The following is a 48,299-nucleotide window of genomic DNA, read 5'->3' on the forward strand; positions in this document are numbered from 1 at the left end:
TAAAAGCTGGATTCCCGATAAAAGCATTCGGGTATTACAAAAGCATCATGTATGATGAACGCCTGTCAAATTCATAATCCCGGAATTGTCAAACTCCGGGAGTCTCCCGGCAGAGCCGGGAGTTTACCTGCTATTAATTAATTGGCCAACATAATTTAAATTAGATATTGAAGATCTCTGAATTAGCTGATATTAATAATAAATTATTTAAAATATAGTTTATCTCCAGCTTTGCTTCAAAACTGAATGAGTGTTACTATGGCTATAAGTTACAATTTTGAGTGGGATCCTGTTAAGGCTCGTGAGAACCGAGACAAACATGCTGTAACTTTTGACGAAGCAGCATCAGTATTTAAAGATTCAAAGGCACTTTCCAAATTTGATTCGGAACACAGTGAAACTGAGGACAGATGGTTAACTTTGGGCATTTCGGAAAGAGGAAGATTATTGGTCCTAATCCATACTTTTCAAGAAGATAGTAAAGAAGCTGTCACAATCAGAATTATTTCATGCCGCAAAGCAACAAAACACGAAAGCAAAATATATGGTGAATGAACATGAAAAAAGAATATGATTTCTCAAAGGCTGAAAGAGGCAAGTTTTATCGCCCGGATATGAAACTAAATATTCCGATTTATCTTGATGAGGAAGTTTTAAGTTTTGTTGAGAAAATCGCTTCAAAGAAGGGGATTGATCGATCCTCAGTGGTTAATGAGCTTCTCAAGGGTGATATAAAACTCGCCGAGGTAATGAAATAAATAGAGAAACGAATAAAATTATAAGCGTTGTTTTTACTCCAAACAGATAACTCTTTTAAAAAACTTATAAATAAACTTGCTTTTAATGATAAATAAGAGCCAAGAGTGGACCTGACCCCCTTGTTCACAAATTTTAATAAAGATCAGCTTTCTGCTTTGACAATTCCTCTTCCTCCGATGAAGGAACAAAAGAAAATAGTTGAGGAATTGGTTTCATTGAAAAAAAAGAGCTACGAGATGGAAACATTGCAGAAGAGTGTAATTAAAGACTTTGAATCTTTTCAATCCGCTCTGTTTTCCAAAGCCTTTCGAGGTGAACTGTGAAAGAAAAATAGATAGGAGTTAAAACAATGTTCTTGGAAACACTGGAAATTGCAGGATACAAGAACTTCCATAAAGAATTTACAGTCCATTTTTCTAAGGGCTTGAATGTTTTAGTGGGCGAAAATGGGGTTGGCAAGACTGCTATCATTGATGCGATCCGCTTGATCCTGCTTGAAGATGAATTTGGAAGACGAGGTGTTTCTGAATCCGACTTTCATTGTCCATTCCAAGAGAGCGCGACTCCTGTTGACACCTTTCGTATTCAAATTCAGTTCGGCGATCTTAACCGTGAAGAAATGGTTGTATTTTTGCCTTGGAGCAATCTAAATGGAAGTGCCAAGCTAACCCTGGATGTTGAAAATAAGCAAAATAATCAGGGCCATTTCAGGCCGCTCAGATGGGGTGGCGCTTCACGGGCAAGTGCATTTGAATGGGAATTGTTCGACACAATCAATTGTATATATCTTCCTCCTCTGCGTGATGCGGAAGCCAAGCTTCGAGAAGGAAGAGGTTCAAGATTAGCTAGATTGCTTAGAAGTCTGAACAAGGACGATGAAAGTCAAAAGAATGTTGAAAATCGTGTTAAGAAATTTAATAAGGACCTTGCAATTGAAAAAACTGGCCCCATATCAAAAGCAAATGAAATTATCAGGAAACGACAGAAGGAAGCTCTTGGGACGGTTTTCGGACAAGATATATCAATCCGATTTTCTGAAACAAATTTCAATCGAATTGTCGAAAGTTTAAGAGTTTTATTCTTCCCTAAAATTAATTCTACTTCAAACCAAGACCTTTTTCGCAACCTTGAAGAAAACAGCTTGGGATATAATAACCTTATCTATCTGGCTACTGTTTTGGCAGAACTGACTAATGAATCAAAAGATGCAGAATACCTTAAGATGCTTTTGATTGAAGAACCGGAAGCTCATCTTCATCCACAACTTCAGCTGAGGCTGCTCAGGTACCTTGAAAATACAGCAACTGATTCCAGTGTTCAGGTCATTGTTACCACCCATTCGCCGGTTCTGGCCTCTGCGGTTTCTTTGAAACCAATAATCCATCTTTCGTCACCCACTAATATTGGTCCTTGTGCCGTTCCAATAAGTAATTGCGGCCTGTCAGATAAAAGTGAAGCCTTTCTTTCCAGATGGCTGGATGTCACCAAGTCAACCTTGTTGTTCGCGAAAGGCATCATTCTGGTTGAAGGCATTTCAGAAGCGATGCTGTTTCCGGAATTGGCTCAACTTGTTCTTCACCGACACAACAGCAAGTTTGCTAACAATAGTCCCAATAGGCTTCCCCGTACCTTGGAGGATTGCGGAGTTTCCGTAATCAATATGAATGGTATATATTTCCAGCACTTCATGCAACTTTTCTGCAATCTTGACAGTGCCAACGGGACAAATCTTCCAGTGAGATGTGCCGGTATTACAGATCAAGACCCACCAAAAGATTGCAAACCCACACCATCAAAGAAAGGCTTTGGAATAAATTCTGCTCTTAAATTAATTGGCAAGGCAGATAAATCCACATGGGTAAGATTATATACAAATGACCTGAAAACATTTGAATATGATTTAGCTTTCAGTGGCAACAATATTCAAGTGATGGCAAAAGTACTATCTGAGAATTGGCCCACTGATAAAGCGGTAAAAAATGAAATTGAAGCACTGAAGAACGAGAATTGGGAAAAAGCAGAAGAACATGAAAAGGCTGACGCAGCATTCTTGCTTTTATCAAGGATTGAAGATAGCGGCAATATGGGGAAAGGTCAATTTGCCCAACTTCTTGCAGAAGAGCTGAGAAGCGGTACAGAATTGGCCATTCCAAAATATATTTTCAAAGCGGTAATTTGGGCTTGTGGAGGCGATCCAGATAATGAAGTTGGACCATAAAAACAATTTGGCCTGCATGGTTTGCGGGAAGCCCGAAGAAGTATCCCTTGACGAATGCCATAGCAGCTTTGGTAAAAGCAATCCCTTATGTAGCAATGCCGGTACATGCCGCGTTGTTGAAAAGACAGATGAACAATTGAAATATGTTTTATCTTCAAGTGGTTTAAATGTGTTTCTCAAAGCATGTCCGGGGAGCGGCAAAACTGAATCAGTTGGCTTGAAAGCCGCATATGAAATAAAAACATGGGATGCAAAAATAGGAGGGATTGCGGTTCTTACTCAATTGGTTGCTGAGCGGTTTCCGTTTCTTATAATCGATGAATGCCAGGATCTTTCGTGGATTCAACTTCAGATATTTATGAAGCTGATCGAGGCGGGGTCTCGCGTTCATTTCGTCGGTGATCTTAACCAAGGGATATATGCTTTCAAGAAAGTATATCCTCAAAAAGTAGCGGAGTTTGCTATGTGTCACAACTTTGAAACGTTGGAATTATCGAAAAACCTTCGAAGCGTTCAGCCTATAGTGGATCTTTGTGGAAAGATAGTCAATCAAGGAAACGTTCAAGGTGTTTCCACGGGCACAATCGATCCCTCTTGCGTCTATTTTGCTTATGACGCTGGTAAATTGCAGGAAGTTGTAGGGTGGTTCGTTTCCTACCTTGAAGAGCATGGCATAAAGTCTAAGGATGCTGCAATTGTTGCACGCGGATATTCAACTGTTAACAAACTGCGGCCAGCGGCTTCAAGGATACCGCAAAATAAACAGCTATGTTTGGCTACTGCAATCCATCTTTGGCAAAATGGTGGTACAGAGTCAAGGGGTGAAGCCTTGAATTGCATCGGCCGTTTTATGGCAGAAAACTTTTTTACAGCTGAAACAACCAACGCCAGGGCTTATTACTGTCCTAATTGTGAGCCATCTCATTTGCGTTGGCGAGTATTTCTTGCGCAAATTTTAGATAAATGTGTGGAAACTGAATCTCTGCAAGGACTCAACCAAATATGGAGCAAGTGGGCTAAAATCGTCTCTGAACAATTTGAGGAAATTGTAAAATCATGCTCTAAAATAGAGATGCCATCTCAAAACAATCGCTCATTTTCATTACGTGCCATTAAAGGAAGTGCAAGCCAGACAGTTATTTCTACGTTGGAGACTGTTGAGAAAAGCGATGTCTCAAATATTCTTGTTACAACCTTCCACCAAGTGAAAGGCCGGACCTTTGATGCAATACTGGTAGTTTCGGCTCCCGATAAACGAAGTGATGGTGGTCACTGGTCTCAATGGGTTGATGCCGCAAATTCTGATGGTGAACATGCCCGATTTGCCTACGTTGCAAGTTCACGGCCTAAAGTTTTACTTGGATGGGCTATCCCTTCTCCTTCTGAAGAAGATGAAAAAAAGCTTAAAGAACTGGGGCTGACGGCAATCAATGAAACTGGGGTGAAACAATAACCTTGTCAAAAGTCATTCTTATCCCAACTCTCAACGATTCAGCGGCTGATTTTGAGCAACTTTTTTCCATTTGGAGCCAGATAAACGACTACTTCGAGGACATTCGCTTCGACTTCTCCCTCTGCGGATTTCTGCGACCCAACGCTGTGGCCTTGCTTGGCGGTTTAGCACGGCTGATAGAATCGCGAATGGGTTCAGTGGTGTTCGATTGGAGCACTCTTCAAAACTCATGGGTTAGAACAACAATACGACAGAATGGCTTCGCTAGTACCTTCGGTGATCCTTCCGCACCATGGGATGGTACATCAATCCCTTATCGGGAAGACAAGACTCTCGATATGAATAATATCATGGACTATCTGACCTACAACTGGATTGGCAAGGGGTGGGTTCATGTCAGCGACCGACTGCGGGATGCCATAGCTGGTAAAATGTGGGAGATCTACAATAACGCCTTCGAGCACAGCGGCACTGAGATCGGGGTATTTTCCTGTGGGCAATATTTCAAGACACACAATTACCTAATCCTTTCCGTAGCTGATTTCGGGCGGGGCATTCCGGCAAATGTGAGGACTTTTCTCCGCCAGTATGCAGATGAAGCTTTGGTATCCAAGCTATCGGGAGCAACTTGTTTGAAGTGGGCTTTCGAGCGTGGCAACAGTACCTGCATGGGTCGCGTCGCCCGTGGCCTTGGCCTTGACTTACTCAAAGAATTTGTCAGGATCAACCAGGGCGAACTTGAAGTTTACAGCAATGAAGGATATGCTATTATTGATAAAGACGGTGAGCGGTATGAGAATCGCGATGTTTCATTCGAGGGCACAGTGGTACATATTACCCTGCGATGCGACGAAAATCTTTACCAGTTCTGCGACGAATCGGAAGTTCCGTTTTAAAGGAGAATAGAAAGATGAAACTAACCATAAAGGATAAAATTGGCCCGCGCTGCATTATCAAGGAAGATGGGCAGAAGATTTACGACGAGATTCATGGGCCGCTGAAAAACGGCGAGACAGTCACACTTGATTTCAACGGGGTAAGCCAGTTCGCATCCCCATTCTTCAATTTTGCCATCGGCCAGTTATTGAAGGACATCGAAGAAGGCGAACTGCGTCGCTTGCTCCAGATCGAGAATCTGAATGAAACCGGCAAATTGGTTGTTGAGCGAGTAATTGAAAACGCCGCAAGGTACCACGGCGACAGAGACTACCGCAAAATTGTTGATGATATTCTGGAACAACAGGCCAGGGAGGCTGGATAATGGCGATCAACTACACCGTAAAGGCCGATGTGGTGGACATCACTACCGATAATCCGAAGGCCGACGATGTGTTTCTGGTGGATACCAATGTCTGGTATTGGTTGACGTATCCGAATGCTACATCATTCATACCCAGCCAATTATCCGAGTATCCCGGATATCTGAATAAGGCCCTGGGCGCACAATCAAGGATTCATCATTCCGGCCTTTCGTTGGCGGAGTTGGCCCACCTCATTGAGAAGACAGAACGAGAGATCTATGAAAAAACTGTCGGCCAAATTAAGCCTAAAGAATACAGGCACAACCTTACCGGTGAGCGATCCCGTGTTTATTCAGAGATTCAGGCTGCCTGGCTACAGGTCGCAGCTCTTGCCGAACCTCTGGCTATAACTATTGATGCTCTCGCCACAACTGACGCCCTGAATCGTTTTCAAAGCGAAAAAGTCGATGGCTATGACCTCTTTTTTCTGGAATCCATGAAGAAACATGGAGTAGTCCAGGTTATAACAGACGATGGAGATTTTGCCACCGTCCCCGGAATCCAGGTTTTCACCGCAAACAGAAATGTCATAAACGCAGCACGCGGTCAAAAGAAGTTACTTCCAAGATGATCTTATGCAATTCCGTATCGCAGATACATTTACTGACAGTCTCACAAAATTAAATAATGATGAACAAAAAGCTGTAAAGACTACCGCCTTTGATCTTCAGTTGAATCCGGCAAATCCGGGTATGCAGTTTCATAAGCTTGAAAAAGCAAAAGATCAAAACTTCTGGTCTGTTCGTGTGAACCGGGATATTCGGCTGATTGTACATAAAAACCATGAGAGTTTAATGCTTTGCTATGTGGGGCACCATGATGATGCTTATCGGTGGGCGGAAAAACGAAAACTGGAAACGCATCCTAAAACCGGCGCAGCTCAACTTGTAGAAATCAGGGAAACAGTCGAAGAAATCACTATCCCTAAATATATTGATGTAAAACAGCAGCCGGTTTCAAAACCGTTCTTGTTTGAAAATTTATCTGATGATGAATTGTTGAACTATGGAGTTCCTGCTGAATGGCTGGATGACGTGCATAAAGTCAATGAAGATACTGTTCTTGATCTGGCCGGTCATTTACCCGGTGAGGCTGCAGAAGCATTGCTGAACCTGGCTGTCGGCATTAAACCACAACCGTCAACAATGCCGTTTGCATGCGAAAATCCTTTCGACCATCCGGATGCCAAGCGCTGTTTCCGGGTTATAAACAATACGGAAGAACTGGCAAAGGCTTTGGATTACCCTTGGGAAAAATAGACTGATTTCCTTCATCCGGAGCAATGGTAACTGGTTGGGAGTAAATAAAAATGATTACTGGTGAAAATCTTGAAGAAAAAAAAGAGCGTCTTGTTTCGATTCTGAAAAGCTACAATTCGCTTGCGATTGCCTTTTCCGGAGGGGTGGACAGCTCCTTTCTTCTTGCTTTGGCGCATCAGGTTTTAGGCAAAAAAGTGATTGCAATTACAGCTGTTTCACCTGTTCATCCTGCAAGAGAAACTGAATTTGCTAAAAGTTTTGCTAAAAAGCGCAACATTAAGCATAAAATTATTAAATCAGATGAGATGGATATTGCAGAATTTACAGCAAATACAAGGAACAGATGCTATATTTGCAAAAAGAACCTTTTCCCCAGACTTCTTGAATGTGCTGTAAAATCAGGGATAAAAGATCTGGCTCATGGAGCAAATATGGATGATCTTGATGATTTCCGCCCCGGATTTATGGCGGCTTCGGAATTGAAAATAGCTGCTCCGCTGATAGATGCCGGGTTTTCAAAACAACAAATACGTGAGCTTTCAAAAAACATGAATCTTGAAACCTGGAATAAGCCTGCTATGGCTTGCCTTGCCACCAGAATACCATATGAAACCGCTATTACCATCGAAAGCTTGAAAATGATTGAAAAAGCGGAAAATGCTTTAATTGATCTTGGTTTTGACAGCTGCCGTGTCCGGCATCATGGCAATCTTGCAAGAATTGAAGTATTGCCAAAGGATTTTAAAAAAATATTAAACAGGGAAAATAAAGAAGCTGTTATTAAAAAAATAAAAGAAGCCGGTTATTTATACGTTGCAATGGATCTTGAAGGTTATATCCGGGGCAGCATGAATAGAGATTTGAGATTTGAGATTTGAAATTTCAAATCTCAAATTTCAAATCTACTGCGGGCATTCGTCCCCTTTAAATTTTATATCAACAATTATATTTTCATTATTGACTTCAAAATACCCTGAGCATTCTGTTCTTTTTATTTGATGTTCAATAGTCAACCCGCTGCCGGTTGTGCCTGTGCCGTAAGAATACGCTCCGGTTTTTGTGTTATATATATCAATTTCCTTTCGTTCAGGCTGTCTTATAACCGCAACAGGATAAAACTTTTTTATATTTTTAATCACAATATAAACGGTATTTCCATTCGGAGCCTTAACTGACCGGTCCGGATAACCGTGCTGTTCGATAAGCTTGTTAATATTAGCCCCTACCCATTTTTCCCGTACCTGATCTATTGTCTGTCCTGCAAAAGCAATATCTGCAAATGTAAATGTTAACAGAAACAGCAAAATGATTTTTAAATTAATAACTGTAATTATATTATTTTGGGAATTCATGGAGTCTCATCTCATATTGTTATTATTATGCTCTGTTTTCTTTTAATATACTAAAAAGAACGTTGGATTGCAATATAAAAACCGGGCTGCTCTTCAAACCAAGTGAAATTCTTATTTCATGTGGTTCACATGCTTTTATGTTCCGATATGTATTTTGATTGTATATGATGGAAAGGAGTTCAAATGACAAAAAAGATCGCGTTTTAGCTTTTAATATCTGACTTTAACAAGAAAAAGTCCGCCGGGCGGCGCAGTGGCAGAGGCTTTCCGGCGATCTTTTGAATCAAGAATTGTTTTTATATCTAAAGGTTTCAGTTTCCCAAGCCCGACACTGATAAGAGAACCCACAATATTTCTTACCATAAACCTTAAAAATCCATCTGCCTCGATTTCAAATTGGATAATATTATCTTCATTTTCTATAAGCTCTGATCTTAAAACCGTTCTTATTGTACTTTTTCTCGGGCTGCCGCTTCCTTCAAAAGCTTTAAAATCTCTGGTTCCGGCAATAAATAAAACAGCTTCTCTCATAGCTTTCAAATCAAGAGGACTTTTGATAAACCACAAATAATTTCTTCCGATTGCAGACGGGAGCGGTCTGTTAAGTATTTTATATCTATATAATTTGCTTTTTGAGTCGTAGCGTGAATGAAATTTTTCGCAAACTTGTTCACATAACTTAATAATTATATCGCCTGGGAGAAGGCTATTAAGGCCTCTATAGAAAGAATCCGGTTCAAGATTTGTATCACAAATAAAATTAGCAACCTGGGCAAGAGCATGAACACCTGCATCAGTTCGGCCGGCACCTGTGAGGGCTATCTTCTGCTTTGTCATGGCAAAGATAGCTTTTTCAATCTCCCCCTGTATTGTACGGCCATTTAATTGCCTTTGCCATCCATTGAATGCAGTGCCATCATATTCTATAGTTAGTTTGAAATTTTTTATCATCTTTTATTTCAACTTGATTAATTGATCCGGATAAGTAAATATAAAAACCAAATAAACAATACGCCTGTTTTCGGAAAGAAAAGAGAGCCAGTTTCAAAACGTCCCATTTAGGCCGATCTTTTGCGTTGGGCTCAAATTTTAATCCTCGAAATACTAAAGGTATTCCTGTGGTTAAAATTTTTGCCCGCCTTGACCAAACTGAAACGTTTTGAAAGTGGCTCAATAATATAAGGTTTTTTATCATGCCCTTAAAATCAAAACCAGTTTTTAGAAAGGTGGTATATCATTTCTATGATACGGAAACAGCAGGTATTATTCTTATCATATTAATGATGCCTGTGATTTTATTCGGGATCACAGGCATTGTGGTTGCGATAGATAACCCGCAATATAGCGGTTATATTTGGGTGCCGGTACTTGTCGTATGTTTAAGTTCAGTGGTTTTCCTTTCAGAATTAATCCGGTTTATTAAGCATTCTATCAACCGCGGTCTGTGATAAGTCTTAATAAAACCGTCTGTTTCACATAGGGTGCATTGTATGGGTCAATAAGTTAAACGTTATGCCCATCTTTAACCGTTTCGGAACATTTTAAGATAAGTTCAATAAAATGATGCAGTATCCTTGCAGTAACACCCCAGATTTCAATATGATCTATTGGATAAATAAGTTCATTAATATCCGGTATTCGCCCGAAATATTCTGAATCAATATGTGTTTTTGTAAGAGTTTTTAATGGTATTTCGATGACTCTTGATATTTCCGAAGGATCAAACCTGATATTTTCTATTTTTTTCCATATTCCGGTAAACACTTTTATGTCTTTATGATTTATAGTTTGGAAATGTCCCAGAGGACCAATCAGTTCAACCTGGTTTTTCCTGATATTGAGTTCTTCTGCAAGTTCTCTGTAAGCAGCCTCAATAAAACTTGCGTCCTCTTTTTCAACGTGCCCTCCCGGAAGAGCCACCTGATTTCTCCATGGATATCCTTCATTATCAGTTTTTTGTATTGCAAGGATATTAGGCTCGTTGTTTTTATTAAACAGAAGCAGAAAAACACATGTTGAATCGTAAGATAAAACGGGAGGAAGACCGGAACGGTCTGCATTCCTAATTATATCCGTAATAGCAGACAAATCAGTTTCTATTGAGATGCCGTTATGGCAAAACTGCGTTATCATAATACAGTAATTGCTATTTTTCTGAAGAACTAATGCTGTTCATATAAGATTTGAGGGACATAGTCTTATAACTGTCAGTATAAACATGCTTTAAGGCAATTAAAAGCATATCGGACGGAATATAACCCGGATATTTATTTGTAATTTCACCTTTTTCAGAAATAAAAAAAATACTGGGAAGGCCCCTTACACCATATTCTTCCGCAATATTTTGTTCTTTATCCGTATTAACTTTCACAGGAATAAAATTATTATTGACGGCGTCTATTACAGATGTGTTCTTAAAAGTTTTACTTTCCATTTCTTTGCAATATCTGCAAAAGTCTGAATAAAAAAAGAGAAATACTTTTTTCTGGCTATTTTTACCGGATTTCATCCCTTCTTCATATTTATGCCACTTAATACCGTCACTTGCAAAAGCATTGGCAGTTACCAGTAAAATAAATAAAAAGAACGAAAAAATGAACCCGCCGGTTTTTGTTTTCTTCATTAAATACTCCATTATCATAAATTGAATAAATATTCAATTCAATATGTTAAAGATTAGTGTATGTTGCCTGTTTTAAATATACTGCAAGTTTATAAAAATATGTTTGCTAAAAGAAAAATCCCAACCAATACAAGCAATATTCCTGCTGCAGTATTTATATATTTCATTGCAAAAGAGACTTTTTTAATAAACTTAATAAAAAGATTAATGAAAACAGATATCGCTATGAAAGGAATTGCAAGACCTGCAGAATAAATAGCAAGAAGAATAATGCCCTCGGATACAGTCTCAATACTACCGGCATATATCAGAATTGAGCCCAGCAACGGACCTATGCAAGGGCTCCACCCTGCTGCAAATGCCATTCCCACAAATAATACGCCAACATAGGTTAATGGCCTGTTATTTACCTGAATCCTTTTTTCAAACTCAAGACTTTTTATTCGGATTATACCTGTTAAATGAATTCCAAGCAAAATAACTATCAGACCACCTATAACTCTGATAACCGGCCGGTATTTAAAAATAACTCCGCCTAAAAATGAAGCGGATGCACCCATCATAATAAAAACCGAGGAAAATCCTATAACATATGAAATAGTTGAGAAAAATACCTTCTTTCTTACCTGGGAATTATATTCTGATGTCAATTGATCCAGGGAAAACCCTGTAATAAATGTGAAGTATCCCGGAATAAGTGGAAATATACAGGGAGAAGAAAACGAAATAAGTCCTGCAATAAAGGCTGCCGGATACGATATTGATTCAGCAAACATATTCATAAGTTGATAATATTATAAGAATACAGCTTTTTGTGTAAAGAAAAATTCCAAACCAGATTGTCTGATTTATCTAAAGCGGAATGAGCTTTATATATTATATTTAAAAACTATGTCAATATTAAACATTTTATTAACTAAAATTATATGGTATTATTTTTTGTGTAACATTGTAATTGATTTTTTGCAATTATTAATACGGAAAAGGGCTTATTATCTTCTACAACAACACTTGGCAATGGTTTATTGGCTCATGTGTGACGATGATTTTTCCCCACTGATATATTTTTTCATAAGAGATTTATAAATAATTATTAAAAGGTATTGACATAACTTGCCATGGTAATTAAATTTAAGTTTTAAATATTGAAATAGTTTAAAATTTAATTTTTTATGAATTATATGTAAACACCTTAAAAGAATACCTGATTTTGCTTGAATTCAAGGAAGGCGAAAAAAATAACCTATAGGAATATATTGATTATTTTGAGGATAGTGCTAAAAGTTTGTGCTTAGGCTTCGCCCGCATCACCTTTTCTGAAATCGGTATGAATATCGGGGCTCGTTAGTGAAGTTTTAGCATTGAGCAGGCAAAAGAGGGCTTTTATATTAAGGTCTCAAAGTGTTCCGCTAAAATATTATTTACGCTCATATGCAAAGGAAAACTTTTGGCTGTCACCCCTGATTTAAGACCTTCCGTTTTTATATATTCTTTCAGTTAGATAAGTTAGAGGGTGCTTTTCTTGGCTTTTTTTATTCCTGAAGAAAAAATATTTGAAATTAAAAATGCGGCAGATATTGTTGATATTATTTCCGAGTCTGTGCTTTTGAAAAAGTCCGGAAGGAATTATGTTGGACTTTGCCCTTTTCATTCGGAAAAAACGCCGTCTTTTACAGTAAATTATGAAAAACAGATATTTTATTGTTTTGGATGCGGGGCAGGTGGAAATGTATTTGCTTATCTGACCAAAAAAGAAGGGTTTACATTTCCGGAAGCCGTTAAGTATGTTGCAGGAAAATATGGGATAGATATTCCCGTTGAAAAAATAAGTCCGGAAAAACATAAGGAAATAAGCGAGAAAGACAGCATTTTTTCAATTAACAAACAGGCTATGGATTTTTTTAAAGGCTGCCTTTTAAACGAAGATAATGGCAAAAAAGCTCTTGAATATCTTAAAAAAAGGAAAATATCTGACAACACTATCCGGGATTATCATCTCGGCTATGCTCCCGATGGCTGGAATGTACTTTTAAATTATTTTGCTAAAAAAAATGTTTTAACATCAATGCTTGAAAAAGCCGGATTGATTATCCGGAAAAATAAGTCTGAAGGTTTTTATGATCGCTTCAGAAACAGGATAATTTTTCCGATATTCGATGTTAACTCGCAAGTGATTGGTTTTGGTGGTCGTGTTATGGACGATTCACTACCCAAATATCTTAATTCGCCTGAGACTATAGTTTTTAACAAGAGTCAATCTCTTTATGGTCTTAATATGGCAAGAAGTGAGTGCAGAATTACCGAAACCGTATTTATTGTTGAGGGCTATTTTGATCTTCTTTCTCTTCATGAAAATGGAATTATAAACAGTGTCGCCACATTAGGTACTGCCATAAGTTCCGAGCATGTTAAAATATTAAGGGCAATCGTTGGGAAAGATGGTAAAATTATTCTTGTTTATGATTCGGATGATGCAGGTATAAAAGCAGCTCAAAGGAGTATAGAGATATTTGACAAGGGATTTGCTGATGCAAGGATATTAGTATTGCCTTCAGGGTACGATCCGGATTCGTACCTTGTTAAATTCGGTCAGCAAGCTTTTAAGAATGCTGTGTTAAGCGCACAGGGGACGGTTTCTTTTTTAATAAACAGCGCAATAAAAAAGTACGGATTATCGGTTGAAGGTAAAATCCATATTGTTTCAGAATTAAAAAACACTCTATCTTCTATCGAGGATAATGTTGCGAGAGCTCTTTATATAAGAGAGCTTTCGGAAAAAATTAATATAGATGAATCAGCATTACATGAAAGAGTAAGAGAAACCCTTTCAGGCATAACACTAAATAAATATATTAATAAATCAGATTCAAACACAATATCTGACAACCCTGACGTTGCCGGGTATGATTCGGAAAATTCAATTATTGAAAACAGGCAAAGAGGTACAAGGCTTGAGAGACAGATAATTACAATGATGCTTCAATTTTCCGAAATGGTTCCTGAAATCATAAAGCGTGATCTGTTAAGCGGTTTTACTGACGATATTTTGAAATCAATAGGAAATGCTATCATAGATCAACAAACTCTGCCTGAACCAAATTTACGGGATGCAATACCGGTATTTGATAATAATGAGAAAAATAGTATAGTAGCTTTCCTTAGCATAAAGGATGAAGTATGGGATAACAAAAGCTGTTTGGAGCTGATAAAGCAGTTTGAATACATATATAAACGGAATAAAGACACAAGCATAAAAAAAATAAAGCAAGCAGAAGAAACAAATGATGAAAAGTTGCTTTTAGAATTGTTGAGAGCAAAGCAAATTCAGGCAAAAAACAAGAGAAACAGTAGCTTGAAAGCTTTAGGAGGCAAAACTATATGGTGAAAAAATCCGCTGAGATATCAAAAAGAGTGAAAAAAATGGATAAAAAGAAAGTTGCAAAGGGACCTGTTGCGGCAAAAGCAGAAAAAGGAAATTTTATTGATCTGATATCTAAAGGCAAAAAGCAGGGGTATATAACATATGATGATCTGAATGAAGAAATGTCTGATAATATAATTTCCATAGATAAATTAGACGAAACATTTGAGGTATTGGATAGTAATGACATTGAAATCATTGATGACAATGGAAAGAAAGCCGATGACGATAAGACAGCAGATGAAAAAAAAGCAAACCAAAGTGAACTGGCGGCAGCAAATTTCGGAACTGTAACCGATCCTGTTAAAATGTATTTGCACGAGATGAGCCTTGTAACTCTGTTAAGCAGAGAAGGGGAAGTCGATATCGCAAAAAAAATCGAAGACGGGGAGCAGGAAGTTCTGAAAGCAATGGTTTCAACTCCTATTGGAATGGAATGCATTATTGATCTCGGGATTCAGATTGAATGCGGAAGCCTCAGGCCGAAGCATGTTCTTAAAGATTTTGATGAAAGTGATAGTTATGTAGATGAAATGGTTCAGATAGATAACTTTGTTAAGATGATTTATTCCATAAAAGATATTCATCAAAAAAACAATGAATTATTTGAACAATTATATTCTCTCAAACCTGACAAAAAAAGTGAAATTCGCCAGATAAAAAAACTTATTTCAGCAAATAATAACGAAATATTTAACCTTCTTAAAGAGTGGCGTCTTGAAAGCGGCGTTCTTGACAGAATAGAATCACTCATGAAAGGCCATATTGACTGGTTTGAGTCCGTTGTAAAAAATATTATGGACTGCGCGGCAAAAATCAACATGTCGGTAACTGAACTTAAGTCTAACATTAACTCCAGAATCAATTTTTTAAAATGTGCAAGATCCTCCTGTAAGCTGGGAAAAGATGATATTTTATCAATTTATGATGAGATCAATAAATACAGCAGTATGATAGATGAAAATGAAAAGAAAATCAGAACTGACTGTCAGGCATTAAAAAAAGTTATGTCTTCTGTTGCAGAAGGACGTCTTAATGCAAAAATTGCAAAAAGTGAATTGACAAGAGCCAACCTGCGTCTTGTTGTAAGTATTGCAAAAAAATATACAAACAGAGGGTTACAGTTTTTAGATCTGATTCAGGAAGGCAATATCGGTCTTATGAAAGCTGTAGATAAGTTTGAATACCGCCGGGGATATAAATTTAGCACATATGCCACATGGTGGATCAGGCAGGCAATAACAAGAGCTATAGCCGATCAGGCCAGAACTATACGAATTCCGGTGCATATGATTGAAACAATAAACAAGTTAATAAGGACATCAAGATATCTTGTGCAGGAACAGGGACGTGAGCCCTCTCCTGAAGAGATTGCGGAAAAAATGGAGATCCCTCTGGAAAAAGTGAGAAAGGTGTTAAAAATTGCAAGAGAACCCATATCGCTTGAAACTCCTATCGGAGAAGAAGAGGACAGCCATCTCGGAGATTTTATAGAGGACAAGAAATTTATGCTTCCTTCAGATGCAGCTATAAATCAGAATCTCGCAGAGCAAACAAGAAAAGTACTTGCTACTCTCACTCCAAGAGAGGAGAAGGTCCTTCGGATGCGTTTTGGAATCGGAGAAAGAGCTGATCATACTTTAGAAGAAGTCGGGCAGGATTTCCAGGTTACACGCGAACGCATAAGACAAATTGAGGCTAAGGCTTTAAGAAAACTGAGGCATCCCACAAGAAGCCGCAAGCTGAAAAACTTTATTGAAATGTAAACAAAAAATTATATTTGACTGACTTTTTGCAAACTCATCAAATGTAGCACTTGACAAATTATTTTTATAAATATAAACGTCAGTCATCAAAATGCATTGAGGGCCCATAGCTCAGCTGGAAGAGCCACCGGCTCATAACCGGTCGGTCCCTGGTTCGAACCCAGGTGGGCCCATATCCTTTTACGGGGAAGAAGATGACTTATAACAATGGTCATCAAAAACTGCTTGCTGATTTGGCTTTAAATAGCCTGTTATATTTATTTGAAAGGCGTGGTTATATAAAACCATGCCTTTTTTTATTAAAAAAATTGGCGAACCGGTAAAATATAGCATTTATCACAATAATATTCCGATTACCTGATTGTAATTGGGTATGGGTCGGAACAGATTTGTGACAATAGCAATAAATCAATAATAATTTATGAATTGTTATTTATCCAATGCCCGCAACCGTATGTGATATAATAAAACTGATTGAAAAAGTTGCACCACCGCACCTTGCTGAAAAATGGGATAATTCCGGTCTTCAGGCAGGCAAACTGGATTGGCCGGTAAAAAGAGTATTGGTCGCTCTTGATCCAACTCCCGATGTTATAGAAGCTGCATGCAACAGCAAGGCCGATCTTCTTGTCACTCATCATCCAATGATATTTAATCCGCTCAAATCTATTGATTTCGGTTCATCCATCGGATCTCTTGTCTATAAAGCAGCCATAAACAGTCTGGCGGTTTATTCGGCTCATACAAATCTTGACAGTGTATCAGACGGCATAAATGATATTCTTGCTTTTAAAATGGGCATTAAAAATCTTAAGGCCTTAAGCAATGCGGGCGAAGCCGGTAAATGCAAGTTTGTGGTATATGCACCGGCAGATTATGAACAACAGGTTATGAAAGCTCTTTTCGAAACAAAAGCCGGAGTGATTGGCTCTTACACGTGCTGCTCTTTCAGAAATACCGGAAAAGGAACTTTTAAGCCTGGATATTCATCAAAGCCATTTATAGGAACTATTGATCAAATATCTCAAGTAGATGAAGTGAGAATTGAAATTATAGCAGATAAACATAATATTCCGGAAATCGTTTCACATGTCAGTCGCTATCATCCTTATGAAAAAATGGCATATGATGTATATCCGCTATACGATTATGATAATATTCAGGGTTTAGGCCGTATCGGTGAACTTGAAGAAAAGCAAAAACTTTATATTTTTGCAGAAAAGATAAAAGAAAAGCTTGCGTTAAAGAGTGTAAGAGTTGCCGGTAATCCCGAAATAATTGTTGATCATGCCGCTGTTTGTTCCGGAAGCGGATCGGGCCTTCTGAAAGACTTTTTAAGATCAGACGCCCAGGTTTACATTACTGGTGATTTGCGGTATCATGATGCAAGATCTGTTGAATCGGAAGGACGGGGTTTTATTGATATAGGCCATTTTGCGTCTGAACATTTGATCGTTGAAGAGCTGGCACAAAAATTGAATATTATGACAGATAAGGCAGGTTATGGCGTTATAGTTGAGGCATGCAGGATCGAGCGTGATCCGTTTGTTATATTATAGAACTGTTATATCAATAACATATAAAACAAAAGAAATAATTACAAATGATTAATATGAAGGAACAGATAAAAATATTAATAAATCTGCAGGAAATTGAGACCGAAACGGCCAGGATGAAATCATCTCTTGCCGGTGTTGCCGGTAAAATTGACGCTCTTGATTCGGAGTTAAATTGTTTTAAAAGTACTGTGGATGAGAAAAATGCGTTTATCGATGATTTAAGGAAAAAATATAAAGCACTTGAGTCCGATTTTCAAACTAAACTTACGCTTCTCGCGAAAAGCCAGGAAAAACTTACAGTTGTCAAAACTAATAAGGAATATCAGTCTGTTCTGAAGGAAATCGATGATATAAAAGTTAAAAATTCTGATATTGAAGAAAATATGATAGAAATTCTGGACGTTATTGAAACAGCAGAAAAAGAAATTTCCGGGCTGAACAAAGAAGCTTTGTTAATAAAAGAAAGGATTAACGGAGAAAAGGAAATTATAAAAAAAGAGGCTGAACAAAACAAGAAGGATATTGCAGTACTTGAAGAGAAATGGAATAATACCTCAGTTAAAATGGCTTCAGAAATACTGAGTAAATATAATATGGTAAGGGATTTTATAAAAGGAACCGCAATTGTGCCCATTGTAGATGAAATTTGCCAGGGATGTAATATGAATATCCCGCCACAGATGTATAATGACCTTTTGAGGTTCGACAGTATTAAATACTGCCCTCACTGCCAGAGAATGATTTACTGGGGAAAAATTTGAAATACGGCCGGAGCAATCTAAACGATCGCAGGGTCAGTTAAGTCTGATCATGAGGAAAGTCCGAACACCATAGGGCAGGATGCTCCATAACGCGGAGTCGCGGCAACGCGAAGGAAAGTGCAACAGAAAGTATACCGCCCTGCAAATGCGGGGTAAGGGTGAAAAGGTGCGGTAAGAGCGCACCAGATTTCCGGGTGACCGGAGATCTCGGTAAACCCCATCCGGTGCAAGACCAAATAGGGGAGTGTCTGAGGGCTGCCCGCCCAAGCTCCCGGGTAGGTCGCAAGAGATACAGGGTAACCTGCATCCATAGATGAATGATCGTTATTCTATTCGGAGTAATCTGAATAGAAGACAGAATTCGGCTTATAGTTACTCCGGCCGTTATAATTTGATTTAACAAGGATATGTCTATAAGCAATGCAATTACATGAAAACACACAAGACGGCTATTTTGCCAAAAAGGTTGAGATCTTTTCGTATGATTATCTTAAATGCTGTTCTTCTCTTTTAGCCGTTGAAGATCCGGAGCGGTTTTTTGTTAAAAAGTTTATTTTATCTTTTATATCATCATCACAACTTCTCGAAGATTTTCTTGATTATCATGGAGCAAAAAACAATAAGAACTGGTATTTCTACAGGGAACTTTCTGCTGCGGTCAGACATTTAAGTCTTGCCTGTTATTCTCAGACGCATATTTTGAATAGAATAGCTTTCTACGATCTGCCTGTGCTTGAAAATTTCGTGGATGAAGGCAAGGCAACTCTTGCTTTTCTTATAGAAACAATTTTAAAAATGGCCCCTGAAATACTTGAGGAAGCCAGCCGTCTTGGTATTCCGGTTCCGAAAGAAACGTTTGGTCCTGTTGATTTTCCCAGTGTAGCTACCAAAGATAAATTCGAATACGACATAGATGATGAAAACAAAGACTTGCAGAAGGACAGTATAGTAAAAATAGCAAGCGAATTTTTAAACATAGCCGGTGATCTGGACCATTACAGCTTTTATGAACCCTATGATATCAGCGAAATACGTTCCATTGTGCCAAGTAGAATAAATGAGGTTGAAATCAGGCATTTTGAAATGCTTGTCCACAATCTTCAATCTTCTTTCGATACCTATGTAATACATGGAGGCTACCAGTTTGGTAACAGAAAGTTAAAACAGCTTCGCGGTTTTTTTTCGGTGGTTTTTCATCTTCTGCAGATAATCGGGTGCCTTCTTCATTTTTATGAAAGACATCTTCATGATGCCGGTTATAAGAGTCTTTACAAAAAATCCCAGGAAAAACTCTCATCGCTTATTGATCCTGATACTCTTCTTGAACGTACTATTAATTACGGTCTTTATTTTGTCTGCTATTTTTTAACCAATGGCAAAGACCTTGCCAAAGAGATATTGAATGAGAATATTGAACGATCCTCAATTGCCGTAGGCATCCCTGTTTCACTGGGGTTTCACAGCAGACCCAGTCTGCTTGTAGCAAAAATAGTGCAGCATTACGGAGGCCAGGTAGAGCTCTGTCTGGGTTCAGACAGGTTTGATGCAAGTAATGTCCTTGATATACAATGGGCTGGAGGTAAAATCCAGAAAGAAAATATAAAGGAGGCTGTTTTTGAGGGTGATGTGCGGGCCTTGAAAGACATTAAAATACTTGCCGGTGTCAATTATGGTGAAGATACAATGGGTAAAGGCCTCCCTCTCCCGAAGGAACTGAAATATCTCAGATGAATTCCAATTAATCTGGCTAAATAAATATGGTATATGCAATTATAGTAGCAGCCGGAAAGGGTGTCAGGATGAACAGCCCGATCCGCAAGCAGTTTTTTGAACTTGATGGCAGACCTTTGCTTTGCATCACCCTTAAAGCCTTTGACTTATGTACTCTTATCGAAAGTATCATTCTTGTCGTTCCTCCGGAAGATTTTCAATACTGTATCGATCAGGTAATTAATCCGCTTAATCTGAAAAACAAAATCAAACTTGTTAAAGGTGGTCCGGAGCGCCAGGATTCTGTATATAATGGGCTTCTTGCGGTTGATGAAAAGGATGCATTAGTTGTTATACATGATGGAGTTCGCCCATTTGTCAGCTCCGATCTGATTGGAGAGTGTATCAGACAGGCTCTTTTGCATAAGGCTTGTATACTTGGATGGCCTGCATCCGATACTATAAAGGTTTCAGATGATACCGGATATATTAAAAAGACTCTTTCCAGAGATTTGCTATGGTCTGCTCAGACGCCGCAGGCTTTTGATTACAGACTTATAAAAAAAGCCCATGATACTGCCAGAAAACAAGGCTATACGGGAACAGATGATGCACAACTTGTAGAAATGACCGGTGAAAAAGTAAAAATAATACAAGGAAGCAAAAACAATATAAAGATTACAACAAAAGAAGACTTTATTCTTGCGCAGGCCATACTTAATTTAAATAAATAAAGCTGTTAAAGTGTAGAATCAAATACGCACTTATGTACCGTTTATAGTATATAAAGTTGTATATATGTTTTGTAAGGAGTTGGTTTTTCATGAAAAAAATTTTGGTGGTGGATAATGATCTGATGATGTTAACTTTTATGTCGGATCTGCTTGAAAGTACGGAATATCAGGTTTTAACAGCAAGAGACGGTCTTGCTGCTTTGGAGATTCTGGAAAATTGTATTCCGGATATCATGTTTATTGACCTTGTTATGCCGAATATAAGCGGAGAGAAATTATGCGGGGCAATAAGAAGAAATCCAAAATGTGATAATATTTATATAGTTATTATTACAGCGATTGCTGCGGAACAGGAAATAAATCTTATTGAAATTGGTGCTGATGCCTGTATAGCCAAAGTATCTTTCTCCAAGATGTCCAAACATATTTTAGATATCCTGAAACGGGTAAATAATAAAATACCGCAGGAGATTACAAATGAAATAATAGGGATTGAAGATGTTCATTCCCGCGCGGTTGTAAAAGAGCTTTTATTTTACAAAAAGCATGTTGAAGTAATATTGGATAATGTTTCTGAAGGGATTTTAGAACTTAATATAAATAAAAAGATAATTTATACCAACAAATTTGTTCATGATCTTACTTGGTTGAACGAGAATGAACTGTTGGGCTTATACTTTCATGAGCTTTTCGAATATCCTTACAATAAAAAGGTCGAAGTTCTGCTGGATATGATTGATAACGGCCCGCAGAAAATTTCTGAGGATATGCCTGTAATGCTTAAAGGCAAAATAGTTAGTATGAATCTTTTGCCTATATATTATAAGAAACATAAATCAATTGTTATCATATTAAATGATATTACTAAAAGCAAAAAGGCTGAAGAAGATCAGCGGTTTATGCAGGAACGTCTGCAGCGCTTTGATAAGATGAATGCGCTTGGAGAACTGGCAGGCGGCGTTGCGCATGATCTTAATAATGTATTGGGCAGTCTTATAGGTTATTCGGAACTTCTTCTCAGAAAAACCGATGATTCCGATACTACAAGGCGTTATATTATGAATATCATGAACAGCGGTGAAAAAGCGGCGGCGATTGTTCAGGATCTTCTGACCATGGCAAGAAGAAATGTCTATACGGAAAATGTTGTCAATCTGAATTCAATAATCAGAAAGTATCTCATAACACCTGAGTATGATAATCTGTGTTCGCTGCATCCCGATGTTAAAATGATAACAGATCTTAAATCAGACCTGCTTAATATTCTGGGTTCTTCCGTTCATCTGGAAAAGATGATAATGAACCTTATTTCCAATGCTGCCGAAGCCATGCCCAAAGGCGGCACATTGACCATTGCTACCGATAATCAATATATGGACAGGCCGATTAATGGATATGATCATATAAGAGAAGGCGAATATGTTGTCCTTTCAGTATCCGATACAGGCGAAGGAATATCTGTTGCGGATATGAAACTGATATTCGAGCCTTTCTATACAAAAAAGGTTATGGGAAGAAGCGGAACCGGGCTTGGATTATCCGTGGTTTGGGGTACTGTAAAGGATCACAACGGATACATAAATGTTCAAAGCCAGGAGAGAATTGGAACGACTTTTACTCTGTATTTCCCGGTAACAAGAGAAAAGATGCTCGAAAATCAGGCTGTAACACCAAGATCCAAATACATGGGTAAAGGTGAATCAATTCTGGTTGTTGATGATGATGATAGTCAGCGGGATATTGCTGTTCTTATGCTTACCGAACTTAATTACAAAGTGGCAGTTGTTTCAAGCGGTGAGGAGGCAATTAAATATTTGAAAAGCAACAAAACGGACTTAATTGTATTGGATATGATTATGGAACCCGGTATTGACGGGCTTGATACTTACAAGAGGATTATTGAGATTCATCCGAAGCAAAAGGCTATCATAGTGAGCGGTTTTTCTGAAACGGATCGTGTGAGTCAGGCTCTTAAACTGGGTGCAGGAGCTTATGTGAGAAAACCCTATCTAATGGAAACAATCGGATTGGCGGTTATGAAAGAACTTGATAAGTAAATTGCTATCCACTTTAAGTCTGATTTGGTTTACTCAATAAGAATCCTTTCACCCGAATTTGTTTTTGTAATTCCTTTTGATATTATAAGGTTTTTCCCTATATTGACTCCATCCTGAAGTATATTTGTATCACAGGATGAGCTTTTCGAAGAAATATTCACAATATGCGGATACCTGTATTTTATATATTTATTAAGCAAAGGATCATTGGTTTTTACCAGAGCATTGGTTGACCGGCATTTGGTTTCAGTGTCTGATTTCAGTTTTGCACTAAAACCTTTTATAATGCCTGTAGCAAAATCAGTTTTACGATGGTTGTTCAATAGTTTTTTACTGTTGTATTCAAGCCATCTGCTCTCAATGTGATGTTTGATAAAATCATGAACATAGGATGCTATCTCGATATTTTCCCGGGTGCCGGAAAGCTCAAGCACACGCCCCATTTTTTCTTTTTCGATAATATATGCCGGAACCCATATAGTCCAGACGAAATAATAATCTCTAAGCAATCCGGCAAGATAATAATCCTGTTTGGGATGGCGGAGTGCCGGATCACCCGCTGACATGCTTATAAAATTACGTTCAGAATTATTAGCTATTATTTCAATATTATATTTTGCAACCAGTTCATGCGCTTTTTTCATAGCGGATTCCGCTTCATTGTGGTTGCTGCTTTCTGCTAGAGCAAACAGCTTTTTTATGCGAAGCAGTATTGTTGTGTTACGATCATCTGCTTCAATGTTTTCGTTAGTTATACTGCAATCTTCCGAAGCCCTGTAATCAGCCCTGAGGATATAGCATGCTTTTTTAAATAAAGGGCCATGAGGCGTTTCGGCCTCAGCTCTAAATATCTGTTGTGCCACCTGATGAGCAATTTCGTGCAACAGAATTTTTTTTACAAAATTCCAATTACGCGATAATGCTACATCACGGTTTATACAAATCTCGTTTTTTTCACCCGACCAGTATCCCAGCCTTCTTTTCATATCTTTCAGGCAAAATGCCGGCATTCGTAAAAATTTGCGGTATTTTGAGTCAAGGAGATACCTGGCTGTTTCCCATTCGAGAGCAAGACCATGAAGAATCTTTCTTTCCAGTTCTTCATTTATAGCAGCAGATTCAGGTTTGGATTTGTACATTTTTGAAAGATATTTGGAATAATTTGACCGTTAATTTTGACTTATTGCCAACTCGACATTATTATAATCCATAACTTACAATAAAAACGAATAAACAAAACTCGTTGATATAGATAAATCAAATTAATAAATCGGGATGATAAAATTTTAAATTAAGCTTATGTCAGAAAGGATGTTATCATTCAAGCATAAAAATCTTTATTCTGGTCTTTTATCATTTTGCTTATGGTTTTTAAACCTTTTGGGAAAAAGTCTTTGCCGGATTTGGAATTAAATAATGATAAAACAATTTATTAAGAATTTTCACTTAAAGATTTCGTCTTTTATTATTTGCTTTTTACTTCTGTTTTGCGGGTATTACGGGAACAGTTCTTATGATTTTTTTGGTGCTGATCTCGCGTTAGCCGGAAATAACCAGGTTCTTGCCCTTTGGCCGCATGAGCAAAGCGATCTTAAACCTGATCCGGCTGTTATTTACGGACGTCTTTCCAATGGATTCAGATATGTGCTTATGAAAAACCATGAGCCAAGGAACAGAGTGAATATATGCATTAATGTTCAGGCAGGATCAATGCAGGAGGAAGATGGGCAAGAGGGTTTGGCGCACTATCTTGAGCACATTCTTTTCTGTGGTTCTACACATTTTAAGCCGGGAGAACTTATAAAATATTTTCAGGATATGGGAATGGACTTTGGCCCTGATGCAAATGCCCACACCGGTTTTTCCGAAACAGTTTATGAAATTCTTCTGCCTGACGGGAAAAAAGAGAGTCTTGATAAAGGCCTTCTTATATCGGAGGATTTCATTAAAGGCGCTCTTATTCTTGATTCGGAAGTAAACAGGGAAAGAAGGGTTATTTTTGCAGAAAAAAGAGCAAGAGATTCATCATCATACCGTACCATTGTTTCGACCATGAAATTCAAGTTTCCTGATGCCTTGGTATCAAAGAGATTGCCGATAGGTGAGAAGGAAACGATTGAAAAGATAACAAGTAAACAATTGAAAGATTTTTATCAGGCCTGGTACAGACCGGAAGATATAGAACTTGTAATAGTGGGGGATTTTGATCCCAAAACAGCGGATACACTTATTAAAGAAAAATTTTCTGCTCTGTCTCCCATGGCCCGGGCAAAAAAAGATCTTCCGTTTGGTGATATCAATCATAAAGGAGTAGCTCCTTTTTACCATTATGAAAAAGATGAGGGCAATACTACGGTCAGCATTGAGGTTGTGAGTAAGATTGAAAAGGAGATTGAGACTTCAAAAGTCCGTAGAAAGCGGTTTATAGCAGACATTGCAGACAAAATTGTCAGCAACAGGCTGGACGCTATGGTAACAAAAAATAAGGCGCCCTTTACCTCGGCTTCCATCAGTTCCGGAAGTTTTCTTAACCAAATTCAATATGCCGGCATTTCAGCCGACTGCAGCCCTGAAAACTGGGAAAAATCGTTATCTGCTATTGAACAGACATTAAGAGGTGCTCTTGAAAACGGTTTTACACAGTTTGAGCTTAAAAGGGTAAAAAAAGATTTCATGGCTATGCTTTCAAATGCGGTTAAACAGGAATCAACAAGAGACAGCCGGGTGCTTGCAAACGATATTATAAAAGATTTGAATAATTATAGAGTCTTTCAGTCTCCTCTGCAGGAAGAGCAGTTCTATACTGCTGTGCTGAACTCGATTTCAGTAAAAGATGTGTATGAATCATTTAAAAATTCATGGAAGCCGGATCACAGACTTGCGATCGTCACCGGAAATGCCAAAATCACGGGAAAGACCGGGCCGAAAGAGCAGATTGCTAAAATATATGAAAAAAGTTGTTTAGTGGAGATACCAAAAAATATTGAGAGCAAACCGGTTGTTTTTCCCTATCTTTCCCAACCCATGATAAAGGGTAAGATTAAACAGATAACAAATATTCCTGATCTCGGGATTGTACAAATAGATTTTGAAAACAAAGTGCGCTTAAATCTTAAAAAAACCGATTTTGAAGCAAATGAGATCATGGCAAATATATCATTCGGACTCGGAAGTTCTCAAGAACCTGAAGGATTGGAAGGTATTTCAGTCCTTTCTAAAGAAGTTGTTAATGAAAGCAGTCTTGGTAAGCTTGACAAGGATGAGCTGGAAATAGCGCTTGCAGGAAAAAGCACCCAGGTTTCATTTGATGTTGAGGACGGGCGTTTTCGCCTGCAAGGAAAAACAGTATCGGATGAAATCGATCTTCTTTTCCAGCTTTTCTACGCAAGGCTTATGGATCCGGGATTCAGAAAAGAATCCTACTTGCTGTCAATTGAAAGATTAAATCAGAAATATAAGGAGTTTTCAAGTTCAATAGATGGTGCAATGCCGCTTTTTGGCGAACGTTTTCTTGCAGGAGGAGATACACGTTTTGGTTTTCCCACACCTGATAAACTGAAGAAAATATCTCTGGATGATGTTATTTCATGGATAGACCCTAAGTTAAAAAATGAGCCGATCGAAATTTCAATAGTCGGGGATTTTGATGAAAAACGTGTAATAGAGCTTGCTTCCTTACATTTCGGCAGCCTGCCCGAAAGAACATACGGTTTAATACATAAAAGAACAGATCATATAAATTTTCCTTCAAAAGAATCTATTAATATAAATGTTGAAACCGAAATTAAAAAAGGTACGGTTGTTATAGCATATCCGACCGAAGATATCTGGAATATCAAAAGAACGCGACGTTTTAATGTTCTGGCGGAAGTTTTTTCGGAAAAAATCCGCAAAGAGATCAGAGAAAATATGGGAGCGTCTTATTCTTATTTAGTATATAATGATCCAAGCAGAATATATTCAGGATACGGTATGTTGTATTCGCAAACAGACGTAAATCCTAAAGAGATTGATGCCGTAGAAAATAAAATAAAAAATATAGCTTCGGAAATTGTAAAAAACGGGGTTAATAAAGAGGACCTTAAAAGGTCGCTTGATCCGATATTAACAAGGATAAAGGATATACTGAGAAATAATAATTACTGGCTCAGTGTATTGACCGAGTCGCAAAAATACCCGCAGCAAATAGAGTGGTCCAGGAATTTAAAAAAAGATTACGAATCAATAACTGCAGATGAGCTATCTGCTCTTGCAAAAGAATATCTTGTTAACGCGAGAGCTGCTTCAATCACTGTAAAGCCCGCTAAAGGACCTTTATCTGATGAAAAAAAATAAAAACCATGATGACCCGATAAACCGGCTGTGGAAATATTTTGCCTCTGTGAAACTCACCGTAACTCTGCTTTTCATTCTGGCGGCTACCTGCATCATAGGCACTGTAATACCCCAGAATGAGAACCCATCGATATATTTTTTAAAGTACGGAGAATTTTTCTATAAAGCATTCAACGCTCTTGATATCTTCGATATGTATCATTCCTGGTGGTTTCAGTTTCTTGTATTTGCTCTGACGGCAAATATAATTGTATGTTCAATTGACCGCCTTTCTTCAACATGGAAAGTAATCTTTATAAAAAGCCCTTCCTTCGATATTACCAGATCAAAAAACTCATACAAGGAAGAATTTGCTTCCAAACATACTCCGGAAGAACTTAAATCTTTTTTTATGCCTGTATTATCGCGGTTATTTAAATTTACAAGAACAGAGGATAAAGAGAACGGATTTGTTATTTATGCTGAGAAAGGACGTTGGACCAGGCTTGGCGTTTATGCGGTGCATTTGAGCGTGGTTTTACTTCTGATCGGCGGATTAATAGGCTCATATTTTGGATTTGCCGGTTCTGTTATTATCCCGGAGGGAAAAAGCGCAAAGAGCATTATATTGAGAAATACAAGTGCCGATCAGCCTCTTGATTTTGAAATCAGGTGTGATGATTTTAATGTTAGTTTTTATGATTCAGGGATGCCTAAAGAATATCGTTCTGCACTTACTATTGTTGAAAACGGTAAGCCTGTTCTTAGAAAAGATGTAATCGTGAACGATCCTCTCCGCTACAAAGGAATTAATATTTTTCAGGCAAGTTACGGAATGCTGGAGCCTGATGATATAACACTTGGTTTTACCGATCGTAATACCGGGACTGTATACAGAAATAAAGCGTCTGCAGGTAAAGAAATAGATCTTCCCAAAACATTTGGAAAATTTGTCCTGGATAAATATTTCCGCTCATATAATTTCAGGGGGCATAACATTGGAGAGGCTTTTGTCGGAATACTTACTCCTTTAAACGGTGAACCTGTTGAGGTGCTTCTTCCTTTAAGCTATCCTGCTTTTGATAAGATGAGAAAGGGCGAGCTTATAATATCGGTAGAAGATACGCAAAGGCTGTATTATACCGGGCTTCAGGTAACCAAAGATCCCGGAGTTCCGGTTGTTTATACCGGATTTATAATGATGATCATAGGATGTTTTATTGCTTTTTTCATGTCTCACGCCAGATTTTGCGTCGAGGTTGTCAAAAAACGGGGAAAAAGCATTATTATTATTGCCGGAACTTCAAATAAGAATAAAATAGGAATGGAAGCAAGAATAAAAAAGCTTAATAAACTGCTGTCAAATAAAACTATAGGATAAATATAATGAACAGTTCAATATTGTTGTCAATAACTACCTTCATATATGGATTTGCAGCATTTTTTTATATTTTTCCCGTCGTTTTTAAAAAGCCTTTCTTTGGTAAACTTGGGACATGGACCTGTCTTGCCGGTATTTCAGGAAACTCAGGCGGCCTGTTATTAAGATGGCTTGAATCATACAAATCCGGAATAGGTCATGCCCCGCTTTCAAATTTATATGAATCTTTAATTTTCTTTTCGCTTGTTATCGTTGTAGTATATCTTGTTGTTGAAAAGACTTATGAAAACCGCTCGATAGGAGCTTTTACAACTCCTATAGCTTTTCTGGCAATGGCCTATGCTTCTCTTTCTCCCAATATAAGCGACAGGATTCAGCCGCTTTTACCGGCTTTAAAAAGCAACTGGCTTATTGCGCACGTTATTACCTGTTTTATAGGCTACGCAGCATTTTCTATAGCCTTTGGTCTTGGAATTATGTTTCTTCTAAAGCAAAATAATTCAAACCAGGAAGCCCCTTTTTTAAAATTATTTCCTGATTTAAATATAATAGATGAGCTTTCGCACCAGGTGATAATGTTCGGTTTTCTCTTTCTTTCGGCAGGAATAATAACCGGTGCGGTATGGGCAAACTCGGCATGGGGAAGGTACTGGGGATGGGATCCCAAGGAAACATGGTCTCTTATTACCTGGTTTATTTATGCCACTCTGCTTCACGCTAGATTTATGCGGGGATGGCGCGGAAAACGCCTGGCATATCTTTCAATTTTAGGCTTTCTGGCTGTCCTTTTTACATATTTTGGTGTAAATCTGCTTCCAGGACTTCATAGTTATGGCAGGTAATCCTTGATATTTTTTTTCAAAATACCAAAGTCTGAAAATTATGGCAATTATCATGAATCTGTTACGTTTGGGTATGGGTAAGTATGCTATCTGCAGGAATAAAGAATCCGTATAGCCTGCGGCAGCAAATTCGATTACATGGAATCCTTACAGCCCCAAAAGAATTCACTCTCACGAAACCGTTTATCGTATCCGCCTTTACAATTTGTACTAAACATTTTGGAGCATAAAAAGCTCAACGGGATACACTGGTATGAAAATTCTTATTGTAGATGATGAACATTCACTGCTTAAACAATTACAGCAAATTTTTGAAAATCAGCGTTATACGGTTGAAACGGCAACAGATGGCGAAGAAGCGTTTGACAAGTTGTTCGAAGCCCCTTTCGACTTGATTATTTTGGATATCATGATGCCCAAGATAGACGGACTTGCTGTTCTGCAGGAAATCCGCAAATCCGGGATCAAAACCCCGGTTCTTATGCTCACGGCTAAAGGAGATGTTGAAGATAAGATCAAAGGGCTTGATCTCGGAGCAGATGACTATCTGCCGAAACCCTTTTCTTCTGATGAACTGATGGCGCGTGTCCGTGCGCTTTTCCGGCGATCCGGCGGCCAGACTGAATCTGTGTTGCAGGTTTTTGACTTAAAGCTTGACACCGTCACTCGAGATGTTACAAAAGACGGAAAACCGGTTGAATTGACTCCCAGAGAATTTTCCATTCTCGAATTTCTTCTTTACAATAAAAACAGGGTAGTATCGCGCTTCAGCCTGGCCGAACATGTTTGGGGTGATGCTTTTGATCCTTTCAGTATGTCAAATTTCATGGATGTCCATATAAAAAACCTGCGGCATAAGATTGAAAACTTTGATAACAACAGGATTATTCAAACCATCCGTGGCGTCGGTTATATCATAAAGGATTCGTAGCAATGACTGTTAAGAAAAGGATAATACTGATGGTTGCCGGCGCCGGTTTTATCACAAGTTTGCTGTTTTCCATTGTAGCCTTCTGTGAACTGATAGAACAGCCCTTCGTTCTTCTGGATAAGGAATTGAAAGAAGAGGCATACAGAACGGTAGAAATGATAACTATGGGACATCCTGAATCGGCATTGCCGCCTTATAATTCGGTTGGTTACGAAAGCTACCCTTATTGGCTGAAAATCTTTGATAAAGATTCAAAAAAATTACTGTATGAATCAAACCTTGCAAGGCTTATAAAACTTCCTTCAGAAAAACCCGGCTCCAAATCTATTGTAAGTGTTATAGTTAAGCCCGAACTGGTTTATCTGGGACAACACAATAATGCTGAAGTTACTTTCAGGATAAGATCACTCTGGCTGCCATATGCAGGCCGTGAATTTACAGTTCAGATTGCCCGTTCCATGTTGAAACTTAAAGATGAAATATGGGAACTTATATTCGGCCTTGTTGCAGGTCTTATCTTTTCCAGTATGATTTTAATAGTAATCAGCTATTTTGTGGCCGGGAAAATACTAAAACCGATTGCTGCTATGAGAGATTTAACTCATAATATAAGCGAAAAAAATCTTGATCAGAGAATTCCTGTCGGGATTGAAAAGGATGAATTCAATGAACTTGCAGCCACCATCAACCGGATGCTTGACAGGTTGGAATATTCTTTTGAGAAACAGAAAAATTTACTATTCGATACTTCTCACGAAATAAAAACACCGCTTTCCACAATGCGGCTTGCAATAGATGAAATTTGTTCAGCAAACAGGGAAAATCCGGCCCTTTTTCAGGAGGAAAATCTTTTAAGGTTAAAAAATCAGGTATTAAGAATGGAGCGACTGGTAAAAGATCTGTTGAATCTATCATCATTGGAGATGATAGATGGCATAAGGCCTGAATCCGTGAATTTAACTGATTTATTATTATCTCTTGCAGCAGATTATTGTTTTATGGCCGATGCGCAAAACATTCAAATGGATATTCAACTTCCTGATAAATATATTATTAATGGTGATGCCGATAAGCTTAACCGCGCTTTTTCAAATATACTGGATAACGCCATAAAATATAATATTAACGGCGGTAAGGTTGGTGTGGAAAGCATTCAGACTTCAGATGGTATCAGAATAACAGTAAGCAATACCGGTCCCGGAGTTGCCGGGAATGAAACGGACAAGGTCTTCGAACAGTTTTACCGGGTGGAAAAATCCAGATCTGTCCGGCATGGAGGATCAGGACTGGGGCTTGCCATAGCAAAACGCATCATAGTACTTCATAAAGGAACTATAATAATGGAGAGCAAACAAGAAAAGCTGACACGGGTAATTGTATTTCTGCCCAACGCATAACCCGTGAAATATAAGCGCTATATCAAAAAGCACTCAATAAACCTATTGACTTTCCCACGTATCTTATATAAATTTTTTATAAACTTTAAGTAAAGTCAGTGTTTATAAGCTCAGCAAATAATACCTATTCAGATCAAAAGAGCTTCTTCGCCCTTTTGAAAAATCGCAAGTAGTACACCGCTTATTTTATGCTCGGCTGCTGCGGGATATAGCATATAGAAGCCCTTAAAAACATTCTATTTTACTGATTTTAACTCTATGAGGTGCTGTTGAGAATCATAAAACACAAGCAATAGAGCCACTTTCAAAGCGTTTCAGTTTGGTCAAGGCGGGCGAAAATTTTAACCACAGGAATACATTTAGTATTTCGAAGATAGCGCTATGTTTCGCTGCGTGCAAAATTTGAGCCCAACGCAAAAGATCGGCCTGAATGGGACGTTTTGAAACTGGCTCAATGCAATGATAAATTAACATTATATAAATAATAACAACACAAGGAGAGGTGAGTTATGTACTCAGAAGTAGTAATGGATCACTTCAAAAAGCCCAGAAACGTTGGGGAGATGAAAGATCCGGATGGAGTGGGAGAAATAGGCAACCCTGTCTGTGGCGATATGATGAATATATACATCAAGGTTAAAGATGATATAATTGAGGATATAAGTTTTCAGACATTTGGCTGCGGAGCTGCTATTGCCGTTTCAAGTATGCTTACGGAAATGGCCAAAGGCAAAACCATAGAAGAAGCCAAAAAGATCACCAACAAATCAGTAGCTGAGGCACTTAAAGGCCTTCCAAAAAACAAACTTCACTGCTCAAACCTTGGAGCTGATGCGCTCCAACTCGCCATAAAAGACTATGAAGACCGAAAGGCAGGAAAAGTCAGAGTTAGACTGCCTATGGAAGATGCCCACACACATGCTGATGGTGATGCATGCAAATGCCCATATTGCAGTGGCGAAATTGATCCCAAACATGAATTCTGCGAAAATTGCGGACGGGAAATCAGTGACATTCATTAAAATTTTAGAAGGAGTTCAATAGATGAAGTTAATAAATCTTGATTATATATCAGCTAACCCTCTCTTGCCGGAAGTTCAGGAAGCCATGATCGGAGCAATTAAAAAGGACTACGGCAACCCTTCAAGCACCCACAGCTTTGGGGACGGAGCCAGAGATGCAATTGAAAAGGCCCGTGAAAGTGTTGCACAATTAATAAACAGTCCATCGCCTGAAAATATAATCTTTACTTCATCCGGAACAGAGTCAATTAATCATGCCATAAAAGGTGTGGCCTTTGCTCATGCAAAAAAAGGAAAACACATCGTAACATCGAATATAGAACATAATTCGGTCTTAAAATCTCTACGCAGATTAACAAAATCAGGTTACACGGTAACCTCTGTCGAGGTTGATAAACATGGTCTTGTGGACCCGGCAAATGTGGAAAAGGCTATAACCGATGAAACCATATTGATATCAATAATGCATGCCAATAATGAGATAGGCACGATTCAGCCGATAAAGGAAATAGCCCGTATAGCAAAAGAAAAAAATGTGCTTTTTCATTCCGATTGCGTAGCCTCTGTCGGAGTAATACCAATTGACGTTCAGGACTTGGGAATAGACCTGATAAGTTTTGCCGCCAATCAGTTCAATGGCCCTTCCGGAATAGGAGGTCTTTATATCCGGAAAGGAGTTGCTCTCTGGCCTCTGCTTGACGGAGGAGGCCAGGAATACGGAAGACGCGCCGGTACGGAAAATCTGATAGGTATAATAGGTATGGGGGTAGCGGCAGACCTTGCTTTCAGCCAAAGACAATCCCGCTTAAGTTATACTAAAAATCTTAAGAACAGACTTATAGCCGGGTTGAAAGAAAATATCGAAGATGTCATTATAAACGGACACCCTGAACTCTCCCTTCCCAATCTTGTATCTCTTTCTGTAAAATACATAGAAGGTGAAAGTATCGTCCTTATGCTGGATGAAGAAAATATAATGGTTTCCACCCGGTCGGCCTGTGCTTCAGGATCTCTGAGAGCATCGCACGTTCTTCTTTCCATCGATTTGGACTATGCCGATGCACAGGGAACTCTTATAATAACTTTTGGCAAAGATACTACCGAAAATGAAATAGATAAGTTTGTCGAGGTGTTGAAAAAAGTTGTTGCTACCTTAAGAGAAATGTCCCCTTTAATTAAAAAGCGCAAGATCTGAAGGTATTAAAATAACGAATTCATACTTCTGATAAAAATAATTATTTTAAATGGAAAGCCTTTAACACATTGACATAATTATCCGGTTTAATCTTTAAATATTTAAGGAAATGCAACTATGAGTTGGGATTGGGAAAAACTTAAGAACCAGCAGGAAAGCAAAAAAGTAGTCCCGCCGCAAGTGGAAAACTTTTTTAAGAAGTTTTCCAAATATAAAATTCCGGGACTGCCGATAGTTATTCTTGTTATCCTTGTTGTGTTTCTTGCCTCGTCAATGTTTTACACTGTGGGGGTTGATGAGGTAGGAATCGTGCAACGGTTTGGAAAATATATAAAAACAACCCAACCCGGGCTTAATTTCAAACTACCGGCTTTCATAGATAAAGTAACCAAAGTAAAAGTAAGGCGTGTTTATAAAAAGGAGTTTGGTTTCAGCTCAACAAGATCTGTAGGAAGACAGCTTTTCTCCTCTCCTCAAACTGAAAGCGAAGATGTATCCCTTATGCTTACAGGAGATCTGAATGTAGCTCTTGTCCCATGGATAGTACATTACAGAATTAATGAACCATATAACTTCTTATTCAAAATAAGAGATGTTGATTCCCTGCTATCGGATATGTCCGAAGCTGCAATGCGGCTTGTTATAGGAGACAGAAGCATAAATGAAGTCATAAGCAAGCGCGGAGAAATAGCAGACGAAGCAAAGCGTGTTCTTCAGGCTGAACTTGATAAATCCGAAGCAGGAATAAGTATTGTTACAATTGAAATGGAAAAAACCAATGTGCCTGAGTCTGTTCAGCCGTCATTTAATGAAGTAAACCAGGCGGTTCAGGAAAAAGAAAAACTGATCTATCAGGCAAAAGAGGAATATAACAAAGAATTACCTCAGGCAAGAGGTGAAGCCGAAAGGACAATCAGAGTAGCTGAAGGATATGCTCTGGACAGAGTGAACCGGGCAGGTGGTGACGCTTCAAGATTTGTTTCGCTTTACAATGAATATGTGAAAGCAAAGGATGTAACCCAAAGAAGGATGTACCTTGAAATGTTACAGGATCTTCTGCCTAAACTTGGAAATAAATACATAATAGACGCCAATCAGAAGAATCTTTTACCGTTTCTAAATCTTGAAAAACAAACAGGTGCCGTAAAAAATGAAAAATAGAGACATCATACTGATAGGTTGTATAATTGCAATTGTGATCACATTAGGTTCCGCTTTTATCGTGGACGAAACGGAACAGGTGGTTTTAACGCAATTCGGAAAGGTTATCAGATCTCCTATAAAAGAACCGGGAATTTATTTTAAATTACCGCTTTTGCAGGAAGCAAATTATTTTCCTAAAAATCTCTTGCAATGGGACGGTAACCCCGGCCAGGTGCCTACCCTTGACAAAACATATCTCTGGGTTGATACTTTTGCACGCTGGAAAATAGTAGATCCGATAAAATTTTTTCAGACTGTCAATAATATAAGCAGCGCTCTGGGAAGACTTGACGATATAATAGATCCTGCCGTAAGAAATTTTATTACCTCCTATAAGCTCATAGAAACAGTGCGCGAAAGTAACAGAAAACTTGATACATTTGAACCGGGAATAGAAAAAATAGAACAAGAGTCCCAGCCGTCACTTACCATTTCCGCCGGAAGAGAAGTTATAATGAAAAAAATCCTTGAACAGGCTCAACCTAAACTGGCGCAATTCGGCATAGAGCTGGTTGATGTTAAGATAAAACGTATAAATTATGTCAGGGAAGTCAGAGAATCCGTATATGGCAGAATGATTGCGGAACGAAAGCAAATAGCTGAAAAATTCCGCTCGGAAGGTCATGGTGAAGCTCAAAAAATCATCGGGGAAAAAGAACGCGACTTAAAGCAGATAACCTCAGAAGCATATAAAAAGGCACAAGAAATCAAAGGAAAGGCTGACGCGGAAGCTACAAAGATATATGCCAAAGCTTTCGGCGCTGATCCGGCTTTCTATTCTTTTGTAAAAACCCTTGAGGTTTACAACAACTCCCTGGGCAAAGACAGCTCTCTTGTTCTGTCAACAGATTCAGAGTTGTTTAAATATCTTAAAGGATATCAAAAAAAATAAATTGATTTAAAAACAATCAGGTGCCTGAAAACGATGGAAAATATACATCCCATACTGGATGCAGCTGATATAGAACGTATTATCGCAAGAATTGCCCATGAAATTCTTGAAGTTCATAAGGGTGCCAACAATTTCTCTCTTGTAGGAATTCAAACCCGAGGCGTTTTTCTGGCTAAAAGGATACAGGCATTAATAAAAAAGATCGAGGGCATTGAAATACCGGCAGGAATAGTTGATATCACTCTTTATCGTGATGACTGGACCAGAATAAGCCATAATCCTGTAGTTCAGGCAACCGATGTTTTCTTTTCCATAGACGGAAAGCAGGTTATACTGGTGGATGATGTCCTTTTTACAGGCAGGACAATAAGGGCTGCCATGGATGCAATAATGGACTATGGAAGGCCGGATCGTATCGAGCTTGCAGTACTTGTAGACAGAGGGCACAGAGAACTTCCTATTCAGGCAAACTATGTCGGCAAGCATATTTCAACAGGTTTGTCCGAAAGTATAAACGTACTATTAACCGAGTGTGACGGTATAGATAAAGTCGTTCTGGAAAAAAGATAAATTATGGGAGTTAAAGATCATAAAAAGCATGCCCCGAAAAGTATAAATGTCGGCGTTATTTCCGTTTCATCAACAAGAACTGAAAAAACCGATGAAAGCGGAAGCTGGATAAAAAAACTGGCGATTAAAGAAGGGCACAATATAACATTCTATCAGGTTATACCTGATGATATATATAAAATTGCAGAGACAACCAGAGAAGCTGTTTTTGAGCAAAAAGTTCAGGCGCTCCTGCTTACCGGAGGCACAGGAATTAGCAGCAAAGATGTTACAATTGAAGCAGTTCGCCCCTTGTTTGAAAAGGAGCTGACAGCTTTCGGACCTGTATTCAGCCAGCTTAGTTTTGAAGAAATAGATTCGGCAGCGCTGTTATCCCGGGCCACAGCAGGAATTATTGGAAATGCCATTGTTTTTTGTATGCCCGGCAGTCTGAAAGCCTGCAAGCTTGCCTGCAAAGCTTTGATTTTTCCGGAACTTGGGCATCTTGTAAAACATATCATGGAAGGATAGTGCTTCATGGGAAATATATTCCGGGTATCCCAGAATCCTTTTTCCGGAACTCATATTCTGATGTTTCGGGGTGATGCACAGACTTTTACTCTTACAATCTCTGCCCCTCTCAGAGGAAAAGCCTGGCTTCGTACAAACATAGGACATGCAAGAACCTCAAGAAGTGAAATAATAAGAGAAGTAATTCATGACGAACCGCCTTTAGGAAGAGACTGGTTTGACCTTCCAATGAAAAAAATCGATGACCTGACTTTTGGCATTACAGTGCCTCTCTGCGAAGTCGGGCATTTTGAAGCCAAATGTTATTTTCTGAAAAAGGATGATGTTGATCCTGTATGGCCTGACGGGCCCAATACCACAATAAATGTAGAACCTGCCGCAACCTGTTGCGCCAATATCATTTACAATGCTTTTGTACGTCAGTTCGGACCCAACAAAGAGGGCAAAGGAGCCGCTGATCCGACACAAGCGGACTGGATACAAAACCTTGATGCAAAAGGATATACAGTAATCCCTCCCTCGGGAAAATTTCGTGATCTCATCCGTGAACTTGATTTTATTATCGGCAAGCTGGGATGCAGGGCTATCCAGCTTCTTCCTATTAACCCCACTCCCACAACATATGCGCGCATGGGCCGTTTCGGCAGTCCATACGCAGCATTAAGTTTTACAGCTGTTGATTCTGCGCTGGCCGAATTCGACACCAAAGCAACGCCTCTTGAACAGTTCATTGAGTTGGTTGACGCCATTCATACCCGCAGCGCAAAAATCTTAATAGATATTGCAATCAATCACACCGGCTGGGCGGCATCTCTGCATGAAACAAACCCTGAGTGGCTTGTACGTGGCAAAGACGGGCATATACAAGTGCCGGGTGCATGGGGTGTGCGCTGGGAAGATCTTACAATGCTGGATTATTCAAATAAAGATATGTGGGATTATATGGCGGACATATTTCTTACATGGTGCCGAAGAGGTGTTGACGGATTCCGCTGCGATGCCGGTTATATGGTTCCTCTTTCCGCATGGCGGTTTATCATATCTTTAGTCAGAGAGCAATTCCCCGATACTATTTTTTTCCTGGAAGGATTGGGAGGCAGAATATCAGTTACCCGTGATCTTTTAAATACAGGCAACTTTAACCTGGCTTATTCCGAATTATTCCAAAATTACGACCGGGGTCAGATAGAACATTATCTTCCCGATGCGATTGCTATCTCCTCTGAAGACGGTATTCTTCTCCATTTTGCAGAAACCCATGATAACAACAGACTCGCTTCACGCTCTGTAACTTATGCCAGAATGCGTACCACTTTATGTGCTCTCATATCCTGCGAAGGATCTTTTGGTTATGCAAATGGGGTTGAATGGTTTGCTACAGAAAAAATTAATGTGCACGGCGCATCTTCTCTTAACTGGGGAGCAGAAAAAAACCAGGTTGATCATTTAAAAGTGCTTTCAAATATTCTTAAGGCCCATCCTGCCTTTTTCAATAAAACGGAATTGAGTTTAATCCATCATGGAGAGGGAAATTATATTGTCCTTTTCCGCAATAATATCCCAAGCGGAAAAAAACTGCTTATAGTTGCAAACCTTGATGACAACAATCAAACTCTTGCCTCATGGGATGCAAAAAAAGCCGGGATGAAGGATAGATTTTATATTGACCTTCTTACATCAAAGAAAATTACTGTTGATTCAGAAGGTGATTATAATTCATTCCTTCTTAATCCAGGCATGGTGTTATGTCTGACAAATGATGAAAATGATCTTGATCTTATAAACATTAAAGCTGAAAAAGATTTTATCGTACCTGAAAAAGTTGCAAAACAGAAAATGAACGCAAAGGCGCTTGATATTCTGAGTATATATAACGGAAATAACGATATAGGAGATTTCGATATTGAAAAGGCATCCAAATCTCTTGCCGATGATCCGATTGAATTCTGCCGGAGCCTGAATCCGTTTTCCGGTGAAGCCAGAGTAAAAGTATGGAACTGGCCCAAAGATGTAAGGCGGGAAGTAATGATACCGCCCTCATATTTTCTTATGATAGTTGCTGATAAACCCTTTCAGGCATTAATAACAGACTGGAATTTTGTTATATCCAACGAAGAAAGCCTGCCCCGTTCGGATGGTTTGTTTTTTGCGCTGTTTTCTCCTCTTCAGTCGCCTATAAAGCACCGGCAACTTACTCTTAAACTCACTGTATACGAAGCAGGACAGGCAAACCACGCAAAGGCGCCTCTTCTTTTTCTGTCTGAACCGGAAGACATCAGACTCAAAAGAGTGTTCAGCCGTTCCCAATTGCTGAAAAACCCGATCGGCATGCTTGATACTAACGGACGCGGCGCAATGCTTCATGTTCCTGTATTCTGGGGAACCTTGAATAGTAAATATGATGCTATTCTTGCAGCAAATACAAGCAGCGAATATCCTGTGGACAGGCTTGTTGCTTTTTCGAGATGCCGGGCATGGGTAGTATTCCAGGGTTTTTCACAAGACGTATGCGCAGATTGCTTTGATTCCTTTGAATTTGATTACAAAGACGGCGGGCTCTGGCGCTACCGCATACCAACAAGTCAGGGTGAACACATTCATCTTAATATTAGACTTTACATGGTAAGTGGTGAAAATTCAGTCCGTATTATTTTTTCACGTCTGTATTCAAATAAGCAGGATAGAAATTTATCCGACGATAAGGTGATAAAGCTTATTTTAAGACCGGATATTGAATACCGCAATTTTCATGAAACAACCAAAGCTTTCAAAGGGCCCGAGCATTTATGGCCCGGCGCTGTGTCTGCAAAATCTTCAGGGTTTATGTTTGCGCCTGATGCAGAACTCGGACTTTTCATGGATATTTCAAAAGGTGATTTTTCTTATGAGCCTGAATGGCAGTATATGATCTTCAGGTCTTTAGAAGCCCAAAGGGGCCTTGATCCCAATTCGGATCTCTTTAGTCCGGGTTATTTTCAAACCTTTCTTAAAGGAGGAGAAGAAGTTGTTTTATCTGCCTGCGTTGATAGTAAAATAAAGCATAAATCTTCATGCCCGGAACCCGAAGAAAAAGATTCATCTTTTAAAAAGCGGCATCCCGGTTTAAAAATCGAGGAAGCATTAACCTTAGCTCTTGACCATTATATAACCGCCAGAGGATCTTACAAATCAATAATAGCCGGATATCCATGGTTTCTTGACTGGGGACGTGATTCTCTTATATTTGCAAGAGGAATGATTGCAGCCGGAAAGCATAAAGAAGCAGAGCTTGTAATAAAGCAATTTGCAAGGTTTGAAAAAGACGGAACTATTCCAAACATGATAAGTGGTCACGATGCCGCAAACAGAGATACTTCAGATGCTCCGTTGTGGCTTTTTATTGCCTGCGCCGATTTGCTTAACGCCAAAGGGGAAGATTCTTTTTTAAACCGGAATTTAGATGACAGAAACATTCGAAGCATACTGATTTCCCTGGCATCCCGTTTAATATCCGGCACACCCAATGGAATCTACATGGATTATGATTCCGGATTATTGTTCAGCCCGGCTCATTTTACCTGGATGGATACCAACTATCCTGCATGCACTCCACGCGAAGGTTATCCGATAGAAATTCAGGCTCTGTGGTATAAAGCTCTGTTGTTTCTTTCCCAAATTGATCCATCGGATTCAACAAAAAAATGGGGCGGCCTTGCAGCTAAAGTTCAGAAATCAATTTATGAACTCTTCCCGCTGACAGAAGGCTATCTTTCAGACTGCCTTGATGCCCCATCCGGAGTTACAGCACAAAAAGCCGAAAAGGACGATGCATTGAGACCAAACCAGCTTCTTGCAATAACTCTTGGTGCTGTTTCGGATTTTACCCTGTGTGAACAAATCCTTTGCGCATGTGATGAATTGCTTGTTCCGGGTGCTATCAGAAGCCTTGCCGACAGGCATGTAAACAGGCCTCTTGAAATAAAACTTCACGGCAATGTTCTTAATGATCCGCATAATCCATATAAGGGAACATATGCAGGAGATGAAGATACAAACCGGAAACCGGCTTATCACAACGGAACTGCATGGACCTGGCTTTTCCCGTCTTTTTGTGAAGCATGGGCTATGACATACGGAGATAAAGCTAAAAACAGTGCTTTATCTTTGCTTTCTTCTTCAACACAACATATAATATATGGGTGTACGGGTCATGTGCCTGAAATTGTTGACGGAGATTATCCGCACAAAGCAAGGGGATGCGATGCGCAGGCATGGGGCGCAAGTGAAATGCTGCGTGTATGGATACAGCTTTCAAAATGATAAATCTTGTAAGGATTCAAGTGGTCCAGGATTCAGGGGTTAAGTGAAAGGAAGCGTCTATATCCCAAACGATATTGCAGAACGACACGGGAGAAGAAGAGCACTTGAATCCTCGAACCCCCGAACCATTGAACTTTTATTTTTATATAGAGGATTCTAAAATATGAAACATATACAGCCTTTTCAGGTTTTTCCAATCATACCGGAACCTCTGTCTTTTCTGGATACTTTATCCCGGAACCTATGGTGGAGCTGGCAAAATGATGCAAAAGAGCTTTATAAAAGAATTGATCCGAAGCTCTGGGAAAAATCGGAACAAAATCCGATCGTATTTTTAACAAATACACCTAAAGAACGTCTCGAAGAGCTTGCAGTAGACGGGAGCTTTCTTGCTCATCAGAAACGAATCAGAGATAATTTTGTAATCTCAGTTCTTCAAAAGCTGGACAAACCGGATTCGCCATTTCAACATAACGATAATATTGCATATTTTTCAATGGAATTCGGTATCCATGAGTGTATACCTCTATTTGCAGGAGGTCTCGGAGTACTTGCCGGGGATCATTTGAAAGCTGCATCCGACTTGATGCTTCCCATGACCGGAGTTGGACTTCTTTACAAACATGGATATTTCCGCCAGTTTCTCAGCCAGGACGGAATGCAGCAGGAAGAATATCCTGAGACGGATCTTTATAAAATCCCGGTTGAAAAGGCGCTCGATCTATCGGGAAAATCATTATACGTTACGGTAAACGGGCCAAACGGCAATATTCGTGCACGTGTCTGGAAGTTAAGTATAGGACGAATTCCTCTTTATCTGCTCGATACCAATCTGCCTGATAACCCTCCCGAAATCAGGGACATTACAGCTAATTTATACCCGGCTAATCAGAATAAACGCCTGGCTCAGGAAGTGCTTCTGGGTATAGGCGGCATGCGTGCTTTGGCGGGTATGGGGATATTTCCTTCTGTAGTTCATCTCAATGAAGGTCACAGTACTTTTGCAGGTATTGAACGCATTGCTCAAATCATTTCAAAACACAATGTTGATTATAAAACAGCTCTTGAAATAGTTCCCCGTTCTACTGTTTTTACTACTCATACCCCTGTTATTGCCGGTCATGATGTATTTCCTGCAGAAATTGTAAAACCATATCTTGAAAGCTATAAGGAAGAACTGGAAACAAGTGAAAAGGAAATTCTGTCTTTGGGAAAACCTGCATGGAAAGATTCCGAAGGACAATTTTCAATGTTTATCCTTGGCCTGAGAATGGCTCAATATTGTAATGGAGTCAGTGAGCTTCATGGCTCTGTGGCCCGTAAAATGTGGTCCCATGTCTGGCCGGGTAAGCCGGTTGATGAAATACCCATATCGCATATCACTAATGGTGTTCATGTGCCATCATGGATATCCTATGAAATATCGCTTCTGTTAGACAGGTACCTTGGTACCGGATGGAATAAACATCCATGGGACCCTGCAATTATGAACCGTATCGACGGAATTTACGATGAAGAGCTTTGGCATGTCCATGAAATGAACCGCACCAGGCTTATTCGCAAATGCCGCGAGCTTATGATAAAACAATATGAGAAGCGTAACACTCCTAAAATGATTATGAACGATGTAGAATCAGTACTTGATCAGGATGCTTTGACGATTGTGTTTGCCCGCAGATTTGCAACATACAAAAGGTCTCATCTCTTATTTATGGATCCCGAACGGCTTGAATCAATTCTCACCTCAAAAACACATCCTGTACAAATTATTTTTGCAGGGAAAGCCCATCCAAAAGATCAGGAAGGAAAAGATCTCATAAAATTTGTGATACGATTTGCGCAAAAGCCTGAGTTAAGACATCACCTTATTTTTCTGGAAAACTACGATATCAATACTGCAAGAATACTTGTTCAGGGAGCTGATGTCTGGTTGAACACTCCGAGACGTCCTTTTGAAGCATGCGGCACTTCGGGAATGAAGGCCGCAATAAACGGAGGGCTAAATGTAGGTATACTTGACGGGTGGTGGTGTGAAGGATATTCCGAAGAAAGAGGCTGGCGAATCGGAAAAGGAGAAGAATACTTTGACTCGGAGTATCAGGACAATGTTGAGAGCCAGGCCTTGTATAATGTTCTTACAGATGAGGTTATCCCCTGTTTTTATGACAAAAAAAGTAACAATTACTCACAGGTCTGGCTGAGTAAAATGAAAGAATCCATGAAAATGGCTATGCAGAATTTTTGCAGCCATGTTATGGTTTCAAATTATACAAAACATTGTTATGTTTCGTCAGCAGAAAATAACCGGAATCTTTTATTAAATAGTGCTGCAGAAGCAAGAGCGCATTCATTACAGCGAGAACGCCTGCGTTCACTATGGAAACTTATCAGGATAGAACCGCCTAAAAGAAAAGATCAGGGTCCTTTTCGTGTCGGCGATACTGTCAACGTCTCAACGGAAGTCTTTCTAGGTGAAATCATTCCTGAAGAAGTAGATGTACAGGTATACTACGGCCGCATACACTCTGTTGATTCAGTCACTGATGGTAAATCGGAAGGAATGATTGTTGAAGAAAATCTTGGAAATGGCTGCTATATTTATAGCTGCGCTATAACCTGCAGCGATACCGGAAGGTTCGGCTTAACAGCGAGAGTAATACCAAAAGGTGATGATTGGATAAAAAATACTCAGGATTTTTTAACCTGGGCATAATTGTTTAAGTATTTAATAAAAGGATAGCTAAATGTCTCCCCGTTCGAAAAATAATCCGCGAATACTAATTGTAACACCAGAAGTAACTTATCTACCTGAAGGAATGGGAAACATCACTAATTATCTTACTGCAAAAGCCGGCGGACTTGCCGATGTTTCCGCCGCATTAATTAGTGCTCTGCTTGAACATGGAGCAGATGTGCATGTTGCTCTTCCGGATTACAGGGAAATTTTCAACACCCAGCTTGCCCGTATTTTCGGTAAAGAACTGGATCTGATCCGCAAAAAAGTACCTAATGAAAGAATTCATCTTGCTGAAGACAAGGTGTTTTACTATCTGAATCATGTTTATTCCAACTACGGCTGGGAAAATCTTAAAATAGCTCTGTCTTTCCAGCGTGAGGTGATAAATAATATTATTCCGCGTGTGAGACCGGATCTTATTCATTGCAATGACTGGATGACCGGTCTGATCCCGGCCATGGCAAGAAAGCTCGGCATACCCTGCCTGTTTACCATACATAATATCCACACAACTAAAACTTTTCTGTCTAATATTGAAGATGCGGGTATTGACGCAGCTTCGTTCTGGCAAAATTTTTATTATGAGAATATGTCTTATGATTACTGGGGAACCCGTGAATCAAATCCTGTTGATCTTCTTACAAGCGGAGTTTTTGCAGCTCATTATGTAAATACTGTAAGTCCTGCTTTTTTAAACGAAATAATTGAGGGCAAACACAGTTTTGTTGAAACTTGTCTTCGTCAGGAGCTGTCGAATAAATGGCATTCAGAGTGTGCAACAGGAATTCTGAACGCCCCGGAACCTACTTTCAATCCATCCAAAGACAATGAGATTTTCTATAAATATGGAGCAGATGATTTTGTAAATGGAAAAATCAGGAATAAAAGATCTTTTCAGAAAACTCTGGGACTTATAGAAGATGACCAGGCTCCTTTATTTTTCTGGCCTTCCAGACTGGATTCAATCCAGAAAGGCTCTGAACTTCTTTCACAGATTCTTTATGAAGTCGTTTCTTCTTACTGGGATTTAAATCTTCAGATTGTATTTGTGGCAAACGGAGAATATCAGCCAATCTTTAAAAACATTGTTGATTTTCATAATTTTAATAACAGGGTCGCTGTGTGCAATTTTGATGAAAGGCTTGAGCGTATCGCTTATGCAGCATCGGATTTTGTTCTCATGCCGTCCCGTTTTGAACCATGCGGGCTCCCGCAGATGATAGGAGCAATATATGGTTCTCTGCCGATTGTCCATAACACAGGCGGTCTTCATGATACTATAACTAATCTTGATGTGACTAAAAATATCGGAAATGGATTTTTATTCGATTATTACGATACACAGGGACTTTCGTGGGCAATCAGCCAGGCAATGATTTTTTATAAAACATCTGCCGATATAAAACAAAAACAAATAAAAAGAATCATGCAGCAAAGCATTGACAATTTCAATCATTCCGTTACGGCAAAACAGTATATGGATCTTTATGAAAAGATGTTACAGCGCCCGCTCATAAGTACTTCTTAATAAATACACCGATTGGAAGAGACAATGATAATTCAAGAAAGATATTATAAAAACGACCCTTTCCTGAAACTTTATCAGGATGCTATTGAAAACCGGATAACCAATATAATTAACAAAGAAATTCTTCTTACCAAAGGCAATAATAATCTTGCCGGTTTTGCTTCCGGATATAATTACTTCGGGCTTCATTTTTCAAATAACCAGTGGATCTTCAGGGAGTGGGCTCCTAATGCCGATTCCATATTTTTAATCGGAGAGATTTCCGGTTGGCAGGAAAAAAATAAATACTCATTAAATAAAATCAGCGAAGCCGGTATTTGGGAAATAGTACTTCCCGAAGAAGACCTGAAACATAAAGATTTATACAGGCTGAAGATCCACTGGCCGGGTGGTGAAGGAGACAGGGTGCCTTCATATGCAACCCGTGTAGTACAGGACCCGCAAACCCTTATTTTTAATGCCCAGGTCTGGTTTCCTCAATTTCCTTACAACTGGAGGTTTCCCGATTTTAAATGTTTCAAAGATGCCCCTCTTATCTATGAAGCTCATATAGGCATGGCACAGGAAGAAGAAAAAATCGGTGCTTACAGGGAATTTACTGAAACAATACTACCACGTATCGTATCTTCCGGTTATAATATGATACAGCTTATGGCAATCCAGGAACACCCTTATTACGGATCTTTCGGATATCAGGTTTCCAATTTTTTTGCAGCATCATCGCGCTTCGGAACTCCTGAAGATTTAAAAGAACTGATCGATTCGGCTCATTCGGAAGGAATCGCCGTTATCATGGATATAATTCATTCCCATGCCGTTTCCAATGAAGTTGAAGGCTTAAGCCGGTTTGACGGCACAATTTACCAATATTTTCATGATGGGCCCCGTGGAATGCATAGCGCCTGGGATTCCAGATGTTTTGATTACAATAAAACTGAAGTTCTTAACTTTCTGTTATCAAACTGCAGATACTGGCTGGAAGAATACCATTTCGACGGATTCAGGTTTGACGGCATCACAAGCATGTTATATCTCCATCACGGTCTGGGAGAAGCATTTACTTCATATGATGGCTACTTTGGCCAAGATGTTGATGAAGATGCTCTTACCTATCTCGCCCTTGCAAATAAGCTGATACATGACATCAGGCCGGATGCCGTAACCATAGCTGAAGATATCAGCGGAATGCCGGGACTCGCAGTGCCGGTATCCGAAGGCGGCTTCGGTTTTGATTACCGCTTTGCCATGGGTATACCCGATTTCTGGATCCGTCTTGTTAAGGATTCCTATGATGAAGACTGGTCAACCGGACATCTCTGGTACGAACTAAACAATAAAAGGATAGAAGATAAATCAATAAGCTATTGCGAGTCGCATGATCAGGCTCTTGTCGGAGATCAGTCCCTTATTTTCAGACTGATAGGCGTCGATATGTATGATCATATGACTATAGACGACAACAATTTTCGTGTAGACAGAGGAATTGCTTTACATAAATTAATCAGACTGATTACTCTGTCTACAGCAGGAAACGGGTATTTAAATTTTATGGGAAACGAATTCGGACATCCGGAATGGATAGATTTCCCAAGACAAGGAAACAATTGGTCATACCATTATGCCAGACGTCAATGGCATCTTGTTGACGATCCTATGTTAAAATATCATCTTCTTGCAAATTATGACCGCGACATGATTTCTCTGGCAAAGCAGTTTCATATACTGGAAACTTCTGCTCCAAAGCTTTTATATGAAAATGCATATGATAAGATAATTGCCTTCAGGAGAGCAGGCCTTTTATTTGCTTTCAATTTTCACCCAACCAGCTCATTTACAAATTACTGCTTTGATGCTCCTCCCGGAACATACCAAATGATTTTTGACAGCGATGCTATAATATATGGAGGTCATGGCCGCCTTATACCAGGCCATGTACATAAAACAATTTTTGATGAAACGAAAGACTCAAAGCGTCAGTTTATCAGCCTTTATCTTCCTACACGTACCGGAATCGTTCTGAAATATATAGAATAAGCTTAGAAAATAATGGGAGCGGTTGGCTGATTGAAGAATCTATTTCCGCTCATCGACCCAAAAAACAAAAGCGGTTAAAGAAAAAACCGTTATTAATTTAATTGACGCATTGATTATTAAACGGAAGATCAACACAGATACTACTGGAGTATAACAGAATGATACTTAAAATTGTTTTAGAAAAAGGAATGGATGGTTATATTACGGCATATTGTCCTGCTCTGAAAGGATGTGTTACTCAGGGCCGGACTGAAGAAGCCGCAAAGAACCTCAAGGAAGCCATTGAACTTTATCTCGAAGCAGATCCCGTCGATATCATGCTGCCTGAAGATAAGAGATTGTCATAAAATAACTATAACATTTATGTTGCATAATTTTCAAATTTGCTCCATGATTAGCTCATGGAAAAAGATAGAATATCAAAACGATTTAAAATCCTTGAGCCAATACTCAATGAACGGTTACGCAGGC

39 protein-coding genes, 1 tRNA gene and 1 other RNA gene are annotated in these 48,299 nt (G+C 39.1%); 35 read left to right on the plus strand and 6 right to left on the minus strand.

The window, feature by feature from the left end; genetic code table 11:
- The first annotated feature begins 258 nt into the window (after window positions 1-258).
- The 10 genes from VXK47_RS05350 (at window position 259) to larE (ending at window position 7,868) form a co-directional block, all read left to right on the plus strand.
- The gene (locus tag VXK47_RS05350) at window positions 259-555 is read left to right on the plus strand and encodes a BrnT family toxin (RefSeq protein ID WP_435547743.1); all 297 of its coding nucleotides are present in this window, start codon (window positions 259-261) and stop codon (window positions 553-555) included.
- 2 nt (window positions 556-557) lie between these two features.
- Window positions 558-758: a hypothetical protein gene (locus VXK47_RS05355; RefSeq protein WP_435547744.1), complete on the plus strand. Its 201-nt coding sequence runs from the start codon at window positions 558-560 to the stop codon at window positions 756-758.
- Window positions 759-863: 105 nt separating this feature from the next.
- Entirely contained in the window at window positions 864-1,082 is a 219-nt protein-coding gene (locus tag VXK47_RS05360) for a restriction endonuclease subunit S (protein WP_435547745.1), read from the plus strand.
- Between the two features lie 32 nt (window positions 1,083-1,114).
- On the plus strand, window positions 1,115-2,977 hold the full coding sequence (locus VXK47_RS05365; RefSeq protein ID WP_435547746.1) for an ATP-dependent nuclease: 1,863 nt from the start codon (window positions 1,115-1,117) through the stop codon (window positions 2,975-2,977).
- A 136-nt stretch (window positions 2,978-3,113) separates the two neighbouring features.
- A complete protein-coding gene (locus VXK47_RS05370; RefSeq protein ID WP_435547747.1) occupies window positions 3,114-4,430 on the plus strand; it encodes a UvrD-helicase domain-containing protein in 1,317 nt (438 codons plus the stop codon).
- Window positions 4,431-4,432: 2 nt separating this feature from the next.
- The gene (locus VXK47_RS05375) at window positions 4,433-5,326 is read left to right on the plus strand and encodes an ATP-binding protein (RefSeq protein ID WP_435547748.1); all 894 of its coding nucleotides are present in this window, start codon (window positions 4,433-4,435) and stop codon (window positions 5,324-5,326) included.
- 14 nt (window positions 5,327-5,340) lie between these two features.
- Window positions 5,341-5,691 carry an STAS-like domain-containing protein gene (locus tag VXK47_RS05380; RefSeq protein WP_435547749.1) on the plus strand — a complete coding sequence of 117 codons (351 nt, stop codon included), beginning with the start codon at window positions 5,341-5,343 and terminating at the stop codon, window positions 5,689-5,691.
- Window positions 5,691-6,302, plus strand: coding sequence for a PIN domain-containing protein (locus VXK47_RS05385; protein WP_435547750.1), 612 nt, complete (start codon window positions 5,691-5,693; stop codon window positions 6,300-6,302). The genes VXK47_RS05380 and VXK47_RS05385 overlap by 1 nt, the downstream gene beginning before the upstream one ends.
- Before the next feature lie 4 nt (window positions 6,303-6,306).
- Complete coding sequence (locus VXK47_RS05390) at window positions 6,307-6,990, plus strand: type II toxin-antitoxin system RelE family toxin (RefSeq protein WP_435547751.1); 684 nt, start codon at window positions 6,307-6,309, stop codon at window positions 6,988-6,990.
- A 50-nt stretch (window positions 6,991-7,040) separates the two neighbouring features.
- On the plus strand, window positions 7,041-7,868 hold the full coding sequence (gene larE, locus VXK47_RS05395; protein ID WP_435547752.1) for an ATP-dependent sacrificial sulfur transferase LarE: 828 nt from the start codon (window positions 7,041-7,043) through the stop codon (window positions 7,866-7,868).
- 24 nt (window positions 7,869-7,892) lie between these two features.
- On the opposite strand, the gene VXK47_RS05400 is transcribed toward larE, so the two are convergent.
- From VXK47_RS05400 to VXK47_RS05420, 5 genes are all read right to left on the minus strand, one after another.
- Window positions 7,893-8,342: a hypothetical protein gene (locus VXK47_RS05400; RefSeq protein WP_435547753.1), complete on the minus strand. Its 450-nt coding sequence runs from the start codon at window positions 8,340-8,342 to the stop codon at window positions 7,893-7,895.
- Window positions 8,343-8,552: 210 nt separating this feature from the next.
- Window positions 8,553-9,293 carry a tRNA pseudouridine synthase A gene (truA, locus tag VXK47_RS05405; RefSeq protein WP_435547754.1) on the minus strand — a complete coding sequence of 247 codons (741 nt, stop codon included), beginning with the start codon at window positions 9,291-9,293 and terminating at the stop codon, window positions 8,553-8,555.
- 552 nt (window positions 9,294-9,845) lie between these two features.
- Window positions 9,846-10,475, minus strand: coding sequence for an NUDIX hydrolase (locus VXK47_RS05410; protein ID WP_435547755.1), 630 nt, complete (start codon window positions 10,473-10,475; stop codon window positions 9,846-9,848).
- A gap of 13 nt (window positions 10,476-10,488) precedes the next feature.
- Window positions 10,489-10,965 (minus strand): thioredoxin family protein, encoded by a 477-nt coding sequence (locus tag VXK47_RS05415; protein ID WP_435547756.1) that lies wholly within the window; start codon window positions 10,963-10,965, stop codon window positions 10,489-10,491.
- 89 nt (window positions 10,966-11,054) lie between these two features.
- A complete protein-coding gene (locus VXK47_RS05420; RefSeq protein WP_435547757.1) occupies window positions 11,055-11,747 on the minus strand; it encodes a cytochrome c biogenesis CcdA family protein in 693 nt (230 codons plus the stop codon).
- 740 nt (window positions 11,748-12,487) lie between these two features.
- On the opposite strand from VXK47_RS05420, the gene dnaG reads away from it, so the two are divergent.
- The 9 genes from dnaG (at window position 12,488) to VXK47_RS05465 (ending at window position 22,973) form a co-directional block, all read left to right on the plus strand.
- Window positions 12,488-14,350 carry a DNA primase gene (gene dnaG, locus VXK47_RS05425; RefSeq protein ID WP_435547758.1) on the plus strand — a complete coding sequence of 621 codons (1,863 nt, stop codon included), beginning with the start codon at window positions 12,488-12,490 and terminating at the stop codon, window positions 14,348-14,350.
- Window positions 14,344-16,152 (plus strand): RNA polymerase sigma factor RpoD, encoded by a 1,809-nt coding sequence (rpoD, locus tag VXK47_RS05430; protein WP_435547759.1) that lies wholly within the window; start codon window positions 14,344-14,346, stop codon window positions 16,150-16,152. The genes dnaG and rpoD overlap by 7 nt, the downstream gene beginning before the upstream one ends.
- A 100-nt stretch (window positions 16,153-16,252) precedes the next feature.
- Window positions 16,253-16,325 (plus strand) — tRNA-Ile (locus VXK47_RS05435).
- A 267-nt stretch (window positions 16,326-16,592) separates the two neighbouring features.
- Complete coding sequence (locus VXK47_RS05440; protein ID WP_435547760.1) at window positions 16,593-17,711, plus strand: Nif3-like dinuclear metal center hexameric protein; 1,119 nt, start codon at window positions 16,593-16,595, stop codon at window positions 17,709-17,711.
- 44 nt (window positions 17,712-17,755) lie between these two features.
- Complete coding sequence (locus VXK47_RS05445; protein ID WP_435547761.1) at window positions 17,756-18,472, plus strand: zinc ribbon domain-containing protein; 717 nt, start codon at window positions 17,756-17,758, stop codon at window positions 18,470-18,472.
- Between the two features lie 9 nt (window positions 18,473-18,481).
- Window positions 18,482-18,855, plus strand: an RNA gene (gene rnpB, locus VXK47_RS05450) — RNase P RNA component class A.
- Between the two features lie 37 nt (window positions 18,856-18,892).
- Window positions 18,893-20,203: an HPr family phosphocarrier protein gene (locus VXK47_RS05455; protein WP_435547762.1), complete on the plus strand. Its 1,311-nt coding sequence runs from the start codon at window positions 18,893-18,895 to the stop codon at window positions 20,201-20,203.
- A 26-nt stretch (window positions 20,204-20,229) separates the two neighbouring features.
- Window positions 20,230-20,916, plus strand: a complete 687-nt coding sequence (ispD, locus tag VXK47_RS05460; protein WP_435547763.1) for an IspD/TarI family cytidylyltransferase — start codon at window positions 20,230-20,232, stop codon at window positions 20,914-20,916.
- A gap of 89 nt (window positions 20,917-21,005) precedes the next feature.
- On the plus strand, window positions 21,006-22,973 hold the full coding sequence (locus VXK47_RS05465; protein WP_435547764.1) for an ATP-binding response regulator: 1,968 nt from the start codon (window positions 21,006-21,008) through the stop codon (window positions 22,971-22,973).
- 29 nt (window positions 22,974-23,002) lie between these two features.
- Here VXK47_RS05465 and VXK47_RS05470 read toward each other — a convergent pair whose 3' ends face one another.
- Window positions 23,003-24,112: a DUF2786 domain-containing protein gene (locus tag VXK47_RS05470; RefSeq protein ID WP_435547765.1), complete on the minus strand. Its 1,110-nt coding sequence runs from the start codon at window positions 24,110-24,112 to the stop codon at window positions 23,003-23,005.
- 277 nt (window positions 24,113-24,389) lie between these two features.
- Between VXK47_RS05470 and VXK47_RS05475 the strand changes: the two genes are divergently transcribed.
- The 16 genes from VXK47_RS05475 (at window position 24,390) to VXK47_RS05550 (ending at window position 48,175) form a co-directional block, all read left to right on the plus strand.
- Complete coding sequence (locus VXK47_RS05475) at window positions 24,390-27,308, plus strand: M16 family metallopeptidase (protein ID WP_435547766.1); 2,919 nt, start codon at window positions 24,390-24,392, stop codon at window positions 27,306-27,308.
- Window positions 27,295-28,668: a cytochrome c biogenesis protein ResB gene (resB, locus tag VXK47_RS05480; protein WP_435547767.1), complete on the plus strand. Its 1,374-nt coding sequence runs from the start codon at window positions 27,295-27,297 to the stop codon at window positions 28,666-28,668. Before VXK47_RS05475 ends, resB begins: the two co-directional genes overlap by 14 nt.
- 5 nt (window positions 28,669-28,673) lie before the next feature.
- On the plus strand, window positions 28,674-29,510 hold the full coding sequence (gene ccsB / locus VXK47_RS05485; RefSeq protein WP_435547768.1) for a c-type cytochrome biogenesis protein CcsB: 837 nt from the start codon (window positions 28,674-28,676) through the stop codon (window positions 29,508-29,510).
- 253 nt (window positions 29,511-29,763) lie between these two features.
- Window positions 29,764-30,441 (plus strand): response regulator transcription factor, encoded by a 678-nt coding sequence (locus tag VXK47_RS05490; RefSeq protein WP_435547769.1) that lies wholly within the window; start codon window positions 29,764-29,766, stop codon window positions 30,439-30,441.
- Window positions 30,442-30,443: 2 nt separating this feature from the next.
- On the plus strand, window positions 30,444-31,838 hold the full coding sequence (locus VXK47_RS05495) for a sensor histidine kinase (RefSeq protein WP_435547770.1): 1,395 nt from the start codon (window positions 30,444-30,446) through the stop codon (window positions 31,836-31,838).
- A gap of 509 nt (window positions 31,839-32,347) precedes the next feature.
- Window positions 32,348-32,860 (plus strand): Fe-S cluster assembly scaffold protein NifU, encoded by a 513-nt coding sequence (gene nifU, locus VXK47_RS05500; protein ID WP_435547771.1) that lies wholly within the window; start codon window positions 32,348-32,350, stop codon window positions 32,858-32,860.
- Window positions 32,861-32,882: 22 nt separating this feature from the next.
- A complete protein-coding gene (locus tag VXK47_RS05505) occupies window positions 32,883-34,055 on the plus strand; it encodes a cysteine desulfurase family protein (RefSeq protein WP_435547772.1) in 1,173 nt (390 codons plus the stop codon).
- 117 nt (window positions 34,056-34,172) lie between these two features.
- Window positions 34,173-35,216 carry a protease modulator HflK gene (gene hflK / locus VXK47_RS05510; protein WP_435547773.1) on the plus strand — a complete coding sequence of 348 codons (1,044 nt, stop codon included), beginning with the start codon at window positions 34,173-34,175 and terminating at the stop codon, window positions 35,214-35,216.
- On the plus strand, window positions 35,206-36,150 hold the full coding sequence (gene hflC / locus VXK47_RS05515; RefSeq protein ID WP_435547774.1) for a protease modulator HflC: 945 nt from the start codon (window positions 35,206-35,208) through the stop codon (window positions 36,148-36,150). Before hflK ends, hflC begins: the two co-directional genes overlap by 11 nt.
- A 33-nt stretch (window positions 36,151-36,183) precedes the next feature.
- On the plus strand, window positions 36,184-36,720 hold the full coding sequence (gene pyrR / locus VXK47_RS05520) for a bifunctional pyr operon transcriptional regulator/uracil phosphoribosyltransferase PyrR (RefSeq protein ID WP_435547775.1): 537 nt from the start codon (window positions 36,184-36,186) through the stop codon (window positions 36,718-36,720).
- Window positions 36,721-36,723: 3 nt separating this feature from the next.
- Window positions 36,724-37,230 carry a MogA/MoaB family molybdenum cofactor biosynthesis protein gene (locus tag VXK47_RS05525; RefSeq protein ID WP_435547776.1) on the plus strand — a complete coding sequence of 169 codons (507 nt, stop codon included), beginning with the start codon at window positions 36,724-36,726 and terminating at the stop codon, window positions 37,228-37,230.
- 6 nt (window positions 37,231-37,236) lie between these two features.
- Window positions 37,237-41,529, plus strand: coding sequence for an amylo-alpha-1,6-glucosidase (locus tag VXK47_RS05530; protein WP_435547777.1), 4,293 nt, complete (start codon window positions 37,237-37,239; stop codon window positions 41,527-41,529).
- A gap of 163 nt (window positions 41,530-41,692) precedes the next feature.
- Window positions 41,693-44,242, plus strand: a complete 2,550-nt coding sequence (gene glgP, locus VXK47_RS05535) for an alpha-glucan family phosphorylase (protein WP_435547778.1) — start codon at window positions 41,693-41,695, stop codon at window positions 44,240-44,242.
- Window positions 44,243-44,273: 31 nt separating this feature from the next.
- A complete protein-coding gene (locus VXK47_RS05540) occupies window positions 44,274-45,794 on the plus strand; it encodes a glycogen synthase (protein ID WP_435547779.1) in 1,521 nt (506 codons plus the stop codon).
- 24 nt (window positions 45,795-45,818) lie between these two features.
- Complete coding sequence (locus VXK47_RS05545; RefSeq protein ID WP_435547780.1) at window positions 45,819-47,828, plus strand: alpha amylase C-terminal domain-containing protein; 2,010 nt, start codon at window positions 45,819-45,821, stop codon at window positions 47,826-47,828.
- Between the two features lie 158 nt (window positions 47,829-47,986).
- Window positions 47,987-48,175: a type II toxin-antitoxin system HicB family antitoxin gene (locus tag VXK47_RS05550; RefSeq protein ID WP_435547781.1), complete on the plus strand. Its 189-nt coding sequence runs from the start codon at window positions 47,987-47,989 to the stop codon at window positions 48,173-48,175.
- The last annotated feature ends 124 nt before the right edge of the window (window positions 48,176-48,299 follow it).

This window comes from Desulfobacterium sp. N47 (genome assembly GCF_051233685.1).
Classification (GTDB): Bacteria; Desulfobacterota; Desulfobacteria; order Desulfobacterales; family RPRI01; genus RPRI01.

Bases quoted from the DNA above. Each gene is read 5' to 3' on its own strand.
- VXK47_RS05350 (WP_435547743.1), top strand. From the start codon at position 259: ATGGCTATAAGTTACAATTTTGAGTGGGATCCTGTTAAGGCTCGTGAG.
- VXK47_RS05355 (WP_435547744.1), top strand. From the start codon at position 558: ATGAAAAAAGAATATGATTTCTCAAAGGCTGAAAGAGGCAAGTTTTAT.
- VXK47_RS05380 (WP_435547749.1), top strand. From the start codon at position 5,341: ATGAAACTAACCATAAAGGATAAAATTGGCCCGCGCTGCATTATCAAG.
- VXK47_RS05385 (WP_435547750.1), top strand. From the start codon at position 5,691: ATGGCGATCAACTACACCGTAAAGGCCGATGTGGTGGACATCACTACC.
- VXK47_RS05390 (WP_435547751.1), top strand. From the start codon at position 6,307: ATGCAATTCCGTATCGCAGATACATTTACTGACAGTCTCACAAAATTA.
- larE (WP_435547752.1), top strand. From the start codon at position 7,041: ATGATTACTGGTGAAAATCTTGAAGAAAAAAAAGAGCGTCTTGTTTCG.
- VXK47_RS05400 (WP_435547753.1), bottom strand. From the start codon at position 8,342: ATGAATTCCCAAAATAATATAATTACAGTTATTAATTTAAAAATCATT.
- truA (WP_435547754.1), bottom strand. From the start codon at position 9,293: ATGATAAAAAATTTCAAACTAACTATAGAATATGATGGCACTGCATTC.
- VXK47_RS05410 (WP_435547755.1), bottom strand. From the start codon at position 10,475: ATGATAACGCAGTTTTGCCATAACGGCATCTCAATAGAAACTGATTTG.
- VXK47_RS05415 (WP_435547756.1), bottom strand. From the start codon at position 10,965: ATGAAGAAAACAAAAACCGGCGGGTTCATTTTTTCGTTCTTTTTATTT.
- VXK47_RS05420 (WP_435547757.1), bottom strand. From the start codon at position 11,747: ATGAATATGTTTGCTGAATCAATATCGTATCCGGCAGCCTTTATTGCA.
- rpoD (WP_435547759.1), top strand. From the start codon at position 14,344: ATGGTGAAAAAATCCGCTGAGATATCAAAAAGAGTGAAAAAAATGGAT.
- VXK47_RS05440 (WP_435547760.1), top strand. From the start codon at position 16,593: ATGCCCGCAACCGTATGTGATATAATAAAACTGATTGAAAAAGTTGCA.
- VXK47_RS05445 (WP_435547761.1), top strand. From the start codon at position 17,756: ATGATTAATATGAAGGAACAGATAAAAATATTAATAAATCTGCAGGAA.
- VXK47_RS05455 (WP_435547762.1), top strand. From the start codon at position 18,893: ATGCAATTACATGAAAACACACAAGACGGCTATTTTGCCAAAAAGGTT.
- ispD (WP_435547763.1), top strand. From the start codon at position 20,230: ATGGTATATGCAATTATAGTAGCAGCCGGAAAGGGTGTCAGGATGAAC.
- VXK47_RS05465 (WP_435547764.1), top strand. From the start codon at position 21,006: ATGAAAAAAATTTTGGTGGTGGATAATGATCTGATGATGTTAACTTTT.
- VXK47_RS05470 (WP_435547765.1), bottom strand. From the start codon at position 24,112: ATGTACAAATCCAAACCTGAATCTGCTGCTATAAATGAAGAACTGGAA.
- VXK47_RS05475 (WP_435547766.1), top strand. From the start codon at position 24,390: ATGATAAAACAATTTATTAAGAATTTTCACTTAAAGATTTCGTCTTTT.
- resB (WP_435547767.1), top strand. From the start codon at position 27,295: ATGAAAAAAAATAAAAACCATGATGACCCGATAAACCGGCTGTGGAAA.
- ccsB (WP_435547768.1), top strand. From the start codon at position 28,674: ATGAACAGTTCAATATTGTTGTCAATAACTACCTTCATATATGGATTT.
- VXK47_RS05490 (WP_435547769.1), top strand. From the start codon at position 29,764: ATGAAAATTCTTATTGTAGATGATGAACATTCACTGCTTAAACAATTA.
- VXK47_RS05495 (WP_435547770.1), top strand. From the start codon at position 30,444: ATGACTGTTAAGAAAAGGATAATACTGATGGTTGCCGGCGCCGGTTTT.
- nifU (WP_435547771.1), top strand. From the start codon at position 32,348: ATGTACTCAGAAGTAGTAATGGATCACTTCAAAAAGCCCAGAAACGTT.
- VXK47_RS05505 (WP_435547772.1), top strand. From the start codon at position 32,883: ATGAAGTTAATAAATCTTGATTATATATCAGCTAACCCTCTCTTGCCG.
- hflK (WP_435547773.1), top strand. From the start codon at position 34,173: ATGAGTTGGGATTGGGAAAAACTTAAGAACCAGCAGGAAAGCAAAAAA.
- hflC (WP_435547774.1), top strand. From the start codon at position 35,206: ATGAAAAATAGAGACATCATACTGATAGGTTGTATAATTGCAATTGTG.
- pyrR (WP_435547775.1), top strand. From the start codon at position 36,184: ATGGAAAATATACATCCCATACTGGATGCAGCTGATATAGAACGTATT.
- VXK47_RS05525 (WP_435547776.1), top strand. From the start codon at position 36,724: ATGGGAGTTAAAGATCATAAAAAGCATGCCCCGAAAAGTATAAATGTC.
- VXK47_RS05530 (WP_435547777.1), top strand. From the start codon at position 37,237: ATGGGAAATATATTCCGGGTATCCCAGAATCCTTTTTCCGGAACTCAT.
- glgP (WP_435547778.1), top strand. From the start codon at position 41,693: ATGAAACATATACAGCCTTTTCAGGTTTTTCCAATCATACCGGAACCT.
- VXK47_RS05540 (WP_435547779.1), top strand. From the start codon at position 44,274: ATGTCTCCCCGTTCGAAAAATAATCCGCGAATACTAATTGTAACACCA.
- VXK47_RS05545 (WP_435547780.1), top strand. From the start codon at position 45,819: ATGATAATTCAAGAAAGATATTATAAAAACGACCCTTTCCTGAAACTT.
- VXK47_RS05550 (WP_435547781.1), top strand. From the start codon at position 47,987: ATGATACTTAAAATTGTTTTAGAAAAAGGAATGGATGGTTATATTACG.